Consider the following 53,855-nt stretch of genomic DNA (forward strand, 5'->3'; position numbering starts at 1 on the left):
TAGCGTCCGACCGAAGCCGAATCAAGTAGTACCTTGTGGGTTGGAGTATCGGTCGAGCATCCCCTCATGTCAAGTGGGCGGGAGTGGGTTAACTCACCCCGAGTGCATGCCTCCTGCACTCGTTTGACCAAAGGAGCAGTCCATGAGGCTACCCGTTCATTTGCAGCGTGACATTGCACGCCAGCACTTTTATGACCCGACGTTGGCTCACCGAGCAATTTCAAGAACAACTGGGACGCACCACGACACGATCCGAAAATTTCGACAGCAAGTGGATGCCTCTGGCTTGAGTTGGCAAGAGCTTTCGCCGTTAGATGATGATGCCTGGCGGGCAGCACTTGGAACCCAAGATCGGTCTGTTGCGCAACTCAAGACGCATCCAGATTGTGAATGGATTCATACCGAAATGCGGCGACCCGACGCAACTCTAGAGCGTCTTTGGCGAGAGTGGCGCGAGACCACCCCTGACGGGGTGGGCTACTCACAATTTGCCATGCTCTATAGCGCTTGGACAAAAAATCAGCATGTGGTGATGCGACGCACGCACCGACCAGGTGAAAAGCTGTTTGTGGATTTTGCGGGCCGGACCGTTGAAATCCGAGATCAAAACGGTGGCCCATCGACCTTTGCTCAAATCTTTGTGGCTGTGCTTGGGTACTCAAACTACACGTACATCGAAGCCACGGCAAGTCAGACCACCAAAGACTGGCTGAAATGTCACGCCAATTGTTTCGAGGCTCTGGGTGGTGTGCCAGAGTGGGTCGTCAGCGACAACCTTAAAGCGGCCGTTTGGCGGCGTGAACGGGATCGAACGGTGATCAACCCAGCCTACAGAGATTGCCTCAGCCATTACGACACGGCACCTCTACCAACGGGAGCACGAAAGCCCAAACACAAAGCCAAGGCTGAAGTGGGCGTGCAAATCGCTCAACGATGGGCTTTGTTTTCACTTCGTGATCGCATTTTCTTCAGCCTTGCCGAGTTGAATGCAGAACTCCGTATCAAGGCCGAAGAAATGAATCGCCATCCATTTAAACGGCTACCAGGCTGTCGATTGGATCGCTTTCTGGAAACAGAAAAAGCGAGCCTCAAGCCATTGCCTGGAACGGCATTTGAATTGAGTGATTGGCGATATAGCGTCAGGGTACAAGATGACTATCACGTCGAACATCAAAGACGCTTCTATTCAGTGCCTCACACGCTAGCACGAGAAAGCGTGGACCTCAGGTTTACATCCACTGTGATTGAAATCTTCCACCGAGGTCGAAGGGTTGCCCTTCACCCTTTAATTGAGACACAAGGAGATGCCAGCACGATACCAGAGCATCGGCCCGTCATTCACAGCCGAGTGCTTGATGCCGAACCTCGGGCATTGTTGGCATGGGCGATGAATGTCGGTGGCAATGTGGAGTTGATGATTCGCCATCAACTTGAAAACCGAAGCGACATCACAAACGGCGTCAAAGCTGCACGACGAATGCGTGACCTCGCAAGGGACTACGGTGAGGCCCGATTTGAAGAGGTCTGCGCCTACGCGATGCCATTGAATATCACCTCACTTCGCAGCATCACATCCATCCTCAAAGAGGATGCAGACAAACGTTTTTCTATCACTCAAGCACTCAAAGTCAAAGTCATTGGTGAATTGCGTGGTCCTAGTTATTTTGGAGAATCAGCATGAGCAGCACGCAACAAACCATCACTCGCCTTCGAGAGCTCAAGCTCGTTCCAATGGCCGATGCTTACGACATGCAGCTTCAGCAACCCAAATTGCATGATGTCAGTTTTGATGATCGCTTTGCAATGCTTGTTGATCACGAGGCATCCGAGCGTGAGGCCCGAAAGTTGAAGCGTTTGATCCGAGGCGCAGGGATGCCTGAATTGGCTTCATTTGAGGATGTTGAATACAAGGTAAACCGTGGACTAGACAAGGCACAGTTGGCATCTTTGGCAAGCTGTGATTGGATAAGGCGTCAGCAAAATTTGATCATCCAAGGCGCTACGGGTGTTGGTAAGACGTGGCTTGCGTGTGCATTTGGCCAGCAGGCGTGCAGGCTGAAAATGCCAGTCCTTTTCTATCGCGCCAGTGATCTTTACGGATCAATCACAGAGTCATTGCTTGATGGCTCATTGCCCGCTCTGAAGCTGTCATTGAGCAAACCAAGTTTGTTGATACTTGACGATCTGGGTTTGGGTGAGATGAATCAACATGCGTCGCAGTTCTTGTTAGATGTGATTGATCGTCGAATGCGCACAGGCTCATTGCTCATCACAACGCAGTACCCAACCGATCAATGGCATGGGTTTTTTCCTGATCCCACGCTGGCTGATGCGATATTGGATCGCGTGGTGCATCAATCGCATCGGTTATCCCTGAAGGGGGAGTCCATGCGAAAAACAATGGCTCGAAAAAAAATGCAATCCAGCTGATAGTCTGAGTAGTCAGATTGACCATGTCAGTCTGACTACTATCCTGGTCAAATCGCCATACTTTTTCTTTGGTCAACTTGCTGGACTGAGTGGTCAGCTTTGACTGGAAGTGATGGTCACGAGGGATTGGAGCGGATGGTCAATAGGTTCTGGAATACGCAGGTGTATCTGTGATGTGCACTGCTCTTATGGTCAGCAGTTGTTCTAGCCTTTTCTTTGCCTCCGAAAATTCCTCCTCACCGAAAATCGCGCGCTGCTGTTTGGCCTTGATTTCTGTGTAGTTGCTTTCGTGCTCATACAAAGCGCCTTTGAGCTTGATGGCCTTGGGTGTGCCCGGAAACTTGACGGAGACCGTTTTATCGCTGGCTCTTGTGACTGTGAGACCGAGCGTGTCTTCCATGAACAGCATCAGCTCTCGTCTGTCGTTGACAGTGCCTGACTTGACTGCCTTCAAAACCTCCGCGTGCAGGAGTTCAGATTTTTGCTTCTGGGTGTAATGCTTGGCTTTCCTCCAAAAGCTGTCCATCCCAAGTCTTGTGGGCTTTTCATGAACCTGCTTCCAGCCGTTTTCGTGGTTCACGATGGACGTGAAAAGAGACATCACTTCAATGGTCTGGTCACCAGGGGGATGTGGGCTCCAGCGCTTGCCTGCCAAGCTTTTTCCTTTACTGTTTTGCCCACCCAGCAACGTCATTGGCAACACGAAGTGGACATGAAATCCTTCAAGCCCAGTAGCCTTGTCGGGTTGCTCCCTGTGCAACACAAATAGGGCGTTGAATTGGTCTGCCTCAAGACCCGGTGCCACAACCTTTTTGAATTGGTCCAGTATGCGAAGAAGCTCAGCCCTTGTGGGTTGTTCTGTGCTCCTGAAAGCAATGCATCCACTGGCGTATTTATATTTGCGCTGGATTCCGTTGATGAGTTCAATCGTCAGTCCTGGTGAGCCCTCCAAAAGCTCTGGTTTGTGGGCACGCTCTTGCCCATCATGGTCATGGGCGCTCAGAAGGTATTTCACAGGGGCTTCGCCATTGCCTGTGCCGGTATTGAAGAACCTCACAATCACTTCGCACCTCCAGTTTTCGCCTGTGTGAGAAGCTCGTGAGCGACTTCCTGAATTTGCGCCAGAACCAATCGCACTTCATCATCAAGCGGTGAGCCTTGGTTCAAGTGGCGCGCGATTTGATTGACATTCACCCCAATCTTGTTGAGCTGGTAGGTGCAGTCCACCAGTGCTGTATATGTCTTGCGCTCGGTGGAGGAGGGGGTGGGCTTGAGCCCTTGCGCACGTAGGTATTGCGCGAGATTGTCAAAGCGGTGTGTTTTGCGATGCTTTTCAAGCGTCAGAAGCTCTTCGGGACTGACTCTCAGCACCACGCGTTCACTGCGCAAAAACGGATGTGTGTCCCAGTTGCCTGCCTGCCCTGATTTTTGTTTTCGCCTTGAAATAATCATGCCCGCTCCTTTCTTCTTATGCTTCGCACATTGCCAATGTGCTGTTCGGGTCTGGGTGTCCCAGCAAGTACCCATCTAGCGATTTCAGCGCACTGATGGGGTTACCTTGCTGTGGGTCCCTCTACTCATGTAAGCAGAAGAAAATCAGAAGTCAAGTACAGGGGTTAGCGCCTGAATACTTTGACACGACGTCCTTGGTTGACGAATGTGATGTCACCACCAAGGCTGGCATCGCGCGCAAATTGCTGATAGTCAATGTAGTTCTTGGCAAATTCGGGAAGCTCGCTACTCATGCCCGATTGGTCCCAGAAGTCTCTTGCCCAGTCTTCTTCACTGTCGTGTTCGCCGTCAAACGCCTCTAAAGCGGATTCAACATCGCTGCTCTGGTCAATTTCATCCAAATAGGCTGAGACTGTGTGGCGCTCTTGCTCATCCAAAGCCATCCAGTCCCATGTTCGCTCGTCCAGGGTGCATTCAGATATGAAGCTGGATGGGATGTCCTCCCAGTCCTGAAACATAAGCTCTGGGTCGTACTCATCAGCATGTAGTTTGTAGCAGGCATCAATGAATTCCTGCTTGTTGGCGTAATCCTCAAGGTCCAACCATTCACCCTTGATTGAACCTGCGTTGTATTTCCCATAGGTGCCGACGTAGATCTTGCTCATCTGTGCACCACCATTCTCGTAGCGTAAAAAATATTCATAGCTCCACCTCCTATATGTCTATGCGTGCTCTCCTTGTGTTTCGAAATGTCCCCTTGAGGGGCTGTGTATTGCTGAACTCCACAGTCGGCATCTTGTATTCAGTAAAGCGTGGAAATCAGCAAAGTCAATAGCATCTGATCAGATCTTGACCCTAGGGCCCAGCGATGAGTGTTTGCCATGCTCAAGGTTGGATTGAAGATCGCGATACAACAGCTCTGTCCGGAACTCAACCGCGAAATTTGTCCTGTGCAATTCATCGTGGGTTTTAGCGGTCAACATGAAGTCTCCGTAGCGTTCGCCGACTTCAATCGCATGAACTCCCACTTCAATTGCCAGCTTCCTCCTACCCATCCTATCTAGGGCAAGGGCGGTTGATGCAAACACAGGATCGCATTCCTGCTGGTAGTAGCACTTCTGGAGAATCTCCTTCACAAAAGCAAGGTGCCGATCTTCAAAGTGCTGAAGGTGTGAGTACCGAATTTTTCCATCGCCTGCTCTCAGCTTCGTCATCAATTTTCGGATGGCATCCACTTTCAGCACGCTGTAGAAATCTTCATAAAACGGGTCTTCAACATATTTGAAGCCGTCAATTGGCTGGTGAAGACTCCAAGCGACCGAAGGGTAGTTCTCATAGGCTTTTCGGTATTGGTGCCAGTTGATACCTGTGACGCAACGATCGTGCCTTTTTGGGGCTTTGATGGATCCGTTGAATTCCTGAACCCTCCAGTTTGCATACGTTCCTCCAAGCTCGTGAACAACCCGGGCAATCCACAAAGCATGGAAAGCAAGATTCTTGACAGTTACCCCGTTTACCTGGTGAGTGAATCGGACGGTGATTTCCGACTCAATGGCATCCCTGATGCTCATAACCCAATACCCGAAATCGTCTGCAAGAGAAGCAAAAACTGCTGCTGCATCTTTGGACTTGAAGATGGCGATGTGATCAATCTCAACCTTGACGTTGTGATTCGGGTACTGCCGATGAACCACTCCGACCACGTTGATGGTGTACTCAGCGCTTGACAGCAATGCTTCCTGAAGAGCCAAGTTCTTCCATGTCCTTTCGCACTCAAATTCGGTGACATGAGCCTTCACAAGTTCAGTGGTGTTGATAGTGGTGCTCATGCTGCCTCCTTTTCTGAAAACACAGGGTCATTGGCGCATTCATTGCCCCAGCCATCCCAGCCCATCGCTGGGGTTCCTCGGCAGAAGAGCTCAATCTTGCGAAACTCTGGATACATGGCATCAATCACTTCACGGATGCGTTTGGGCTTTTCGCTTGGTGCACCGGTTGGATCGTCAAAGACAGATGCCTCGCGTGCTTCGTACGGAACCTCTGGCACATCACCGCGAGTGGCGATCAAAAGAAGTTCGTGCTGGATGCGGAAATATGCGCCTTGACCTGCCTTTTGTTTGTCCCAGATCGCATGTGTCTTGTAGTTGAAGCCCCAGGATTCAATCACCTTGAGAGCATCACCAATGAGCGATGCTGAGCACCACAGGAAAAGAACTGCATCCTCTGATGCAATGGTGTTCACAGGCATGGCTTGGATGTCTTGAAGTGACATCGTTGGATAGCCAAGTGCCGCTTCGCTGATGTAATCCCAAGCAGGGTCCGCGTAGATCACGTTGTATGTTCCGGCTTCGGCAGCAAGTGGCTTGTTGTTGGCACGCTTCTCCTCAATGGCCTCAATACGCTTCTTACGGCGGTCCGACATGGCTGACTTGCGAATTTCCTTAGCCATCTTGAGAATTTCTTTGTCACCCAGCTCCAGAACGATGGCTTGCTTTCCTTCGTCCAAACGGGCGATGGAGCTGGCATTCGTCACATCAAGCTTGCCGTTTTCCACAGCTTGAACAAGTGCGGGGATGCCATCTTTTTCCACGATGCGTGCACGCTGAATTGAATCCACCGAAACATTCAGCATCTGCGATGCCTGAGCCTGTGTTACCGCTTGTGCGGTATTCGCCCGCTTACCTTTTCCAAGTTGGGCAAGACTGTTTGCCACCATTGCTCGCTGGCTGTCATTCAAATGACGGCGCTTCAAATTCATGCTGACGATGTATTCGGCAACGGTTTTTTCGGTCACATCAACTGCTTTGTATTGAGGTTCGATCCCCAACTCACTGCAAGCGCGCATCCGTTCACGACCATCAATCACTTGGTTGCGATAGACCAAGATCGGTTGGCGCAGACCGTTTTTGGCGATGTCCGCCTTCAATTCCTGGAATTCAGATTCGCCCATTGCGGGGAAGATGGAAGTTGCTGCATGGGCAGGCAGCTTGATGCTGTCTGTGCTCCAGTCGTCCAGAAAATCATTGTCATTGGCTGCGCTCTCATCTGAGATGAGGTTTTCGTCAACCACGTGCTCATCTTCATCGTAGTAACCGAGAAGTTTCAAATCGATGAATTGATCAAGGCTTTTTGCACCGGTAAGTTTTTTCATACTATTTCCTTTTTAGTTTTTCCCGAACGACACCGCGTCTTTCGGTATTGGAATTGTTCCTTTTGGGCCACTTTCTTTCCCTGAAGAGAAGGGCCCTATACACTCTTCCTTGACAAACTTAGAAAGGCACCGTAGGAATGGCTGGCTCACTCTTGGACCGTCTGTGTTCGGTCGTTTGGTACAAGACAATTGCTCTGGCTTTGGATGCAAAGTCCCCCAATGCTGTTGCCACCAAGATTGATGCGCTTCGTTATGAGGACATCGTTCGTAGAGGGGTGAAAACTGCGCCTAACTTTGATATGAAGTCGTTTGCGCCCTACGCCAAAGGAAATTCAGCCCCATCAAAGCCAACCATCCACATGGTGGAGGAGCTTCTAGCGCACTTGATGCCAAACACTTCTCATGCCTTCTATGTCGGCCCTTTTTTGACAAAAAGGATCAGGCAGAGCGATGAAGAAGTCACGTTGACTCAAGCGATTCCTCTGTGGGTGGCGCTTGCAGGTCCAGCTCATGCACTGCGTTCAGTTTTATCGGGCGTGCACGAGGAATTTCAAAAGATGTTGGTTTACGGCTCTGATCCCATTGAGCACGCAAACAATGCAATCGAGTGGATTCCAATCGCACCGACTCAGCAGGCTTTCATCTGGGTTGACGATGGCACGTTAGATGAGCTGCATCTCGTTGACCGGATTTACAAACAGAACAAGGATGCCTTCAATCTGGAGCAGCTTACGTTGATGGTCCTTTTGTGGCGCTACAGCATGCTGACGCAGAGGCATTTTCCATTCTTCAATTACCTCATGCGTGAGCTCTACCTATCAGCCATACCGGATGTGCTTGCTGAGTACGGCATCGCCGATGAATTCATTCAATACTGCAAACTGCTGGAGCGGCACTATTTCAGCTATCTGAAAAAGCTGGAATCCGGAGAGTTTTCAGAGGAAGATGAGCCGCTGGTCAGATTCTGAAATGGCGCTTGTGCGGTATTTTTGGCTTTCGCCAATTTTTGTTTTTCTTCCTCTCTTTTCTGTTTCTTCATCTTCGATTTCTGGAGATTGGCTGTTTGTCTTGTTCCTCCTCGTTGGCCCTATCCTTAGGTTCGGCCTAATTACCTGATGTGGGGCGTAGTGGACTCGAACGGTAGAAGAGCACACTAAATTCCAGCCTTCAATGGTCAGTCAGGATGAAAGGCAGGTACTTGCGAACAGTTTTGATGTTCTGTCCTGTGTGCGTTGCCAGCAACTTCGCCGTCATCTTGTTTCCATACAGGGGCGTCAGTTCTTGGTAGGCTGTTCGGATGGTGTTCAATGAGTTGGTGCGTCTGACTTCATTCGTGTAAGCAGCACCTGCTGACATTCGCTCTGTGGCTGATTCGTTCGTGAACGTAAGAACCTTCGCGCGCCCACTGAGCTCGTTCCTGTTTTTCCAAACCCATGCGCTGACAGACTTGGCTGTCGTTTTGACTTCATTGAATTGAAGCGGTTTCTGGAATGAGGCGTTGATGGCTTCAGCTTGACCAAGAGCCGTTTGGAACCACACCTCTTCATTGCTGTGTTCTTTAACAGCTGTGTATGCCCATAGTCTGAGTGTGTGGAAAAGCTCATCATTTCGCCCGCGTATCTCGCACTTCTCAGCGTCAGGCTTTACCCATCTGACTTCGGGCAGGTCAAAATATTCGGTGAAATCACCCAGGTGGTACTTGGCTGGAAATGTCTCAACGGTCCATCGGTCATGCAATGGATTCTTGGTTAGCGTGTGCGTGAAAGCCAAGTCGCCTTTGAGCTGGCGAGTCATCTCCAGTTCGATAGCCTCAAAGTATTGTTGTGGCTTCTGGTGTGCTGACTGGTGGTAAGCAACGGGGGTGATGAGCTCGTACAGATAGTGAGCGTGCCCGTTGGCTCTGTTGGTGGTGATGATGGTTGGAGGAGGGACTTTCAGTTCTTCAAATTTGTGTCCCGCATCCGGGTAGTCCAAATCGAAGCTGAGGTACTTGCGGTAAACCGGGTTCAACCCACAGTAGGCAAACTGGTTGACTTTTTCACGCTTACGAAAAAGCGTGCCCTCCGTAAAGTCGTTGGTCGTGATGACTGAGGTGTTTAGGTGATCGTAGAAATTCGTTAGCTGCTGGTTCATCTTGCTCCGGTTGTGTTGTAAGTACAACAAACAAAAATTGGAGCAAGAAGTCAAGTCAGCAAGCCAAAGATTCTTTACGTTTCCAGCGAGGGAACCTGATAAATTACGTCCTTTACGATTCAAACCGACTTTATGCCATCCGAGTTCTCACCATTGGAGTGCCGCCATGACCGCTGAACCGTGGGTGTCCGTGGACCAGATTGCCGAGCATCTGGGTGTTACCCGTGACTCCATTTACCGTTGGATAGAGCGCAAGAGCCTTCCTGCACATCGTGTTGGACGGTTATGGAAGTTCCAAGTTTCCGAGGTGGATGACTGGGTGCGCGCAGGTGGCGCAGATGAAGAAAAGACAAACGAACCGACAGGAAACCAAACATGACCAGCATGCAACAACGTGACGAACTTCAACGCCAGATTTGGAAAATTGCCAACGATGTCCGAGGTGCCGTGGACGGATGGGACTTCAAGCAGTATGTGCTGGGTACTTTGTTCTACCGCTTCATCAGCGAAAACTTTGCTGCCTACATCGAAGGGGGCGATGACAGCGTTCAGTACGCCAAGCTGAACGATATTGTGATCACGCCAGAAATCCGTGACGACGCCATCAAGACCAAGGGATACTTCATCTACCCCAGCCAGCTGTTTGCAAGGGTGGCGGCCACCGCTAACACCAATGACAGCCTGAACACCGACCTGGCAGCGGTTTTCTCGGCCATTGAAACATCTGCCCTGGGTTACCCGTCTGAGCGCGACATTCGAGGTCTGTTTGCCGACTTTGACACCACCAGCAACCGCTTGGGCAACACCGTCAAAGACAAGAACGCCCGTCTCGCTGCAGTGCTCAAGGGCGTAGCAGAGCTGGACTTCGGCGATTTCGAAGCCAGCCACATCGACTTATTTGGTGATGCCTACGAATTCCTGATCTCCAACTACGCTGCCAACGCTGGCAAGTCTGGGGGCGAGTTCTTCACGCCGCAGCAGGTTTCCAAGCTGATTGCTCGGCTGGCCATGCACGGACAAAGCAGCATCAACAAGATTTACGACCCGGCCTGCGGTTCTGGCTCGCTGCTGCTCCAAGCCAAAAAGCAGTTTGACGCCCATATCATCGAAGATGGCTTCTTCGGTCAGGAACTCAACCACACCACGTACAACCTGGCGCGGATGAACATGTTCTTGCACAACGTTAACTACGACAAATTCAACATCCAGCTGGGCGACACCCTCATCGAGCCGCACTTTGGCGATGACAAACCGTTTGATGCCATCGTTTCTAACCCGCCGTATTCGGTTAAGTGGATTGGTAGCGATGACCCCACCCTCATCAACGATGAGCGCTTTGCTCCAGCCGGAGTGCTAGCACCCAAATCCAAGGCTGATTTTGCCTTTGTGCTGCATGCCCTCAGCTACCTCTCGGCCAAAGGTCGCGCCGCCATCGTTTGCTTTCCCGGCATCTTCTACCGAGGTGGTGCGGAGCAGAAAATCCGCCAGTACCTTGTCGACAACAACTATGTCGAGAGCGTGATCTCGCTTGCCCCCAACCTATTCTTTGGCACCACCATCTCAGTGAGCATTCTGGTGCTATCAAAACATAAGGTGGATACCACTACCCAGTTCATCGACGCCAGTGCGCTGTTCAAGAAAGAAACCAATAACAACGTTCTTACAGATAACGAGGACTTGAACAACCCCGGTCACATCCAACAAATCATGGCTGTGTTCGAAAGCAAGGCCAATGTGAACCACTTTGCTTGCTCCGTCAGTCACGCCGACATTGCAGCCAACGACTACAACCTGTCCGTCAGTAACTACGTGGAGGCCAAAGACACTCGCGAAGTGGTGGACATTGTCCAGCTCAATGCCCAGCTCATAACAACCGTCACCAAGATCGACAAGCTACGCAAAGAAATTGACGCCATCGTGGGTGAAATTGAAGGCGAGGAGCAGCAGGCATGAGTTGTATGGATTTTTTAGGCAAGCTGCTTGATGGTGTTGTAGTGGAATGGAAACCGTTGAGTATCCTCGAAGACTCTGGTGTGTTGAAGCTAGGGCGGGGCAATGTAATCTCGAAAAGTGATTTGTCGAGTTTGCCTGGCGACTACCCGGTGTATTCATCTTCCGCATCGGGCAATGGGATATTCGGTCGCTATGGAAAATTCATGTTTGAGGATGAGCGAATAACTTGGTCAATCGATGGCGGGGGACGATTCTTTCATCGCCAAGCTCACAGATACTCTGTAACAAATGTGTGTGGCTGGCTAAGTGTAAAAAATACGACCGTCCTGAACACCCGATTTCTATTTCACGTTCTGTCCGGCGCTTGGGAAACGAAGGTCTTTGACTACACAAAAAAGGCGCACCCATCTGTAATTCGTGATGAATACATAGTTCCAGTCCCCTCACTTGAAATTCAAGAAAAAATCGTTCGCATTCTGGATTCCTTTACCGAGCTGACCACCGAGCTGACCACCGAGCTGACTGCCCGCAAAAAACAATACAACCACTACCGTGACAAGTTGTTGAGTTTTGAAGATGGGGAGGTGGAGTGGAAAACTCTGGGAGACGTGTGTCAAATAGGAGATGGAAATCACTCATCTAAATACCCCAGAAGCGATGAAATGGTGGATCAAGGAGTTCCCTTTATTCGCGGCACCAACATGGTAGAGGGGACAATATCTTGGCAAGACATGAAGTTCATATCGCCGGAAAAACATCAGGAGCTAAAAAAGGGACATCTAAAAGCTCATGACGTACTGATTGCAAATAGGGGAGAGATAGGGAAAATTTCGCAAGTGCCCGAGCAATTTTCTGGTTCGAATCTCAACTCTCAACTTGCATGGCTTCGTGCAAAGCAAGAAAGTATTTTGCCTCGATACCTTTATTACGCATTAAACGCCAGCCATGTCCAAAGTGAAATCAATGGTGAAGGTGGCGCACTGCAACAACTGACAATCAAAAACATCAAGTTAATCAGAATTCCTGTTCCTTCCCTCAACGAACAAGCCCGCATTGTCGCCATCCTTGATAAATTTGATGCACTGACGAACTCCATCACCGAAGGTTTGCCCCGCGAAATTGAACTGCGCCAGAAGCAATATGCGCACTACCGCGATTTGCTGCTGAGCTTTCCAGAACCGGATGAAGTAGAGGCATGACATGGGCAAGACGCTGACCGAAATTGCTCAGCAACTGAGTACGCCAAAGACTGTCAGAAAAACTGCCCCTGAAAAGACAAAGGAAATTGACGAAGTCAAACCTGTTCCGAAGATTCAACTGATTTACGCCTTCAACGGAACTGGCAAGACGCGCTTGTCCCGAGCGTTTAAGGAGTTGATTGCACCCAAAGCGGAGGGCGAAGAGGCTCAGACGTCTGATTTGGCAGCTAAGAAAATTCTTTACTACAGCGCGTTCACGGAAGACTTATTCTTTTGGGACAACGACCTGGGGCAAGACGCTGAACCCAAATTGATCATCCAGCCCAACGCCTTCACCCGGTGGGTGCTGCAAGAACAAGGCCAGGACCAGAGCATTGCACGCACTTTCCAGCGCTACACCAGCGATAAGTTGACTCCGCATTTCAGTGCAGACTTCTCTTCGGTCAGCTTTTCATTCGAGCGAGGCAACCAGCGCATCGAGCCCAACATCAAAATTTCGAAGGGTGAAGAAAGCAATTTCATCTGGAGCGTGTTCAATGCTCTGATCGAGCAGGTGATTTCTGAGCTGAATATCGCCGAGGTCGCAGATCGCTCCACTGATGTTTTCAACAATCTGTCCTATGTGTTTGTTGATGATCCCGTGAGTTCGCTGGATGAAAACCACTTGATCGAATTGGCGGTCAATCTTGCGGGGTTGATCAAATCCAGTCAATCTAAACTGAAGTTCATCATCACCACGCATAGCCCTCTGTTCTACAACGTGCTGTTCAATGAGTTCAGCAATAAGGCTTGCTACATGCTGGAGCGCCTGGAAGATGGTGGCTTCAAGCTGACGGAAAAGCTCGGCGACTCCCATAAGAGCTTTTCCTACCACCTGCACCTGTTGGAGATAATTGAGAATGCGATTGCCGATCAAAAGGTGGAGCGCTACCACTTCACATTGCTACGCAATCTGTATGAGAAAACGGCTAGCTTCTTGGGCTACCCGAAGTGGTCTGAGCTGTTGCCCGATGAAAAGCAGCTTTACTACAGCCGCATTATCAACTTTACCAGCCATAGCACACTGTCCAATGAAGCCGCTGCTCAGCCTACGCTAGCTGAGCGCGCAATGGTGAAACTGTTGCTTGAACACCTTAAGAACAGTCACGGCTTTTGGCGTCAGTAGGCGCCAAGATGATGAGAAAGAATTCAATGACAGATTACAAGACTATTGCTGAGACGAAGAACTTTATCGTCCTCGATCAATATGCACCTGAATGGAAGGTCGCCGAAGGCTACCAGAGCGAGGGTGACCTAGAGCGAGAGTTCATTCAGGACTTGCAAAACCAAGGCTATGAATTCCTGCCCGGTTTGACAACGCCCGACGCATTGTTCGCCAATGTTCGTGTGCAGCTGCAAGCGCTCAACAATGTGCAGTTTTCAAATGGGGAGTGGCTGCGATTTGTCGAAACCTGGCTGGATAAACCCAGCGACAGCATCGTGGAAAAAACTCGCAAGGTTCATGACGACTACATCCACGATTTTGTCTTTGACGATGGTCGCATCCAGAACATCTATCTGCTGGACAAGAAAAACATCTCCCGCAACAAGGTGCAGGTGATCAAGCAGTTTGAACAGATAGGCACACATGCGAACCGGTATGACGTGACGATCCTGGTCAATGGGCTTCCGCTGGTGCAAGTGGAGCTGAAGAAGCGAGGCGTCGCTATTCGTGAAGCATTCAACCAGGTACACCGCTACAGCAAGGAGAGCTTTAACAGCGAGAACTCCCTCTACAAGTATCTGCAGCTGTTTGTGATCTCAAACGGCACTGACAGCCGGTACTTCGCAAACACCACCCAACGCAACAAAAACAGCTTCGACTTCACCATGAATTGGGCGAAGTCGGATAACAGCCTGATCAAAGACCTCAAGGACTTCACGGCCACATTTTTTCAGAAGCACACTCTGCTCAATGTTTTGCTGCACTACTCGGTGTTTGATGTCAGCAACACGCTGTTGGTGATGCGCCCATACCAAATTGCTGCCACGGAACGCATTCTTTGGAAGATCAAAAGTGCCTTTCAAGCCAAGAGCTGGAGTGACTTGGAAGGTGGTGGCTTTATCTGGCACACCACCGGATCGGGTAAGACCCTGACCAGCTTCAAAGCGGCACGACTGGCCACCGAGCTGGAATTCATCGATAAAGTTTTTTTTGTGGTGGACAGAAAGGATCTGGACTACCAGACCATGAAGGAATACCAGCGCTTTTCACCTGACAGCGTGAATGGTTCAGACAGCACGATGGGCTTGAAGCGCAATCTGGAAAAGGACGACAACAAGATTGTTGTGACCACCATCCAGAAGCTCAACAACCTGATGAAGGGCGAAGCTGATTTGCCCATTTATGGCAAGCAGGTGGTGTTCATTTTCGATGAATGCCACCGCAGCCAGTTCGGTGAAGCCCAGAAGAACCTGAAGAGAAAATTCAAGAAGTTTTACCAGTTTGGTTTCACTGGCACGCCGATCTTCCCCGAGAACGCACTGGGTGCTGAAACCACTGCCAGCGTGTTTGGACGTGAGCTGCATTCTTACGTAATCACCGATGCGATTCGAGATGAAAAGGTGCTCAAGTTCAAGGTGGACTACAACGATGTGCGCCCGCATTTCAAAGCCGTTGAAACTGAGCAGGACGAGAAAAAACTCAGCGCCGCAGAAAACAAACAGGTCCTGCTGCACCCCGACCGCATTCGTGAGATCACGCAGTACATCCTGAACAATTTTCGGCAAAAGACCCATCGCTTACAACCGGGCAACAAGGGCTTTAACGCAATGTTTGCGGTCAGTAGCGTGGATGCTGCCAAGCTTTACTACGAGTCGTTCAGGAAGTTGCAGCAGGACAGCGACAGGCCACTTCGGGTCGCCACCATCTTTTCGTTCGCTGCCAACGAAGAGCAGGATGCCATCGGTGACATCCTTGACGAAAGCTTTGATGTGTCTGCCATGAACAGCAGCGCTAAGGAGTTTTTGAGTGCAGCCATCGTCGACTACAACACGCTGTTCAAGACCAACTTCAGTGTGGACAGCAACGGGTTTCAGAACTACTACCGGGACCTGGCTAAGCAGGTGAAAGCCAAGGAAATCGATCTGCTCATCGTGGTGGGCATGTTCCTGACCGGCTTTGATGCACCCACACTGAACACGTTGTTTGTGGACAAGAACCTGCGCTTTCACGGGTTGATGCAGGCTTACTCTCGCACCAACCGTATCTTTGATGCGACCAAGACCTTCGGCAACATCGTCACTTTCCGGGACCTTGAGCAGGCGACCATTGATGCCATCACCTTGTTTGGTGACAAAAACACCAAGAATGTGGTGCTGGAGAAGAGCTACAAGGAGTACATGGAAGGCTTCACCGATTTGGCCACTGGTGAAGCAAGGCGTGGCTTTGTGGATGTGGTGAAGGAGTTGGAAACACGCTTCCCCGATCCTGCAGCGATTCAGAAGGAAGCAGACAAGAAGGACTTCGCAAAGCTGTTTGGCGAGTATTTGCGCATTGAGAATGTGCTGCAAAACTATGACGAGTTCGCCAATCTGAAGGCCCTGCAAAGCGTCGATATGACCGACCCCGCTGCGGTGGAGGCTTTCAAAGCCAAGCACTATCTAAATGATGAGGGTCTGGCTGCACTGCAAGCCATCACGCTACCCCCTGATCGGAAAATTCAGGACTACCGATCTACTTACAACGATGTGCGTGACTGGTTGCGGCATCAGAAATCCGCCGATGAGAAGGATAAATCCACCATTGATTGGGATGATGTGGTCTTTGAGGTAGACCTTCTGAAGTCGCAGGAAATCAACTTGGATTACATCTTGGAGCTGATTTTCGATCACAACAAGAAGAGCAAGACCAAAGCAGATCTAGTGGATGAAGTGCGTCGCGTGATCCGGGCCAGCCTAGGCAACCGCGCCAAAGAGAGCTTGTTGGTGGACTTCATTAACCAGACCGATTTGGATCAGATTGGTGACAAGGCCAGCGTCATTGAAGCCTTTTTCACTTACGCCCAAGCAGCCCAGCGGCGTGAAGCGCAGGATTTGATCAACGAGGAAAACCTGAATGCCGAGGCAGCCAAGCGCTACATCACGGCATCACTCAAGCGGGAATTCGCCAGCGATAGTGGTACTGAACTGAATACCGTCTTGCCCAAAATGAGCCCATTGAATCCGCAGTACCTGACAAAAAAGCAGACCGTTTTTCAGAAAATCTCAGCTTTTGTGGAGAAATTCAAGGGCGTGGGTGGGCAGGTTTGAGGATGAGAGGCGAAGCCTGTACCCCTGTAAATCAGTCTAAGCCTCAGCCAATAAGGGTGGACTTTGGTGTAGCATGACTGGTGTCACAACAAAGGGTCACACTTTTTGTGACACCCTTGCGATTTTTTCTGGAAAAAATCCTTTTAAATCAGTGGTTTAACTTGTTTGCCGTGAGTGTCCCGTCCACTCCGCCAAAAAAATGAAAAACCGTTGTAAGTCTCCGATTTACAACGGTTTTTTGTTTTCTGAATCCACTTGATTGAATTAAGGATCTTGTCATGGCGCAGGCATGATCTCTCATCCCCCGGTTGCGCTTTTCAAGGCTTGTCACGGTGTGCTCGACCGCGGCCATGAAATCGGCCAAGTGAACGCCACCGGTTTTGCGGTCTATGGTCACAATCGCCGCTTCATTCAGCAGATTGGCCCACTCTGCTCGGGCGAACCCAGGGCATCCCATCGGTGAAATAGGCAACAGACATCGTGCGCAGAAAAAACGACAGTGGCCAAGGGGGCTTGCAAAAGCCCTTGGGGCGATGCGTAATTCCACCGCGCTCCTCGTTGTCAGGCAGCAGGGATGCTGCCTATTTGGATAGATGGAGAACACACCATGAGCAACCTCACACGATTCAACCCATTCAGCGAATTGCGAGACCCTTTCAATGAGGATTTTTTCAAAGGGTTTGCGATGCGCCCCATGCACCGACTGATGGAGGGCGAGCCTCAGATGCGGCTGGATTTGACAGAAGATGACAAAAATTTCTTTGTCAAAGCCGAAATTCCAGGCGTCAAGAAAGAAGACATCAAAGTGTCTGTGGAGGGCAATCAGGTGTCCTTGAGCGCCGAAGTGAAAAAGGAAAAAGAAGAAAAAGAGGGCTCCAAGATCATTCGCAGTGAGCGCTATTACGGAAGCGTCGCACGCAGCTTCACCTTGGATGAAAGCGTGGACGAAGCTAAGGCTTCCGCCAAATACGAAGACGGTGTGTTGCAGCTGACTTTGCCGAAGAAACCCAACGGCCAAAGCCATTTGCTCAAGATCGCCTGATGACCCGGCTTGGGCTGCGGCCCAAGTGGTGCAAGGCCATTTTCGTGGGGCTTGACCCCACTTCTCACACCAGAATGTGGTGTTTGCCGATCGGGTGCACGCTGCTGGCCTGCGGACCTTCATCGCCGATGTCCTCGACGTAATACACAGGTGTACCGATCTGCAGCTTGTCCAGGTCCTCGCCCACCAGGCTGTTGCGATGGAAGTAAAGCCAGCGACCATCGACCGATTCAATCCGCCCGAACGTTTTGTCTGGCGCGATTTCAGTGATGTGTCCATGCGGTCTTTCTTCGTGCTGTTTGACATGGCCTTGCTGGTGCCTCACCAGCTCTTCCAGTTGACGGCGCATGGCATCGAAAGCATCTCGAATGGCCACATACACGTCGGTGTAAGCGTGGTTCTGATCGGGCTGTCGGTCTGCAATCAGTTCATGCCCGGGAACCTTCACACCCATGCGCACATGGAAATGGTTGCCTTGGGTGTGATGTCGGTGCAGCTGTTCGATGGTGACATGGCAGTTGTGGATGCTGGGGTGAAACTTTCCCAGTTTGTCGACTTGGTGGCGTATGTGGGTCTCAAGGGCCTCGGAGTGGGCCAGATGACGAAAATGGATTTCCAGAGGAACGGGTGCTGTGGGTTTCATGGTTTTTCCTGTAGTCGAGACCCCATGGGACATCAACGGAGCCGGCACGGGTAGAGCGGTTCGTCATGCCATGGTGGCGGGCTTTGGATGCCTGGTCTGTCTCTTGACTCACCGAAGCGGTTTGCAGGCGGTTAACCAAGGCACTGACAACCGAGGGTGCGCAAGGCACGATGCCAACCGGGTGACATCTCTAAGGAATCATGATGGGTAAACAATTGACAGCGGGCGATATTTGCAAACGCAAGGTCACCGTGGCTTACAAAAAAACCAGTGTGGTGGCTGCAGCGCAGCTCATGCGCGAAGACCACGTGGGTTCCTTGGTGGTGGTCAATGACGAGAACGGCAGTCGGCAGGTGTGTGGCTTGATCACCGACCGTGACATCGTGATGTCTGTGGTCGCCACCGGTTTGGTGCCTGAGCCTTTGTGTCTGGAGGACATCATGACTGAGCGTGTGGTCACGGTGAACGAAGCCGACTCCTTGCTGGACATGATGCGCTGCATGCGTGAGCATGGTGTGCGGCGCTTACCCGTGGTCGGGCAGCAGGATGAGCTGATGGGGATCGTGAGCATGGACGATGTGCTGAAAATACTTGCCCAAGAGATGAACGCGTTGGTGGGCACCATGGAGACAGGCATCAGGCAGGAGCGAGAGCGCCGTCAGTGAGCCTATTTGTGGCGATGAAAATGCATTCTGGCGGTTCAGGGTTGGGGTTTTGGCTCATCTGGCTGACAGGGTGAGGCTTGGCTTTGTGCTGCGCATCCATCAAGCGAATGCTGTTGCAGAGGTCTTGAACAGCATGCATTGCCGCATGTCTCTGGGCTACAAAAATGGGATGCCGATCAACCCCCTCGTTAGGGCCACGACTTGAGCCAAAGGGTCTACACCAACAGGTCAATTGACCACCGAGTGGGCCTCCCGAACAATCAAAAACGGTTCAGACTGAAAAGTGAAAAGGATCAGAGCATGGCTCACAAACATTGGATATTGGTGGCCAACGCTTCACAGGCGAAAGTTTGGGAGCGCACATCGTTCAACGAGCCCTTGGTGGAAGTGATCGATTGGATTCATCCGGAAAGCCGCATGCCCGCCAGCGAGACCGAGCGCAGGCCATTGGGGCATTCAGAGGCAGGTCGGGCGGGTTTGGCGCCCCGTGCAGAAATTAAACACCTGCATCGCAGCGAGTTTGCCAAAACGTTGGCGAAGTATTTTCACGAAGCGGTGATGAACCACCGCATGAGCGCCTTGGCCTTGTTCGTCTCCAACCCCTTCATGGGTGAGTTGTTGTCACACCTGGACGCGTCCGTGCAACACACCCTTGTGGCCCAACATGTGCTGGATTTGACGTCCTTGAACGTGACCGAGCTGGACAAACGCTTACGCAGTGAATTTCGTTTGTAACGACGCCATCACCTGCGCATCGTCCACCTGTGGGAACTGTTGGTAAAACTGCGCGACCGCCATGAAGTCCTCGGGGGCATGCAGGCACACCGTTTCGTCGGCCAGGGGTTTGATTTTGGAAAGCGCATCCGGGCTGGCCACTGGAATGGCGCAGACCAAACGCTGCGGGTGGTGTTGGCGCACGGCTTTGAGTGCCGACATCATGGTGGCCCCTGTGGCCAGGCCATCGTCCACCACAATGACCACACGCCCCTGCACTGGGATCGGCGCCCGAATTTGGCTGTATTGCTGGCGTCGGGCCTTCAGTGTTTTCATCTGTAGTTTGATTTCATCTTTCACATATTGCGGGGCGATGCCCGGCGTTGCAGCGCAGGGCGAGAGGTAGGCCCGCCCTGTTTCGTCCACAGCGCCGATGGCCACTTCGGGCTGTAACGGGGCGCGCAGTTTTCGCACCAGCACCACATCCATTTGCCCATGCAACACATCTGCAATCCAGGCACTCATGGGCACAGCGCCTCGGGGTATCGCCAGAATCAAAGGGTTTTGGCCTTCGTACTTTTTGAGTGCCTTGCTTAATTGGCGGGCAGCATCCAGGCGGTCTTTGAACATGGCGGATTCCGTTGCAGTGGTTGGACCGCATTGTCAAAAAAACGGCGGTTTGGGTCTGTACCTGGCACCACAAACCCAGCGCCCTGAGCAGGGTTCATTCATCCGTGCGCATGAAAAAAGCCGCTCAACGGACGCTGAGCGGCTTGTGCTTTGCGCCCCGTCCCTGTCGGGGGCTTGGCGTTTGCTTGGGCTTACAGACCCGCAGCCGCTTTCAGCGCGGCGGCACGGTCGGTGCGTTCCCAAGTGAAGTCGGGCTCGTCGCGGCCAAAGTGGCCATAGGCGGCGGTCTTGCTGTAGATCGGGCGCAGCAAGTCCAGCATTTGGATGATGCCCTTGGGGCGCAGGTCAAAGTGCTCGGCCACCAGAGCCGACAATTTTTCGTCCGAGATCACACCCGTGCCTGCGGTGTTGACGGTGATGTTCATCGGGCGGGCCACGCCAATGGCGTAAGCCACTTGCACTTGGCATTGGGTGGCCAGACCGGCGGCCACGATGTTCTTGGCCACGTAGCGGGCGGCGTAAGCGGCCGAGCGGTCCACTTTCGAGGGGTCTTTGCCGCTGAAGGCACCACCACCGTGCGGGCAAGCGCCGCCGTAGGTGTCCACGATGATCTTGCGACCCGTGAGGCCGCAGTCGCCCTGGGGGCCGCCAATGACGAATCGGCCTGTGGGGTTGATCAGGTACTTGGTGTCTTGCAGCCACTCTTTGGGCAGCACGGGCTTGATGATCTCTTCGATGATGGCTTCGGTGAAGCTGGCTTTCATCTTGGTGGCAGTCTCCGACTGGTCAGGGCTGTGCTGGGTAGACAGCACCACGGTGTCGATGCTGTGGGGCTTGCCATCCACATAGCGCATGGTCACCTGGCTCTTGGCGTCGGGGCGCAGGAAGGGCAGGCGACCGTCCTTGCGCAGCTGGGCCTGACGCTCGACCAGGCGGTGGGCGTAGTAAATCGGGGCAGGCATCAGCTCGGGCGTTTCCGAGCAGGCATAGCCGAACATCAGGCCCTGGTCGCCCGCGCCGATGTTGAGGTGGTCGTCCGATGCGTGGTCCACGCCCTGGGCGATGTCGTTGCTCTGCTTGTCATAGCAGACCATGACCGCGCAGCCTTTGTAGTCGATGCCGTAGTCGGTGTTGTCGTAGCCGATGCGTTTGATGGTGTCACGCGCCACCTGGATGTAGTCGACGTGCGCGTTGGTGGTGATCTCACCGGCCAAGACCACCAGACCGGTGTTGGTCAGGGTCTCGGCGGCCACGCGGCTGCGGGGGTCTTGCTCGAAGATGGCGTCGAGGATCGCGTCCGAGATCTGGTCGGCGACCTTGTCAGGATGGCCTTCGGAGACGGATTCCGAGGTGAAGAGGTAATTGCTGGGCATGAAAAAGGCTCCTAAAGTTTCAGAGGTTTGTCGGCGTTGCCGACCCTGAAAACCCGGAGCCTGGCGAACGCTTTAGCAGGTTTTGTGAATCGCCCTGCAAGTAGTTCAGATAACTCGGCGATGCACGAATTATAAAAGATGTCAGAACACCCGCCGAAATCATGTCCAATACAGCCCATGGACATCCCCACCCCGATTGAAAACCGCTTGGTCGACCTGGAAATCAAGGCCGGCTTCACCGAAGATCTGCTCGACCAGCTCAATGCGCAGGTCTACCGCCAGCAGCAGCAAATTGACGCGCTGATCCAGGAGCTGCGCCAGATGCGAGACCGTCTGCCCGAATCGGGTGGCGGCGCCGAGGTGCGCAACCTGCGTGATGAAATTCCGCCGCATTACTGAAAACCATGCACAGCGTTCAGGACATCCGCGACCACTTGCGCGCCTTGGGAGCCAACGCTCTGCACGAGCAGCGCGTGCTGCGCCTGTGGGCTCAGGCCAAGCCGCAGGACAGTGGCCGCAGGCCTTTGGCGAGTTTCATGCCCACCGCCGTGCGCGAGGCCTTGCCTGCGCTCAGCCAAACGCTGACCGGCCTGGCCACGCTGCGCGAACAACACCCGGGCCAAGACGGTTCGGCCCGCTTGCTGGTGGGCTTGCAAGACGGCCAGACGGTGGAAAGCGTGCTCTTGCCGCGCGACGGTCTGTGTGTGTCGTCTCAAGTGGGCTGCGCAGTGGGCTGCGTGTTTTGCATGACCGGGCGCGAAGGTTTGATTCGGCAGGTGGGCAGCGCCGAGATCGTGGCGCAAGTCGCCTTGGCCCGCACGCTCCGACCCGTCAAAAAAGTGGTGTTCATGGGCATGGGCGAGCCCTCGCACAACCTGGACGCGGTTATGGAGGCCATCGACCTGCTGGGCACGGTGGGCAATATCGGGCATAAAAACCTGGTGTTTTCCACGGTGGGTGATGCGCGCGTGTTCGAGCGCTTGCCGCAAGGCCGGGTCAAGCCCGCGCTGGCGCTGTCGCTGCACACCACCCGGGCCGATCTGCGGGCGCAACTGTTGCCCAGGGCCCCGCGCTTTGACCCGCAAGATTTGGTCGAGGCAGGTGAGGTCTATGCCCGTGCGACGGGCTACCCGATCCAGTACCAGTGGACGCTGATCGAAGGCGTGAATGACAGCGATGACGAAGTCGAGGGCATCGTGCGATTGCTGAAAGGCAAATATGCGCTGATGAACATGATTCCGTACAACGCGGTGCCCGATTTGCCTTACGCCCGGCCCAGTTGGGAATGTGCCGCCGAGATCGCCCGCACCCTGCACCAGCGGGGTGTGCTCACCAAATTGCGTCAGTCGGCCGGGCAGGATGTGGATGGCGGCTGCGGCCAGCTGCGGGCGCGGGATGTGGTTCAGCGTGAGCAGCGGGTGCATATGCGCCCGCACCCGCGAGTTAACGCCCCGGCAATTTGACCAAGCCGCTGGACAGGGCGGTGCCCAGCAAAATCACCGCGCCGCACAACAGCATCCAGGCCGTCACGCTCTCGCCCAAGAACAGCACGCCGTAAGCGATGGCAAACACTGGCACCAAAAAGGTGACCGTCAGCGCCCGTGCAGGCCCCGAGTTCTCGATCAGTTTGAAATACAGGATGTAGGCCACCCCGGTGCACAGCACGCCCACCACCAGCAAGGCCCACCAGACCGATGCGCTGGGCCAGTGATCCGGCTTGAACCACAAAGCTGGCAAGACCAAAGCCAGACTCGCGCCAATTTGGCTGCCTGTGGCGGTGACGAGTGGCGGCAGGCTGGGAATGTGTTTTTTGGTGAAGCTGGCCGACAGCGCGTAACAAGTGGTGGCCGCCAGGCAGGCCAGCACTGCCCAGGCCGGGGCGATGCCCGAGGCGTTGGGCTTGAAGCTGGCTTGACCCCCTGCCAACAGCACCACGCCACCAAAACCGACCGCCAGACCCACCGTGCGCGAGAGGGTTGGCTTGTCACCCAGCCAAAGCCAGGCGACCAATGCACCAAACAGCGGCACGGTGGCGTTCAGGATGGATGAAAACCCCGTGGTGATGTGCATCACCGCAAACGAATACAAGGCAAACGGAATGCCGCTGTTGAGCACGCCCACAAACAGCACGGGCTTCCAGTGTTGGCGCAGTTCGGCCCAATGGCCTTTGGCCAGCATCAGGGGCAGCAGAAAAATCGAGGCGATGGCCACCCGAATGGCGGCGGTGGGCAAAGCGCCCAGTTCCAGTGCCGCCACGCGCATGAACAGAAAAGAGGAGCCCCAGATGGCGGCCAGGATCAGGAAGTCGGCCAGCCAGCCTTTGGCGGGAGAAACATGCATGGAGAAAAAAGTCAGATGCCGGGATGGCCTTCCAGCTGCAGCAGCGCCTGTTTGCGCCACAGCCCGCCTGCGTAGCCCGTGAGTTGGCCACCGGCACCCAGCACGCGGTGGCAAGGCACGATGATACTCACCGGATTGCGCCCCACAGCTGCACCCACGGCCCGCACCGCCTGGGGTTTGCCCAGTTGCCGTGCCAAGTCGCCATAAGTTTGGGTGTGGAGTGGGTTAATGCCCAGCAAGGCCCGCCAAACCGATTGCTGAAACGGCGTGCCCGCTGACAGGTCGAGTGGGAGATCAAAAACCTGGCGCTGTCCAGTAAAGTAGGCTTGCAGCTGCGCTGCTGCAGCTTCCAGCAAAGGGTGTCCGGCATGGGTCTGCCAGTGCTGGCGGTCGGCATCGGATGGGCCGTGCTTTTGGTCATCAAACCAGACACCGCACAGGCCTTGGTCGCTGGCGGCCAGGGTCATGGGTCCTAAGGGACTGTCGTAGCGCAGGACGTTCAACGGTTTCATGGCGTATCAGGTGGTCACGGTGGGCTCCATGGTAGCGGGGAAACCCTGTTTCGGGTGTTTCAAGCGGCTGGTTGAGGCGCTGTTTGGGAGCGGTTTGGACGGACTTGCCGCCTACAATGCAGTCAAGGCACAAAGCCAAGCCCATGCGGCCATTTTGATTGTTGGATCCCATGCAAATTACCCCCTCTATTTTCAAAGCCTATGACATCCGCGGCGTGGTGCCGTCGACGCTGAATGAGCCAGTGGCCGAGGGCCTGGGCAAGGCCTTTGGCACTCGGGCTCTGGCCGAAGGCCAAACCACGGTGGCCGTGGGGCGTGATGGCCGCCTGAGCGGGCCAGGCCTTGCAGCTGCGCTCATTCGTGGTCTGGTGTCGGCGGGCATCCAGGTGATTGACATTGGTTTGGCCACCACGCCCATGCTCTACTTTGCAGCCAGCACCGTGTGCCAAAGCGGCATTCAGGTGACGGGCAGCCACAACCCCAAGGATTACAACGGCTTCAAGATGGTGCTGGGCGGTCGCGCCATTTATGGCGACGAAATCCAGGCACTGCGCCAGATGATGGAGGCTGAGAGCTGGCAGCTCCAGAGGGGGGGCGGCGTGAGTCAGCGCGATGTGCTGGCCGATTACACCCAGCGCATCGTGGGCGACATCCGACTGGCGCGCCCCATGAAAATCGTGATCGACTCGGGCAACGGCATCGCTGGCGCCTCGGCCCCCGGCATCTTCCGCGCTCTGGGTTGCGAAGTGATCGAACTCTTCAGTGAGGTGGATGGCAACTTCCCCAACCACCACCCCGACCCGAGCAAGCCGGAAAACCTGCAAGACCTGATCCAAGCCTTGAAAACCACGGGCGCTGAATTGGGCTTGGCCTTTGATGGCGATGGCGATCGCCTGGGCATCGTGACCGCAGACGGCAACAACATCTACCCCGACCGCCAGATGCAGTTGTTTGCGCAAGACGTGCTCAGCCGCGTGCCCGGCGGCACCATTTTGTTTGACGTGAAGTGCTCACAGCGCCTGGCCCCGGCCATTGAAGCTGCAGGTGGCAAGCCCCTGATGTACAAAACCGGCCACTCGCTCATCAAGGCCCAGATGCGGGCCATCGAGGCTGCTGGGGGCCAGGCCCCCTTGGGGGGCGAGATGAGCGGGCACATCTTCTTCAAAGAGCGCTGGTACGGTTTTGACGATGGCACCTATGCCGGCTGCCGTTTGCTCGAAATTGTGAGCAAAACCCCAGACGCCAACGCCGTCTTGAACGCCTTGCCCACCAGCTTCAGCACACCCGAGCTGAATGTGGTCTGCGCCGAAGGCGAGCCGCACAGCGTGACCAGCGCCTTGCAGGTGCTGGCTGGCGATGCCTTCAAGGCACCCGCCAAGGTTTTCACCATCGACGGCCTGCGTGTGGACTGGCCCGATGGCTTTGGCCTGATCCGCGCCTCGAACACCACCCCGGTGCTGGTGCTGCGTTTTGAAGGGCAGACTGAAGCGGCCTTGCATCGCATCGAGGCCGATATGCTGGCGCTGCTGCGCTCGGTCAAGCCTGATGCGCAGATACAGGCGGCGGCGCATTGAGCCAGAGCGCCCAGGAAAAACCTTCATGAATGCCCTTCACCCTTTGCTGAGCCCGGACCCTGAGGTCATTGTGTTCAACTTGAAGCAGCGCTACACAGGTGTGTCTGCCACCATCAATGCGCTGGTGCCCTTGCAGGCCCAGCAGTGGCGTTTGGGTTTTTGCGGCACACGGATGTCCAATGGCATCGATGGCATGACACTGAGGCAAGCGATCGCGCTGTCGCGCAAACCGCCAGCAGGTCGGCCTTTTCGCATCTGGCACGTGCGGCGTGATCCGGAAATGATGGCGGCGATTTTTGCACGTGATGTGTTGCGGCTGCCGATCAAGTTGGTGTTCACCTCGGCGGCCCAGCATTTGCATGGGCGCTTTCCACGCTGGCTGATTTCCAAAATGGACGCGGTCATTTCCACCACGCCTCTGGCGGCCAGTTTTGTGCCCAATACCACCGCCGTGGTGCCGCATGGCATTGATTTGTCTCGTTTCAGTCCACCGCCGGACAAACTCAAGGCTTGGGCCGATTCGGGTTTGCCAGGGCAATACGGCATTGGTGTGTTTGGTCGTGTACGGCCTGACAAAGGCAGTGATGTGTTTGTGCACGCCATGATCCAGGCTTTGCCCCAGTTGCCGGGTGCGACGGCTGTCATCGCTGGGTTGGCACAGCCGCAGCACCAGGCTTATCAGCAAGATCTTCAGCGCCAAATCGATGCGGCGGGATTGCATGACCGGATTGTCTTTTTGGGCGAAGTGCCTGCAGGTGAGGTTCACCTGTGGTACCAACGCTGCCTGTTGTGTGTCGCGTGTCCGCGTTATGAGCCCTTTGGCCTGACGCCGTTTGAGGCGGCTGCCACGGCTTGTGCACTGGTTTGTTCGCGCACGGGGGCCTTTGACCAATTGGCCATACCCGGCCAAACCGGTGAAATGGTGGACACCGACGACGTGCCAGGACTGACCCGCGCGGTCGTCTCTGTGCTGAAAGATCCGACCCATGCGGTGCAGATGGGGCAGGCTGCACGTGCCCGGGTGAGCGAGCACTTTTCGCTGGGCCGGGAGGCCGAGGGCATCTCGCGCGTGTACAAGGGACTCTTTGAAAAGGCCCGAGCCGGATGACACGGGTATGGCCTGGTTTGACTGGCTTCGAGCGACTGGCCTTGACCGCCTACGGTGTCTTGTTGCACGTTTTGCAGCCTTTGCTGCGCCAAAAGCTGCGCCGTCGTGCGCAGCACGAGCCTCAATACGGGCTGAATGTGGCGCAAAGGTTCGGGCAATACGCTGACAGCTCGCCTGAGGGCGGTTTTGTTTGGCTTCACGCCGTGTCCTTGGGGGAGACCCGTGCTGCGGCCTTGCTCTTGCCGGCATTGCGCGAGGCCTTTCCGGGTATGCGCCTTCTTTTGACACACGGTACGGCCACGGGATGGGTGCAGGGCAGGGCGCTGCTGGAGGCTGGGGATGTTCAAGCGTGGTTGCCTTGGGATACGGCGCGGGCGACGCGTCAATTTCTGGCGCACTTCAAGCCCAGCATGGGCTTGCTGATGGAGACCGAGGTGTGGCCCCATCTGGTGCAGGCCTGCCGTCAAGCGGGTGTGCCCTTGTGTTTGCTCAATGCACGCATGAGTGAAAAATCCTGTCGCCGTGCATTGCGCTGGCCCGCGCTGTCGGGGCCTGCTTACCGTGGTTTGAGTCTGGTGTTGGCGCAATCCGTGCCCGATGCGCAGCGTTTGTTGCGTCTGGGTTGCCGGGATGTGCGTGTTGTCGGGAACCTGAAATTTGATGTTGTGGTTTCTGACCAAGCCCGAAAACAGGCGTCACTTTGGCGTAGCGGTCTGGACAGTCGACCCGTCGTCATGCTGGCCAGTACCCGCGAGGGGGAAGAGGTGTTGTGGTTGCAGGCGCTGCAGTCCCAACCCGATCGTCTGGAACAACTCAAGGCGCTGGGCGTTTTGTGGCTTTTGGTGCCTCGGCACCCGCAGCGCTTTGACGAGGTGAATGCTTTGCTTGCACAGGCCGCGTTGCTATGTGAGCGCAGAAGTGCATGGGGTGATCGTGAACCTGATGCGGCTCGCATGACCAGTGCCGATGTGGTTTTGGGCGACAGCCTGGGCGAAATGCAGACCTACTATCTGGTCAGTCGCATGGCATTGCTCGGTGGCAGTTTTGCACCCTTGGGGGGGCAAAATTTGATTGAAGCCGCAGCGTGCGCTTGTCCCGTGGTCATGGGGCCGCACACGTTTAACTTTGCAGATGCGGCCGCTTTGGCAGTTGCGCAGGGCGCTGCATGGCAGATGCAGGACATGCAAGCTGCCTTAGACCAAGTTGTTTTGGCGTTGACCCATCCGCAATCACTTGAGCATGCGCAAAAAGCTGCTGATCAGTTGCTGGAGAAGGGGAGAGGGGCCGTGTCCAATCACATCCAAGCCTTGCGCTCAACGGCTGTCATCAAGATGAACGGGAGCGTGGCATGAGCCCTTCGGCTTTTTCGCAGGTCACCATCGTCGTGGTCACTTACAACAGCGCACATTGTTTGCCAATGCTCTCTCCCCTGTTGTCGGTTTGTCCGAATGTGCTGATCTCGGACAATGGCAGTGACGACGGTACGGCGGACAAAGCGCAGATGCTGTGGTCGCATGTCACGGTTTTGGCGCACGGTCGTAACCTCGGTTTTGGCGCAGCCAACAACCGTGCCTTGGCGCAGGTGAGAACACCATTTGCCTTGCTGTTGAACCCCGATTGTGAAATGACGCCACAGGCTTTGCTGGCCTTGCTGTCATCGGCTGAAATTTTCACTGATGCCGCGCTTGTGGCGCCCCAACTCATGGCCTCAGAGGAGAAGGCGGAGGTCAATTACAGGTGGCCCTCTGCGTATTGGACCAGCCGTGGTCCTGCCGCCGAAGGTCCGCTGTGTGTGGGCTTTGTTTGTGGCGCCGTCATGCTGCTTCGAATGGAGCGGATGGCCCTGACCGGCTTTTTCGATGAACGCTTTTTTCTGTACTACGAAGATGATGACTTGTGCCTGAGGCTTTTTCAGGCCAAGCAGCCGATGGTGCTTTGCCCTGAAGTGAAGGTGCTGCATCGGTCGCGAGGGTCTGTTCGAGGCCGATCACCTTGGCGCAGTGAATACCTGCGTGGTTTTCACCATGCACAATCGAAGCTGATATTTTTGAAGAAACATGAGTCTTTGCAGGCCGCGCAAAAGCTGCGAAGACGCCTGATTTGGACGACCACGCTGGCATTGCCACTGCGGGTCATCCTGTTTTCGCCCAAGCTGCTGGCCCGCATGTGGGGTCGTTGGTGTGGGGTGTTGAAATGGAAAGCATCATGAAGTCTGTAGATCGAACCACGCTATGCATCGGCATTCTGACGATGAACGAGGAACGTCGGATTGCCCAATGCATTCAAAGCGCCAAGTTCGCCGATCAGATTGTGGTCGTGGACAGTGGCAGCACCGATCGCACGAGGGAAATCGCCAAAGAGATGGGGGCAGAAGTTCAGCGCCACGATGACTGGCAAGGTTTTGCGGCTCAACGCACTCGTCTGCTGCAGTATGTCAAAACGGACTATATTTTTTTTCTGGATGCCGACGAAGTGATTGGTGAGGCCTTGGCCGAGGAAATTCGCGCCGCTGTAGCCAGCCAACGAGATGCCATTTGGGAGGTCTTGTGGAACCAGGTAGCCTATGGCCGGCCGCTCACATTGATGAAATCAACAGCAGGCGTCCAGCGTTTGTTCAAAACGGCATCTGTCGAAAAATTTGAAGGTGTCGTGCACGAGGGCGCCATCATGCGCAATGGGTCACGTCCTGTGATCAAGTTTCGCGAACGCTTGTTGCACTACTCGCGGGAAACAGTGCATGGCAGTTTGCTCAAATTGGCGCAGTATGTGCAGCACGGTGCGGCCAAGAGAGCTCAGCTTGGCAAAACTGGCGGCGTGTTGCGCGGGTTTGCATCGGCGCTCGCCATATTTTTGAAACTCTACATTTTTCGTCGTGGTTTTTTGTGCGGTGCAGAAGGCTTTTTGTTCTGCTTTTTCATTGCGCTCGAATGCTTTTTCCGTTACGCCGCTTTGAAATATGACTTCAATGAACCAGGGGTTGCGCTTTCAAAGCGTTGAATCACTTCACCAATCCAAGATTGATCCATGAAAATTTTGCTCGTTCATCAAACCAAGATTCCTGTCTTTTCTTATGGAGGGACTGAGCGTGTGGTGTGGGATTTGGCCAAAGGCCTGATTGAGCTGGGGCATGAGGTTACTTTTTTGGTTCCAGAGGGGTCAAGCTGTGATTTCGCCAAGCTGATTTGCATCGATGCTACGAAACCAGTCATGGCGCAGATACCGTCTGACGCCTTTGACATCGTTCACTTCCAGTCGAACACCGAAATGGAACCTGATTTCCCTTACCTGGTCACTGAACACGGTAACAGCAAGCGGGAATATCCTTTTCCACTGAATACAGTCTTCATTTCCAGAAATCATGCGGATCGGTATGGCTCCAAAGAATTCGTGTACAACGGTTTGGACTGGTCCTCTTATGGGGCTGTCGACTGGAGCATGCCTCGCCTTCGCCATCATTTCTTAGGCAAAGGCTCGTGGCCTGTCAAGAACCTCAAAGGGGCGATTCAAGTGGCTCGCAGGGCTGGCGTGGAGTTGGCCGTGCTGGGCGGCACTCGATTGAATTTGTCTCGTACCTTCCGATTCACCCCATGGCGCTCCATCCATTTTCACGGCATGGTGGGCGGTGAGCTGAAGTTTCGCTTGCTCAATGAATCCAAAGGCATGATTTTTCCAGTGCGCTGGAACGAGCCTTTTGGCTTGGCCGTGATCGAGAGCCTGTATTTCGGCAACCCGGTGTTTGCAACCCCCTATGGCGCGCTCCCGGAGATCGTGTTGTCTGACCACGGATATTTATCTGATTCCGTTTCCGACTTGGCTTTGGCGGTTCGTGAGATGAAGTTTGATCCTCGTGAATGCCATCAACGAGCGGTTTCCATGTTTAACCATGTGGCGATGGCGAAGGGGTATCTGGAAAAATACCAGCGCGTCCTGGATGGTGAGCGCATGAATGCAACACAACCCGTGCTTAAGGAAAATGGCCATCAACTGTTGCCCTGGAAGGCCTGAGTCAGCCTCAGGAAAAATACCCCTCAAACTTTGAACTGGTATTCTGCCTGGCGCGTTTGCCGAAGCTGAACCGCGCCGCAGAGTGTGCCGGCAAAATTTACTGTCCAAAAAGACTGTTCAGTGTTTGAACATCTTCCGCCTTGAGCACCCCCGCCGCCTGACGCAGCTTGAGTTGACCCAATAAGACGTCGTAACGGGCTTTGGCCAGATCGCGCTTGGTCTGGAAGAGTTGGGTTTGGCTGTTGAGCACATCGATGTTGATGCGCACGCCCACCTGATAGCCCAGCTTGTTGGCGTCCAAGGCGCTTTGGCTGGAGGCTTCGGCGGCTTCCAGGGCTTTGACCTGGCCTAGGCCGGATTGCACGCCGAAAAAGGCGGTGCGGGTGGCTTGAGCGACCGAGCGCTGCGCGGCATCCAGGTCGTTGCGGGCTTTTTCTTCGAGCGAGACGGTTTCCTGAATGCGGTTTTGGGTCGCGTGACCCGCGTACAAGGGCAGATTGAAGCTCAGACCGATGGTGCCTGTATTGTTGTCGACACGCGATGATTGATTGCCATTGCGGAATCGTGTACCACCATAGGACGCAGTCAGATCCAGCGTGGGCATGTGCCCGGCTTTGGCTTTTTCGGTTTCGAGTTGGGCCACTTCCAGGCCAATGCGCGCTTGCTCAATGCCGGGGCTTTGTGCTGTGGCTTGTTGGACCCAACTTTCGGCATCCCCAATCACGGTGGGGCTGAGGTTGGCACCTAATTTGAGGGGCACGGGCTGCGCATTTTGCAAACCCACCGACTGGTCCAGTGCCAGCTTTTTCACGCGCAGATCGTTTTCGGCCGCAATTTCTTGCGCGGTCACCAAATCAAAGCGCGCTTGCGCCTCACGGGTGTCGGTGATGGTCGAGGTGCCGACTTCAAAGTTGCGCTTGGCGGCAGCCAGCTGCTCGGCCACGGCTGTTTTTTGAGCTTTGACAAAAGCCAGGCTTTCCTGGGCGGTGAGCACCTCGAAGTAGGCTTGGCTCACACGCACGATCAGTTCTTGCTCGGCCGCTTTCAGCTGTGCTTGAGCCAAACCGACTTGCTTCATGCCCTGCTGGTAGCCCGCCCAATTCGCGGGGCGGTACAGCGGCTGGCTGGCGCTCAGCGTGGCGTTGCGAGTGCCATACCGTGCATCTGGCGTGCTGGTTTGGCTGTCGAAGTCGCTCTCGCTCACCGTGGCGGCCAGTCCGGCGGTGGGGCGGAGCAGCGCTTTGGCTTGCTCGGCCTTGGCCAGGTTGGCCTGGTACTGCGACTGCGCGGCCTTGAAAGTGGCGTCATGGCCTTTGGCTGCTTCGTAAAGCTGAGCCAGGCTTTGGGCCTGGGCCGTACCCGCCAGTGCAGCGGCCAGAGAAAGGGTCAGAGGCAAGAGGCGCAGTTTCATGGAGAGCTTTCAAAAATTCAGTGAGGCCAGTCGACTCAGTACACCGGGATGGTCGGGTCGACTTGGGCAGACCAGGCGTGGATGCCGCCCGAGACGTTGGCCACCTGGAAGCCATGCTGTTGCAAAAAGGCCGCCACTTGCATGCTGCGGCCGCCGTGGTGGCACAGGCAGGCGATGGGGCGGGATTTGTCCAGCTCATCCAGGCGTGCAGGAATGCTTTGCATGGGCATGTGCACCAGGTCCAGCGCATCGGTTTTGGCGCTGGCGGTTTGCACTTCCCAGCCTTCACGCACGTCCAGCAGAACGGGGCGTTGGGTTTGGCCTTTGGCCCAGTCGGTCAGCTGTGCGGGGGAGATTTGTTCCATGGCGGGCCGTTCAGAATTGAAAGCGTGAGTGCTCGGGGAAACCACTCAGGCGAGGGGCGTTGCTGTCCCAGGGCTCTGTGGTCGTCCAGCTGCTCTCGCTGGTGCGGGTGATCAGCGTGGCACGCATCATGGGCTCGTCCCCCACGATGGCGACCAGACGGCCACCCACGGCGAGTTGCTGCAGCAAGGCGGCAGGCACTTCGGCCACCGAGCCGCTGAGCACGATCACATCAAAGGGGCCATCGGCCGCTGCGCCCTGGCTGCCATCGGCTGTGCGCACGACCACATTGGTCACGCCCGCTTTTTGCAGGTTGGCTTGGGCTTGGGCGGCCAAATGGGCGTCGATTTCCAGGCTCAGCACGCTGGCGGCCTGATGCGCCAGCAAGGCGGCCATGAAGCCGGAGCCGGTGCCGATGTCCAGCGCTTTGTCGGTTTTTTTCACCGCCAGGTCTTGCAGCATGCGTGCCTGAACGCGGGGCGCCAGCATGACCTGGTTGGGCGCGGCACCCAGCGGGATTTCCATGTCGACAAAGGCCAGTGCTTTGTGCGCCATGGGCACAAAGTCTTCACGGCGCACGACCGAGAGCAGTTCCAGCACTTGGGGGTCCAGCACTTCCCAAGGGCGGATTTGCTGTTCGATCATGTTGAATCGGGCTTGATTCAGATCCATTTGGGTACTCCTGAGGGGGTTATCGCTAAATGCATGGATTTTAAGGGGGGCTGATGTCCTGACCCTGACGGGCGGGGGCAAGGCCTGCTTTGCGGCGCAGCCATTGCGCCAGGTCGTCCATGTAGCAGTACACCACGGGCACAACCACGAGGGTGAGCAAGGACGAGGTGATGACCCCGCCGATCACGGCCTGGCCCATGGGGGCGCGTTGTTCCGAGCCTTCGGTCATGGCAAAAGCCAGCGGCACCATGCCGAAAATCATGGCTAATGTGGTCATCAAAATCGGGCGCAAGCGGACTTTGGCGGCCATCAGGAGGGCCGCGCTGCGTTCCATGCCTGGGATGCGGCGGCCTTCCTGGTCGGTATGGTCTTCGCGGGCGCGGATCGCAAAATCCACCAGCAGAATTGCGTTTTTTGTCACCAGGCCCATCAGCATGATGACCCCGATGATCGAGAACATCGACAAAGTCGAGCGGAAAGCCATCAGGGCCAGCACCACGCCGATCAGCGTCAGCGGCAAGGCCGTCATCAGGGCCAGGGGCTGGAGGAAGCTCTTGAACTGGCTGGCGAGAATCATGTAGATGAAAATCACCGCCATCGCCAGGGCCGACACGGCGTAGCCAAAAGACTCGGCCATGTTTTTGGTGGAACCGCCAAATTGGTAACGGTAGCCCGGTGGCAGGTTGACACCGTCCATGATTTTGCGGATGTCTGCGGACACTTCGCCTGCGGCGCGGCCATAGGTGTTGGCGTTGATGGCCACCTCACGCGTCAGGTCGCGGCGGTTGATCTGGTTGGAGCCGGTGGATTCGCTGATCTTGGCCACCTGGCCCAGACGCACCACACGTGGGTTGCCATCAGGCCCGGCAGCGACGGCAAACGGCAGCCGCTCCAGGTCTTGGGTGGCGTTGCGGCTTTCCGGGGCCAGGCGCACGTTCACGTCATAGGTCTGGTCGTCGGGGGCTCGCCAGTTGCCCACCGTCTGGCCGGCCACCAAGGTGCGCAACGGCCCGGCGATCTGGGCGGTGCCCAGTCCCAGATCGGCCGCCGAGTCGCGCAGCACCTCCACGCGGATGGTCGGTTTGTTGGCTTTGACGCTGGAGTCCAGATCCACCAGGCCGGGGATGTTGCGCACTTTGTCCATCACGCCCAAAGCCAGTCGCTCCAGCTCGCGCTGGTCGGGGCCTTGTAGCGAAAACTCGACCTGTTTGTTGCCGCCCACCGAGTCCAGCAAGCCAACGTGCGTGACCGTGATGCCCGGTACTTGGCTCAAACGCTCGCGGAGCACGCCCGACATCTCGTCCACATTGCGTTGTCGGTCCTTGCGGTCGACCAGGCGGATGTAGATGCTGGTGCTGTTTTTGCCCAATGAATTGCCCGTGTTCAGCGTGGCCAGGGTGTAACGCACTTCCGGCAACTCACGGATGATGGCTTCTACCTGACGGGCTTTGGCTTCGGTGGCCTCCAGTGAGCTGCCCACGGGGGTCTGGAAATTCACGGTGGTTTCAGAAAAGTCCGCCTTGGGCACAAACTCGGTGCCTACGAAACGCAGCATGAAAATGCTCAGCGCAAAAATGCCCACCGCCATCAGCACGGTTTTGCGTTTGTGCACCAGCGACCAGGCCAGGATTGTTTGGTAACCCTCGGCCAGTTGGTCGGTGCCCCGGTCAAACCAGCTGGTCACCCGGCCGATGGTCTTGTCGTAAAAAGTGACGGGGGCGTGGCGCTGGCCATGCGCTTCGATGCTTGGGTCGTGCCAGATGCTCGACAACATGGGGTCGAGCGTGAAGCTGACAAACATCGAAATCAGGACCGCCGCCACGATGGTGATGCCGAACTCGTGGAAGAACTTGCCGATGATGCCCTCCATGAAGCCGATCGGCAAAAACACCGCCACGATGGACAAAGTGGTGGCCAGCACGGCCAGGCCAATCTCCTGCGTGCCATCCATCGAGGCGTGCCAGGCGTTTTTGCCCATTTGCACATGCCGCACGATGTTCTCACGCACCACGATGGCGTCGTCAATCAGCAAGCCCACGCACAGCGACAAAGCCATCAGCGTGACCATGTTGATGGTGAAGCCGAACATCTGCATGAACATGAAGGTGCCGATCAGCGAAATCGGCAAAGTCAGCCCGGTGATGACGGTGGACCGCCAGGAGTTGAGGAACAGGAAAACGATCAACACCGTCAGCACAGCCCCCTCGATGAGCGTGCGCCGCACGTTGTCCACCGCCACACGGATGGGGCGGGAGCCATCGGTGATGGGCTCCAGCCGGATACCGGCAGGCGTCTGACTCTGCATGTCGGCCACGGTTTTCACCAGGCCATTGATCACGTCGATGGTGTTTTCGTCCTGGGCTTTTTGCACCGTCAGCAGCAGCGTGCGCTGGCCGTTGTACAAAGCCATCGTTTCAAGCTCCTGGGCACCGTCTTGCACCCGGGCCACCTGCGACAGGCGTATCGGGGTGCTGCCTTTGCGGGCCACGATGATGCGTTCAAAGTCCTCGGGGCGCTTCATGCGCGATTCGATCTGAACCATGCGCTCTTGCTCCAGCGAGCGGATCGCTCCCGCGGGCAAGTCCTGGTTCTCGTTGCGCACAGCGCTGACCACCTGGTCTGCGGTGACGCCCAGCGCTTCCATGGCCGAGGGTTGCAGGTACAGGTTGATTTCGCGTCGGGTGCCACCGACCAAAGAGACCGAGCCCACGCCGCGAACGTTCTCCAGACGTTTTTTCAGCACTTGCTCGGACCAGTTGGTCAGCTCCACCGCACTGGGGGCTTGGCCTTGCACCGCTTGCGGCACCACGGCCAGCGACCAGATGGCGCGGGCGGATGGGTCGAAGCGCAGCACTTTGGGTTCTTTGACTTCGGTGCGCAGGCTGGGGCGGATGGCCGCCACTTTTTCGCGCACGTCTTCGGCCGCTTTGCGCCCATTGATGTTCAACTGGAACTCGATGACCACCACCGACTGGTTCTCGTAACTGCGGGAGGTGAGGGCGCTGATGCCCGCGATCGAGTTGACGCCTTCTTCGATCTTTTTGGAGACTTCGCTTTCCACGATCTCGGGCGAGGCCCCGGGGTACTCGGTGCTGACCACCACCACCGGAAAGTCGATGTTCGGGAACTGGTCCACCTTCAGGCGCTGGTAGGAGAACAGACCCAGCACCACCAAGGCCAACATGACCATGGTGGCGAAGACAGGGTTTTTCAGGCTGACGCGGGTGAACCACATGGTCGGCCTCTTTCAGCGCACGCCAGCGGTGAATTTCACCTGGGTGCCTTCGCGAACCGCCCCTGCGCTGGCCATCAGCACCTGGGTGCCTTCACTCAACCCCTTCACCTCGACCCAGGTCAGGGTGATGTTCTGTTGGGTTTTTTCGGTGCGGGTGCCGGTTTGTACCGACACATGCCGCACCCGATCGCCATCGACCACCTGCACATAGGGCAGAGGCTTGTCGGTGCGCACGCTCGACAGGGGCACGGCCAGCGCCCGGGCGCTGCGTGTGCCGAGCAAGCCTTCGGCAAACAGGCCTTGCCGCAAGCCTTCCTGGCCGGGCACGCTCAGGTACACCAGCACACTGCGGCTGGCCGCTTGGGCTGCGGGGTTGATGCGCAAGACCTGGGCGGTGACGGCCTCGTCCTGCCCCTCGATTTTGAGCTGGGCCTTCATGCCTTGGCGCACCAGGCCCGCATCGGCGGCGGGCAGGGCCGCTTCCAGCTCCAGCTGCGTGAGGTTGACCACTTCGACGATTCGGGCGTCCAGCGCCATGCGCTCACCGGGTTGGGCCAGACGCTGGGCAATCTGGCCGCTGATGGGTGAACGCAGGGTCGCATCGTCCAGCGCCTTGCGGGCCACATCGAGTGCCGCCACCGCCGCCATGTGGGTCGCCTTGGCCCCGTTCAGGCTGGCCATGGCGTTTTGCAAGGCGGTCTGCGAGATGAAGCCCTGGTCCACCAGGGCCTTGTTGTTGTCGTACTGCTTTTGTGCAATGTCCACCTGGGCCCATGCCGCGTCGGCTTGTTGCTTGGCTTGGCGCTCTCGGGCCTGGTATTCGGTGGGGTCGATGCGGGCGATCACCTGGCCGGCCTTGACCACGTCGCCTTCACGAACGGTCAGCTCCAGCAGCTCACCCACCACGCGGGCCTTGACCATGGCGCTTTGGCTGGCCTTGAGCGTGCCCGAAACGGGCAGGCCCAGCACCATGTCCATGTTTTGAACCTGAACCACATCGCTGACGCTCAACTCAATGACAGGGGCAGCTGGCGCGCTCGTTTTGGCGGCGTTGCTGGCAGGCTGGCGTTGGCTCAGCCAACGCGCACCGCCTGCGACCAAGGCCGCAGCGGCCACGGCCGTCAAAATCCAGAAGGTCGATTTTTTCATGGTGTTGGTGGCAGAAATCTGTTGAATATCAGGCAGGGGACAGCCCGCGCGCCATCAGGCGGGCGTGCTGCGTTATGAAGGCTTCGGGGTCAATTTGTTCATGGCTGGGGCAGCACGGCCCCATGGAATGCTTCCACATCACCAAAAACAAGAGCGGTGCCATGACCGAGTGCAAGACCAGATCGACGTTCATGGCCCGGAACTCACCCCGGTCAATGCCACGCTGCAATGCGTTGCGCACCAAGGCGTGGGCCGGTTCAATCACTTCGTTGCGGAAAAAAATCGCCAGGTCAGGGAAGTTGCTGGCCTCGCTCATGACCAGTTTGGAAATGCCGGACGCCTTGGTGGCTCCATAGCGACGCCACCACTGCAACATCATCCATTCGAGCAACTCTCCGGTGCTGCCCTGAAACTGCGCCACTTCGGCAGCGCCTTGGGCCACGGGGGTCACCACGTTTTCGCGCACCACGGCCTTGAACAGGTCTTCTTTGCTTGGGAAGTACAAAAACAGCGTGCCTTTGGACACGCCCGCACGGGCCGCGACCTCTTCCACGCGGGTGGCAGCAAAGCCCTTTTCGATGAACAAGTCCAGGGCCGCTTCGAGCAACTCGCCCGGGCGGTCTTGTTTGCGGCGTTCGCGTTTGTGGGGGGCGGGGGTCTCGGGGGTCTTCACAAGGCTGGGTTAATGACTGACTGGTTAGTAATGTAAGCCTTGCGCAGGGCTTCGTCAAGGCGCTGGCGCACGCTGTCGACCAACAAAAAGGGCTGCCTCTTGGCAGCCCCTCATGTGCGTCAAAGCGCCATGTCAGTTCGAGAAAGCGGGGATCCCGGTGATCGCCCGGCCCAGGATCAGCGCGTGCACATCGTGCGTGCCTTCGTAGGTGTTGACCACTTCCAGGTTGACCAGGTGACGGGCCACGCCGTATTCAGCGCTGATGCCGTTGCCGCCCATCATGTCGCGTGCCATGCGGGCGATGTCCAGCGCCTTGCCACAGCTGTTGCGCTTGAGGATGGAAGTGACCTCCACCGGGGCGTTGCCCGCGTCCTTCATGCGGCCGAGCTGCAGGCAGCCTTGCAGGCCCAGGCTGATTTCGGTCAGCATGTCGGCCAGCTTCTTCTGGATCAGCTGGTTGGCGGCCAGCGGGCGGCCAAACTGCTGGCGGTCCATCACATACTGGCGGGCGCGCAGGTAGCAGTCTTCGGCGGCACCCAAGGCACCCCAGGCGATGCCGTAGCGGGCGCTGTTGAGGCAAGTGAACGGGCCTTTCAGACCGCGCACTTCGGGGAAGGCATTTTCTTCAGGGCAGAACACCTCGTCCATCACGATCTCGCCCGTGATCGAGGCGCGCAGGCCGACCTTGCCGTGCACGGCGGGGGCGGACAGGCCTTTCCAGCCTTTTTCGAGAATGAAGCCGCGGATCTGGCCGCCATCGTCCTTGGCCCAGACCACGAACACATCGGCGATGGGGCTGTTGGTGATCCACATCTTGGCGCCGCTGATGCTGTAGCCGCCGTCGACCTTTTTGGCGCGGGTGATCATGCTGCCGGGGTCGGAGCCATGGTTGGGCTCGGTCAGGCCGAAGCAGCCGATCCACTCGCCACGCGCCAACTTGGGCAGGTATTTCTGCTTTTGCGCTTCGGTGCCGAAATCGTTGATCGGCACCATCACAAGGGACGACTGCACGCTCATCATGGAGCGGTAACCGCTGTCCACGCGCTCGACCTCGCGTGCCACCAAGCCATAGCAGACGTAGTTCAGGCCTGCGCCGCCGTACTGCTCGGGGATGGTCGGGCCCAAGAGGCCCAGCTCGCCCATCTCGCGGAAGATGGCCACGTCGGTGGTTTCATTCAGAAACGCATCCTTCACGCGGGGCAGCAGCTTTTCCTGGCAATAGGCGCGGGCGGCTTCTTGCACCTGACGCTCGTCTTCGGTGAGCTGGGCGCTGAGGTTGAAGGGGTCTTCCCAGTTGAAGGTGTTTTTGGGGTTGGCCATGTTGAGGTCTCCGTTTGAAAAATCTTGAAGTGGATTGTCAGGGCGAGATGAATAGTTGTCTAATATTGATTATCGATGCATCAATACATTTATTGAATTCATGGAATTCCGTCACCTGCGCTATTTCCTCATGTTGGCCGAAGAGCTGCACTTTGGCCGCGCCGCCCAGCGCTTGTCCATTTCTCAGCCGCCGCTCAGCCTGAACATCCAGCAACTCGAAGCCTCGGTGGGGGCGCAGCTGTTCACCCGCAACAGCCGGGGCGTGCAGCTCACGGCGGCAGGTCAGGCCTTTGTGCCGGCCGCCCGGGCACTGCTGGCGCAGGCGAGCGCCGCCGCGCGCGAGGCGCGCGATGTGGCCGAGGGCCAGTCGGGCCAGCTGCACATCGGCTTTGCCGGGACCATGTTGTATTGCGGCCTGCCGCAAATCCTGAGCCGCTTTCAGGCCAGCCACCCGCGTTTGCGGCTGGTGCTGCGCGAACTCAGCTCGTCCGAGCAGCTGTCCGAGCTGCTGCGCGACCGGCTCGATGTGGGCTTTGTGCACACGCCGCGTGTGCCGCCAGGTTTTGAGCAAATTCTGGTGGCCAGCCAGCCCTTGGTGGCGTGTTTGCCCGCCAGCCACGCATTGGCCGGGGTGGCCAGCATCGGTCTGGATGAACTGGCCGGACAAGACCTGGTGGTGGTGTCGCGCACGGTGTCGCCCGATTACCACGAGCGCATCGTGATGCTGTGCGAGCAGGCGGGCTGGATGCCGCAGGTGGTGCACGAGTTGCGCCATTGGCTGAGTGTGGTGTCTCTGGTCTCGCAAGGCCTGGGGGTGGCGCTGGTGCCGCAGGCCCTGCAGCAGTCGGCGCTGGCGGGCGCGGTGTTTGTGCCGCTGCGCCATGTGGAGACGCGTTACGACACCCGTTGCCTGTGGCGCAGCGACCGAGACCAGACGGCGCTGGGGGACTTTGTGCAGGCGGTGCAGGGTGGGCTGATGGGCCACGGATAATGGATCGCATGTCTCAAAAGGAACCCACATGACCCAAACCCTGGTTTTAGGCGGCGGCTGCTTTTGGTGCACCGAGGCGGTGTACGTCAAGGTGCGCGGCGTGAGCGATGTGGAGTCGGGCTACTGCAACGGCCACACCGTGGCCCCCACCTACGAAGAAGTCTGCACCGGCCGCACAGGCCACAACGAAGTGGTCAAGCTCGAATACGACCCGGCGCAAATCAGCACCCGCGAGCTGCTGGAAATCTTTTTCGTCATCCACGACCCCACCACCTTGAACCGTCAGGGCAACGATGTGGGCACGCAATACCGCAGCGGCATTTACTTCACCACCCCTGAGCAAGCCGAAGAGGCGCGGGCGATGATCGCCGAGTTGACGGTAGCCAACGCCTTTGGCCAGCCCATCGTGACCGAGGTCTTGCCGCTGGCCAACTACAGCGCCGCCGAGGACTACCACCAGGACTTTTTTGAGCGCAACCCCTACCAGGGTTACTGCATGGCGGTGGCCGCGCCCAAGGTGAGCAAATTCAAAAAGACGTTTGCGCACTTGGTGCGCGACTGACAGCAAACCCAAAAGACACCCATGAACCGCATTGCTTTTTTCCTCGCCGCCATGACCTTTTCTTGGACAGCGGTCGCCCAACACAGCACCAAAGAAACCCAGGAAGACATTGCCCGTCACCGCGCCATGGCCCAGGCGCATGAGGCCGCTGCCAAGTGCCTGGAGTCCGGCAAGAAGCCCGACCAATGCACCCAGGAATTGCAAAAAGCCTGCAAGGGCCTGGCGCTGGGCAAGTATTGCGGCATGAAACACGCCCATTGAGGACGGGTTGCAGGGGGCGTCAGGTTGTACTTTGCGCCAAGGGCGGGGCTACGTGGTTTCCGTTGAATCCGTGCGTTAACAGGCCGGGATAATCCAGACATGAACCTCGATCACCCCGTCCTGTCCTCTCTTTTGCCGGTTGTTTTGCTGATCTTCATTGGCTTTGTCGCAGGCAAGGCGAAGCTGGTGCGCGGTGAATCGGTGCGCGACTTGTCGAACCTGGTGTTTCTGGTGCTGACGCAGGCGCTGCTGTTTCGCACCATGAGCAGCGTGCACATCGAGCAGCTGGACTTCAAACCTGTGGCCCAATATTTTTTGGTGGCGGGCAGCCTGTTTGCAGCCATGCTGTGGGCGTATGGCGGCAACAGCCGGGCGTCGGTGCTGGCGCTGGCCAGTATTTTCAGCAACACCTTGATGATCGGTGTGCCCCTGATCGGGCTGGCCTATGGGCAAGAGGGCCAGGTGTTGCTGTTCACCCTGATTTCCTTGCACGCGCTGGTCTTGCTCAGCGCAGCCACTTTGGTGCTGGAGCTGCAGGTGGCGCATGAGCAGGCGGCCTTGTCGGGCGAGCGGCGTGCCATTTGGCGCACGGTGGCGTCGGCCATCCGCAACGCCATCATCCACCCGGTGCCATTGCCAATTCTGGTGGGTTTGGCTTATGCCCAAACCGGCTGGGGCCTTCACCCCATCGTGGACCGCCCATTGGCTTTGCTGGGCAGCGCTTTTGGCCCCATCGCCCTGGTGCTGGTGGGCATCACCTTGTCGCAAACGCCCATCGGCAAGCAAGCCCTGTCGGCTTTCAAGCTGTCTTTGGTGAAAACCTGGCTACACCCGGTGCTCATGCTCGCGGTGGGCTGGCTGTTGGGTTTGCGGGGTTTGCACCTGGCGGTCATGACCGTGGCCGCGGCTTTGCCCATCGGGGCCAATGTGTTTTTGTTCTCGCAGCGTTACCGCAAAGAAGAAGACGCTGTCACGGCTGGCGTGGCCGTTTCGACCGCCATGGCGGTGTTCAGTGTGTCGGCGGTCATGGCGGTGCTGCCTCTGTTGCCGGCCTGAACCCGCCCATTCGCTCAGGGGGCCAAACGCTCGCGCAACCAGCCGCTGCCTTCGGGCGTGTAGCGCAAGCGGTCGTGCAAACGGCTTTTGCGGCCTTGCCAGAACTGCCAGCTGTCGGGCACCAGGCGGTAGCCGCCCCAGTGCGGGGGGCGCGGTGGGTTGAGCATGAATTGCGCGGCGTATTTGGCGGCATTGGTCACCAGCACGGTGCGCCCGTCGATCACTTGGCTTTGGGGTGAGGCCCAGGCCCCGATGCGCGAGTCCAGCGGACGGCTGTGGAAGTAGGCGTCGCTTTCTTCGTCGCTGACCTTTTCCACCCGGCCTTCGATGCGCACCACGCGTTCGAGCTCGACCCAGTGAAACTGCAGCGCGGCAAAGGGGTTGCCCGCCAGTTCCTGCCCCTTGCGACTGTCGTAATTGGTGTACCAGACGATGCCGCGCTCGTCATAACCCTTGATCAGCACCACCCGGGTGCTGGGGCGCAGGTTGCTGGCCACGGTGGCCAGCGTCATGGCGTTGGGTTCGGGCACTTCGGCGGCGATGGCCTCCTGCAGCCATTGGGCAAATTGCTGCAGGGGGTCGGCGTGGGAAGCGTTTTCGTTGAGCTCGGCTTTTTCGTAGCTCTTGCGCAGGTCGGCGATGTTCATGGGTTGAGTATAGGCAGAGCCAGTGTGCGGTGGCCGACTCGGGGGCGATGGGCTTGGGGCGCACTGGGCTTGGGTGAGAGCGGACGCTCAGGCGGCTTTCAGTCTGCGTGTCGCAGCAAAGCGGCCAAAGCGCGGTCTTCGATGCCGTGGGCCCGCAAGCTCTCGTAGGTTTGGCGGGCATAGTCCAGCGTGGTGCCAAAACGCCCGCAGGCCTGCCGGAAAATTTGCCGATAGGTTTCACTGGGCAAATGGCCGGTGAAGCTGGGGCTGGTGCGCGGCAAGGTGAAGGCCAGTGCCTGAACGCGTCCTTGTGGTGTGTCGCAGGGCAGCCAGTGGGGGGTGTAGACGTCCATGGGCATTTCACGCGCCCACAGCCGAACCAACACGTCATCGGCCTGGTCCCTTGCCACCCGGTAAGCCACCCCCTGGCAACTGCCGCCGGGCAACAAGGCGAACACCAGGCCCGGACAGTCGGGGCTGCCCCGGTTCAGTCGGCTCCACATTTTCAGGGCGCGGTGCCAGCCCCAGACGCGGGTGATGTGCTGTTCTTGCGCCTCGAACTCGGGCCGCCACAAAAGAGACGCATAGCCAAACACCCACAAATCCCGGCCAGCAGCTTGCGCTCTGAAACGGTCGAGCAAATCGGTTTGAAACGCCGTCGCTGCGCGATCTGCCCCGTGGGCGCTGGCGGCATGGGCGGGTGTGTCAGTCATGTGCCATGGGACCCCATTACAATCTCGCCACTATTTTCGGAGAAAACAAACATGTCGACCCCTCAAGATGACAATCAACCTGTGGTTTGGGCCGTTTTGGTGGCCGTGATCGTGCTGGCCGTGGGCCTGGCCATCGGTTTTGGCATTGCCAAGAGCAAAAAAGCCGCACCGGCTGCCCCTGTCGCCGCGACAGCCCCTGCTGCCGAGGCCTCTGCACCCGCCGTGGACGCCTCTGCAGCGCCCGCTGCAGCCGAGGCATCTGCCGCCAAGTGATGCGTCACTGGCCTTGAGAAACCCGCTTCGGCGGGTTTTTTTACGCCTCCTAGCTGCCCATGGCGAGTTGTACCCTGTCTGTAACTCGCCTAACGCACCAAAACAGGGGAACCCGGTTACCATTGATCATGTAATTTAGTTACCACGCCCGCCCTGGCGTCACCACATGACACTTCACACCACTGTGGCGGCCGTCACCGCCCGCATCACCGAGCGCAGCCGCCCGACCCGCCAGGCCTATTTGCAGCAGGTCGACGCCGCTGCCGGGCGTGACCCCGGTGCCCAGCGCCTGGGCTGCGCCAACGTGGCCCATGCCTTTGCCGCCATGCCCGAGAGTGACAAAAGCCGGGCCACGGCGCTCGACAAAATCAAGGTGGTGGCCCCGCGTGCGCCCAACATCGGCATCGTCAACGCCTACAACGACCTGCTCTCGGCCCATGCGCCGCTGCAGCACTACCCGGATCTCATCAAGGACGAGGCCCGCAAACTGGGCGCCACCGCGCAGGTGGCCGGGGGCGTGCCCGCCATGTGCGACGGCGTGACGCAGGGCACGCCCGGCATGGAGCTGAGCCTGTTCAGCCGCGATGTGATTGCCATGGCGACCGCGGTGTCGCTCAGCCACGATGTGTTTGACGCCGCCCTGATGCTGGGCGTGTGCGACAAGATCGTGCCGGGCCTGCTCATTGGTGCGCTCCAGTTCGGCCATTTGCCCACCGTGTTTGTGCCGGCTGGCCCCATGACCAGCGGCCTGTCCAACAGCGAAAAATCCAAGGTGCGCGAACAGGCTGCGCAGGGCCTGGTGGGCCGCCCCGAGTTGCTGGAGGCGGAGTCCAAGGCCTACCACGGTGAAGGCACCTGCACCTTTTATGGCACGGCCAACAGCAATCAGATGTTGCTCGAAGCCATGGGCCTGCACGTGCCGGGCACGGCTTTCATCAACCCGGGCGAGGGCGTGCGCCAGGAACTGACCCGCGAAGCGGCGCGTACCGTGCTCGATTTGGTCAAGGCCAAAAACTTCACGCCGATCGGCCGCCTGGTCGACGAGCGCTGCATCGTCAACGCCATGGTGGCCTTGTTGGCCACGGGCGGCTCGACCAACCACCTGATTCACTGGGTGGCCGTCGCCCGTGCGGCGGGCATCGTGATCGACTGGGACGACTTTTCGGCCTTGTCGGATGTGGTGCCATTACTCACCCGTGTGTACCCCAACGGCAGCGCCGATGTGAACCAGTTCCAGGCCGCAGGTGGCCCGGGCTTCGTGATCCGCGAGTTGCTCGATGCGGGTCTGATGCACGCCGATGTGCTCACGGTGCGCCCGGGCGGCCTGCGTGAATTCACCCGCATCCCGTCTGCCCAAAATGGCCAGCTGGTCTGGACCGATGCCGGAGCCAGCCAAGACGAGACGGTCGTGCGCCCGGCCAGCAGCCCCTTCAGCGCCACGGGTGGCCTCAAGCTCTTGCAAGGCAATCTGGGTCGTAGTGTGATCAAGATTTCTGCCGTACCTGATGCCTTGCACGTCATCGAAGCCCCGGCCCGTGTGTTCGATTCTCAGGACGAATTGCAAGCCGCATTCAAGGCAGGCGAACTGGACCGCGACATCGTTTGCGTGGTGCGCTGGCAAGGCCCGCAAGCCAACGGCATGCCCGAGTTGCACAAACTCACGCCGCCGCTGGCTGTGTTGCAAGGCAAGGGTTTCAAGGTGGCGCTGGTCACCGATGGCCGGATGAGCGGTGCTTCGGGCAAAGTGCCCGCCGCCATCCATGTCTCACCCGAAGCCGCAGCGGGCGGCCCGCTGGCCAAGGTGCAAGACGGGGATCTGATCCGCCTCGATGGCGTGGCGGGCACCCTGCAAGTGCTTGTGAGTGAGGCCGAATGGGGCGCCCGCCCGCTGGCCCAAATGCCTGCCGAGCTGCGCGTCGCCAATGGCGTGGGCATGGGCCGTGAACTGTTTGCCAACATGCGCCGCAACGCGCTCAAAGCCGAAGAAGGAGCCTGCACATGGCTGTGAATCTGAATGGACATTTGACCGCCCTGCAAGTGATGCAGGACGCGCCGGTGATCCCCGTGATCGTGCTCAACGATGTGGCCCACGCCGTGCCCATGGCCCGCGCCCTGGTGGCGGGCGGCATCCGCATGCTCGAAGTGACGCTGCGCACACCGCAGGCGCTGGCCTGCATGGAAGCCATTGCCAAGGAAGTGCCCGGCGCGGTGGTGGGTGCGGGCACCGTGCGCAGCCCGGCTGACGCGGCAGCGGCAGCCAAAGCGGGAGCACGTTTTGCGGTGAGCCCTGGCTATACCAAGACCGTGGGTCAGGCTTGCCGTGACCACGGTTTGTCGCTCTTGCCCGGCGTCGCCACGGGCAGCGAAATCATGATGGCGCAAGAAGACGGCTACACCGAACTCAAATTCTTCCCGGCCATGCAGGCGGGCGGCCCGGCCATGCTCAAGGCCTGGGGTGGCCCGTTCTTTGATGTGAAGTTTTGCCCCACAGGCGGCGTCACGCAGCAAAACGCACGCGACTTCTTGAGCCTGCCCAACGTGGCCTGTGTGGGGGGCTCGTGGTTGGTGCCTGCCGACGCGCTGGCCCAAGGGGATTGGGCGCGCATTGAGGCGTTGGCACGAGAGGCAAGTCACCTGGCGCGCTGAGATTTGCAATGTTGAATGCGCGAATTCAGTTCGCCAACGATGCTTTCCCTGTGGGAGCGAGCCCCTGCTCGCGAATGCCTGCCCTGCCGCTGCAAGCATTCGGCCGCAGGGGCAGCCTCCCACAGTAGTCAAGCTGCAGGCTTCAGCGCAAGCCTTGGCCAGTCGCGTATTCGGCCCGCTGGATGAGCTCAACCTTGTAGCCATCGGGATCGGTCACAAAGGCGATCACGGTGGTGCCGCCTTTCACAGGACCGGCCTCGCGTGTGACCTTGCCGCCTGCAGCCTTGATTTTTTCGCAAGCAGCGTAGGCATCGGGCACGCCCAGGGCGATGTGGCCGTAGGCCGTGCCCATCTCGTAGCTGTCCACGCCCCAGTTGTAGGTCAGTTCCAGCTCGGCGTGGTCGGGGTTGTTGCCGTATCCGACAAAGGCCAGCGAGTATTTGTACTCGGGGTTTTCGGAGGTGCGCAGCAGCTTCATGCCCAGCACCTGGGTGTAGAAGTCGATCGAGCGTTGCAGGTCGCCTACGCGCAGCATGGTGTGCAGGAGTCTCATGGTTTATTTCCGTGTGTGGAGGGGATTTCAAAAACAAGGCAGGCTGTGCTGGCGTGCGCATACAGCGTGCCATCGGGGCCGACCAGTTGGGCTTCGGCCGTGGCCAGTTGGCGGCCGCAGTGCAGCACTTTACCAATGGCGCGCACACGCTGCACTTTGGGCGTGATGGCCTTGACCAGTTTCACACTCAGGTCGGCCGTGGTGTAGCCGCGTCCGGGCGGCATCATGGTGTGCACCGCGCAGCCCAGGGCCGAGTCGAGCAGGGTCGCAAACCAGCCGCCGTGCACCGTGCCCAAGGGGTTCAGATGCTGCACGCCGGGCGTGCCCTGAAAAATGGCCAGGCCCGGGCCGACTTCGACCAGGATGAAATCCAGTGTCCTGGCCATGTGGGCGTAGGGCAGCTCGCCGCTCAGCAGGCCCTGCATGACTTGCAGGCCGGTCTTGCCAGCCACCTGCTCGGGGCGGGCCACGCCGGGGCCAGCGCCTGCGTCCATGCGTGTGCGCACGTCGCGCTCCTGGGCCAGCCAGGCCTCTAAATCGTTGGGGCGTGTGTCGGTTGCGGTGCTCATCAACGTGGTTTCTCTCAAGCGGTTCTCAAACTTTTCTCAAACGGGTACGGTGTAGTTGAGCGCCATGCGCCCGCCGTCCACGGTGACGATTTCGCCCGTGATGTAGCTGGCCGCGTCGCTGGCCAAAAAGGCCACCACCTTGGCCACTTCGTCGGGCTCGCCCAGACGCTTCATCGGGGTGCGCATCATGATTTTCTTTTGGGCTTCTTCATTGGTCAGCACCGCCTGGCGGGCCAGTTCGGTGGCAATGGTGCCGGGGGCCACCGCATTCACGCGGATGCCGAAGTCGGCCAGGGCCAAAGACATGGCCCGCGTGAGCTGGTTGATGCCGCCTTTGCTCACGTTGTAGCTGGCGATGTTGGGGATGGCCAGCACCGCGTTGACCGAACTCATGTTGACGATGGCGCCGCCCCCGGTGCTCTTCATAGCACGGGCTGCGGCCTGCCCCATCAGGAACGAGCCCTTGATGTTCACCTTGATCACTGCATCGAAATCCTCTTCGGTCACGTCCAGAAAGTCGGCCGCCTTGAAAATGCCTGCGTTGTTGACCAGCACATCGATGCGGCCAAAGGCCTGCAACACATGGTCCACCAGAGCGTCGACATCGGCTTTGCGCGAGACGTCGCAGGCCATGAAACCGGCGCTGTGGCCTGCACTGCGCAATTCGGCGGCCACAGCCGCGCCGCGCTCGCTGTTCACATCGGCCAGCACCACATGGGCTTGTTCGGCCGCAAAGCGGCGGGCACAGGCCTCACCAATGCCGTTGGCCGCCCCGGTGACGATGACGACGCGGCCTTGCAAGCCAAACGAGAGGGCGTTGGAGGTGGACATGGGGGTGACTCCTTGGGGTCTTGGGATGAATGCACAGCTGCGATGCTGCCACAAGGCTGCTTCCTTGGCAGCAGCGAGGTGTCCCTTTGGCAGCAAGGGGCGCCTTGAACGAATTGGCCCTTGACACTGCCAATGACCCGTTGCCCATCAGGGACAGCCCGTACGCCTCGGCCTTCCGGGTCCCGGGGGTTCAAGTAACATGCTCGCCACAGAGTTTGCCCGGTAACGGGTCTATCAACGGAGAGTGCAATGTTCAGTCATGTGATGCTGGGTGTGAATGACCTGGAAGTTTCCAAAAAGTTTTACGACGCTCTGCTGGGCACCCTGGGCTATGGCCCCGGCGTGGCCAACAAGAACCGTTATTTCTACCGCAGCCCCACCGGCACCTTTGCCATCACCACGCCCATCAATGGCCAACCCGCCACCCACGGCAACGGCAGCACCATCGGTTTCACTGTGCAATCGGCCGAGCAGGGCGATGCCTTCCATGCGGCAGGCGTGGCCCATGGCGGCACCACCTGCGAAGACCCACCCGGTTTCCGCGAAACCCCGGCGGGCAAGCTTTACCTGGCCTACCTGCGTGACCCGGACGGCAACAAAATTTGCGCCTTGCATCGGCCCAGCTGATGACTGACCACAGACGGCCGCCTCACGCCGTCTCGCGCCTGCGCACCGAGCGACTGGCCCGCAGCGTCAAGCCTTTTCTGGCCCGTGGGGGCATTAAGGGTGAGCGTTGCCCCGGCTGCCGTTTGGTGCCCAGCCACTGCCTGTGCGCGTTGCGCCCGGAGGTGCCCACGCAAGCGGGCATGTGCCTGCTCATGGCCGACATCGAGCCGCTCAAACCCAGCAACACCGGATGGCTGATCGCAGATGTGGTGCAGCGCACCTTCGCTTTTGGCTGGGCCCGCACCGAAGTCGACCCCGCTTTGCTGGCGCTGCTGGCCGATCCGCAGTGGCAGCCGTATGTGGTGTTTCCGGGTGAATTTGTGGCACCCGAACGCTTGGTGCATGAAGTGTCGACCACCGATGCGAACAAGCGTCCGCTGTTCATTTTGCTGGACGCCACCTGGCCCGAGGCCCGCAAGATGTTCCGCAAAAGTCCTTACCTGAATGCCTTGCCCGTGCTGAGTCTGCACCCCGAGCAGGTCTCGCACTACCAGTTGCGCCGTTCCCGGCGCGATGACCACTTTTGCACCAGCGAAGTCGCTTCCCTGTGCCTGGATCTGGCAGGCGAGGGCCATGCCGCGCAGACCCTGCAGGCCTGGCTGGATGTGTACACCCACCACTACCTGCAAGCCAAACACCAGCTGCCGCCGGATACCGAGGGCGCAGCGCGCACGCGTTTGGAGGCATTGAAATGGGCTGCCGAGCGCCCCATATGAATCCAAAGGAATTGCCCATGACCCACCACACTTCTCCCGCCACCGTTACCGTTTCCCGCACCATCGAACGCCTGGTCGCTGGCCAAGCCACATCCGACGGCGCGGGTGTCAAGCTCAGCCGCATCCTCACGCAAAACCTGCAGCACCGGCTCGACCCGTTTTTGATGCTCGACGCCTTTGGCAGTGACAAGCCGGATGACTACATCGCCGGGTTTCCGGACCACCCGCACCGGGGGTTTGAAACCGTGACCTACATGATCGCCGGGCGCATGCTGCACCGGGACAGCGCGGGCAACGAAGGCCTGTTGCAAAACGGCGGCGTGCAATGGATGACGGCGGGCCAGGGCGTGATCCACTCCGAAATCCCGCAGCAAGAAGAAGGCGTGATGGAGGGCTTTCAGCTGTGGCTCAACCTGCACAGCAGCGAGAAGATGAAGGCGCCCTGGTACCGCGATTTCCAGAACGATCAGTTGCCGCAATTCCAGACGCCGCAAGGCGTAGGCGTGACGGTGATCGCCGGGGCCAGCCACGGCGTGCAGGGTGCGGTGACCCGCGAGATCACGCAGCCGATCTACCTCGATGTGCACATGCCCGAAGGCTCACGCTTTGAGCAGACATTGCCCGCAGGCCACAACGCTTTCATTTATGTCTACCGCGGCGAGGTCCGCATCGGTGGTCAGGCCGTGCCGCTGCAGCGTATGGCCGTTTTGGCGAACACCCCACAGACCGATGGCGTGGTGATCGAGGCCAGCAGCGATGCCAAATTGATACTGGTGGCCGGCAAGCCCCTGAAAGAGCCTATTGTTCAATACGGCCCGTTTGTGATGAACACCAAGGAAGAGATCTACCAAGCCCTGGCGGATTTCAGAGATGGGCGACTGGGGGAGAAGGCTTGAGTTTCTTTTTGTCACCCCAGACTTGATCCGGGGTCCATGGTTGTCAGGCATGGATGCCGGATCAAGTCCGGCATGACATGAGGTTTGCTAGGACGAAGGGTTTGCTGATGGATGTGTGGGGTGTTGAGACAAGCTCAATGGCTCAGTCATTGAAAGCCCGCACAAACGCTTGCGCCTGCTGTTGCACCGCCTGCGCATAACGCCCAGGCGCGTACAGGGCTGAACCCAGACCAAAGCCATTGGCCCCGGCGGCGCGGTAAGGGGCCATGTTGTTGGGCGTGATGCCCCCCACGGGCATCAAGGCGGTGCTTGCAGGCAGCACGGCCCGCAGCGCTTTGACCGTGGCAGGCGAGATCATTTCGGCCGGGAACAGTTTGAGGCCGTGCGCACCCGCATCCAGTGCGGCAAAGGCTTCGGTGGGCGTGGCCACGCCGGGCAGTACCACCATGCCCAGGGCCAGGGCTTGTGCTACCACAGCAGGGTTGAAGTTGGGGGCCACGACCAGGCGGCCGCCAGCGCCGTGCACCTCTTTGACCTGCTGCGCGTTCAGCACGGTGCCAGCGCCGATCAGGGTTTGCGGAAACAGTTGGGTCAGGGTGGCGATGCTCCGCAAAGGCTCGGGCGAGTTGAGCGGCACCTCGATGATGGCAAAGCCGCTGCTCACCAGTGCTTCACCGATGGCAGGGGCTTCAGCAGGTGTGAGGCCGCGCAAGATGGCGATCAAGGGCAGCTGGGCCATGGCTTGCGCCAGGGTTTGAGCCGGGGATGGCAAGGTGATCATGAGACGTGACCTCCAGTGAGGGCAAGCGATGAAGCCAGCGCGAACAAGCCCGCCCAGGTGGCTTCGGCCCCTCGGCTTTGGCAAGGGATCTTCAGGTGTTGCAGGGCCAGGGTGTAGCGCAGTGTGAGCGCAACGCTTCCGATCAAGATCAACGGGCCCGCATCATTCGAGACCGCTTGCGCGCGCAGCTCTTCACCGATCAGCAGGCCCGACAGATAGCTGGACAATTGGGTGGGGCTCAGGCGTTCAAACAGGCCCAGCGTGCGCACGGCAAAAAGGTGGTGCAACACACTGCCAGCTTGCTGGCTTTGGTCAATGCCTTGCAAAAAAGCCGCTTCGTCAAACGCACCCTGCAGGTCCAGCGTCTTGCCCAGAATCGAGTGCTGGCTCATCAGGGCAAACACCTCGCCGGTCATGAAGGTCTGGAACTGCGTGACGCGACCGCCCTGCACCTGGACCCATTTGCTGTGTGTGCCCGGGAGCACCAGCGTGGCGCTGTCGCGGCCAGCCAATTGCAAGGCCCCGAAAATTTGCACCTCTTCACCGCGCATCACGTCAGGCGTGTGCAGGGCGTCAGCACCCAAGCAGCTCAGGCCTGGCACCAGCGCGATGCGCCCGGGTTGCAGCCACAGCAGGTGTTTTCCAAGTTCGGCAAAGCCTGCGGGACAGGGGCAGTAGGGCGCTTCTTGCCAGCCCTGGCGGCTGCCGGCCATGCCCGAAATCAGGCACAGCGCATGGGGCTGCTGCAGCCAGTCGCCAAACAACTCCTGGAAGACGACTTCAAACTGACCGGTGGGCACCGTGAGGATGCCCCGTGGAAATTCGCGTGATTCGAGGACCTGGCCGCTCTCGCCCAGCCGCGCACCGCGCAGCGAAGAGGTGCCCCAGTCGATGGCGATCAAAGGTCTCGTGGCGTTCATGCGGGTGTGCCTTTCGATGGGGTGTGCAACATCTCCAAAACCGCTTCGCGCGTTGGCAAGGGCGCGACAGCGCCGTAGCCTTGCACCGACAGCGCAGCGGCGGCATTGGCGTAGGCGGTGGCAGTCCACAGGTCGTCGCCAGCCGACAAACGCGCCAACAGGTTACCGGCAAAACAATCCCCTGCGCCTGTGGCGTCCACAGCCTGGACCATGTGGCCGGGTATCTGGTGTTGCTTGTGCCCGTCGCTGGCCAGGGCCCCCTCGGCGCCGAGTTTCAGCACCACCTGCGCCGCGCCTTGGGCGTGGCTCCAGCTGATGATGTCTTGCGCTTGCGTGAGTCCGGTGAGCGCCGTCATGTCTTCGAGGCTGGGCAAAAACAGATCGCACAAACTGACCGCATGGCGGATGCAGGCCTGCGCCCGGGCCAATGGCCACAGCGATAAACGCAAATTGGAGTCGAGGGCCACCCGTGTGTCGCTACTCCGGGCCTGCGCCATGGCCGCAAAAGCGGTGTCGCAGGCCGTGGCCGAGATGGCCAAAGAGATGCCCGACAGGTGTAGCCACTGGCTGTGGGCGATGGGCTCTGCCCAATGTGCCAGGTCTTGCACTTGCATGCGGCTGGCGGCTGAGCCCGCACGCGCGTAGCTGAAGTGGTGGCCCTGTGCGTCGTGGCTCACGAAGTACATGCCGGTGGGGGACTGCGCATCGCGTTGCACGGGCGTGGTGTCGACGTTTTC

At 57.8% G+C, this 53,855-nt stretch carries 56 protein-coding genes (1 of these 56 running past the window's edge); 29 read left to right on the forward strand and 27 right to left on the reverse strand.

All coding sequences use genetic code 11. The features are described 5' to 3' along the window. The first annotated feature begins 142 nt into the window (after window positions 1-142). Both istA and istB read left to right on the forward strand, forming a co-directional pair. Window positions 143-1,681, forward strand: coding sequence for an IS21 family transposase (gene istA / locus ACZ5RT_RS07360; protein ID WP_464454038.1), 1,539 nt, complete (start codon window positions 143-145; stop codon window positions 1,679-1,681). Then, window positions 1,678-2,430 (forward strand): IS21-like element helper ATPase IstB, encoded by a 753-nt coding sequence (istB, locus tag ACZ5RT_RS07365; protein WP_108311091.1) that lies wholly within the window; start codon window positions 1,678-1,680, stop codon window positions 2,428-2,430. Before istA ends, istB begins: the two co-directional genes overlap by 4 nt. Window positions 2,431-2,569: 139 nt before the next feature. Here istB and ACZ5RT_RS07370 read toward each other — a convergent pair whose 3' ends face one another. The 5 genes from ACZ5RT_RS07370 to ACZ5RT_RS07390 form a co-directional block, all read right to left on the reverse strand. After that, complete coding sequence (locus ACZ5RT_RS07370) at window positions 2,570-3,493, reverse strand: hypothetical protein (RefSeq protein WP_464454039.1); 924 nt, start codon at window positions 3,491-3,493, stop codon at window positions 2,570-2,572. After that, window positions 3,490-3,882, reverse strand: a complete 393-nt coding sequence (gene mobC / locus ACZ5RT_RS07375) for a plasmid mobilization relaxosome protein MobC (RefSeq protein ID WP_464454040.1) — start codon at window positions 3,880-3,882, stop codon at window positions 3,490-3,492. The genes ACZ5RT_RS07370 and mobC overlap by 4 nt, the downstream gene beginning before the upstream one ends. Window positions 3,883-4,046: 164 nt before the next feature. After that, the gene (locus ACZ5RT_RS07380; RefSeq protein ID WP_464454041.1) at window positions 4,047-4,547 is read right to left on the reverse strand and encodes an antirestriction protein ArdA; all 501 of its coding nucleotides are present in this window, start codon (window positions 4,545-4,547) and stop codon (window positions 4,047-4,049) included. A 177-nt stretch (window positions 4,548-4,724) separates the two neighbouring features. Further along, a complete protein-coding gene (locus ACZ5RT_RS07385; protein WP_464454042.1) occupies window positions 4,725-5,711 on the reverse strand; it encodes a hypothetical protein in 987 nt (328 codons plus the stop codon). After that, window positions 5,708-7,033 carry a Spo0J and IME4 domain-containing protein gene (locus ACZ5RT_RS07390; RefSeq protein WP_464454043.1) on the reverse strand — a complete coding sequence of 442 codons (1,326 nt, stop codon included), beginning with the start codon at window positions 7,031-7,033 and terminating at the stop codon, window positions 5,708-5,710. The genes ACZ5RT_RS07385 and ACZ5RT_RS07390 overlap by 4 nt, the downstream gene beginning before the upstream one ends. Window positions 7,034-7,170: 137 nt before the next feature. On the opposite strand from ACZ5RT_RS07390, the gene ACZ5RT_RS07395 reads away from it, so the two are divergent. Then, window positions 7,171-8,001, forward strand: coding sequence for a hypothetical protein (locus ACZ5RT_RS07395; protein ID WP_464454044.1), 831 nt, complete (start codon window positions 7,171-7,173; stop codon window positions 7,999-8,001). Window positions 8,002-8,200: 199 nt separating this feature from the next. On the opposite strand, the gene ACZ5RT_RS07400 is transcribed toward ACZ5RT_RS07395, so the two are convergent. Then, on the reverse strand, window positions 8,201-9,166 hold the full coding sequence (locus ACZ5RT_RS07400) for a replication initiation protein (protein ID WP_464454045.1): 966 nt from the start codon (window positions 9,164-9,166) through the stop codon (window positions 8,201-8,203). A gap of 166 nt (window positions 9,167-9,332) precedes the next feature. Between ACZ5RT_RS07400 and ACZ5RT_RS07405 the strand changes: the two genes are divergently transcribed. From ACZ5RT_RS07405 to ACZ5RT_RS07425, 5 genes are read left to right on the forward strand one after another with little or no spacing between them, the layout of a single operon-like run. Next, window positions 9,333-9,545, forward strand: a complete 213-nt coding sequence (locus tag ACZ5RT_RS07405) for a helix-turn-helix domain-containing protein (protein WP_464454046.1) — start codon at window positions 9,333-9,335, stop codon at window positions 9,543-9,545. Beyond that, complete coding sequence (locus ACZ5RT_RS07410; RefSeq protein WP_464454047.1) at window positions 9,542-11,119, forward strand: type I restriction-modification system subunit M; 1,578 nt, start codon at window positions 9,542-9,544, stop codon at window positions 11,117-11,119. The genes ACZ5RT_RS07405 and ACZ5RT_RS07410 overlap by 4 nt, the downstream gene beginning before the upstream one ends. Before the next feature lie 5 nt (window positions 11,120-11,124). After that, window positions 11,125-12,318, forward strand: a complete 1,194-nt coding sequence (locus tag ACZ5RT_RS07415; RefSeq protein ID WP_464454048.1) for a restriction endonuclease subunit S — start codon at window positions 11,125-11,127, stop codon at window positions 12,316-12,318. Window position 12,319: 1 nt separating this feature from the next. Then, window positions 12,320-13,483 carry an anticodon nuclease gene (locus tag ACZ5RT_RS07420; protein ID WP_464454049.1) on the forward strand — a complete coding sequence of 388 codons (1,164 nt, stop codon included), beginning with the start codon at window positions 12,320-12,322 and terminating at the stop codon, window positions 13,481-13,483. A gap of 26 nt (window positions 13,484-13,509) precedes the next feature. After that, entirely contained in the window at window positions 13,510-16,608 is a 3,099-nt protein-coding gene (locus ACZ5RT_RS07425; RefSeq protein WP_464454050.1) for a type I restriction endonuclease subunit R, read from the forward strand. Between the two features lie 148 nt (window positions 16,609-16,756). Here the strand turns inward: ACZ5RT_RS07425 and ACZ5RT_RS07430 are convergent, their stop codons facing one another. Next, window positions 16,757-17,155, reverse strand: a complete 399-nt coding sequence (locus ACZ5RT_RS07430) for a hypothetical protein (RefSeq protein WP_464454051.1) — start codon at window positions 17,153-17,155, stop codon at window positions 16,757-16,759. Window positions 17,156-17,215: 60 nt separating this feature from the next. On the opposite strand from ACZ5RT_RS07430, the gene ACZ5RT_RS07435 reads away from it, so the two are divergent. Next, the gene (locus ACZ5RT_RS07435; RefSeq protein ID WP_464454052.1) at window positions 17,216-17,650 is read left to right on the forward strand and encodes an Hsp20/alpha crystallin family protein; all 435 of its coding nucleotides are present in this window, start codon (window positions 17,216-17,218) and stop codon (window positions 17,648-17,650) included. Between the two features lie 64 nt (window positions 17,651-17,714). Here the strand turns inward: ACZ5RT_RS07435 and ACZ5RT_RS07440 are convergent, their stop codons facing one another. After that, window positions 17,715-18,293, reverse strand: a complete 579-nt coding sequence (locus ACZ5RT_RS07440) for an HPF/RaiA family ribosome-associated protein (RefSeq protein WP_464454053.1) — start codon at window positions 18,291-18,293, stop codon at window positions 17,715-17,717. Window positions 18,294-18,496: 203 nt separating this feature from the next. Here ACZ5RT_RS07440 and ACZ5RT_RS07445 point away from each other — a divergent pair, with 203 nt between their 5' ends. Both ACZ5RT_RS07445 and ACZ5RT_RS07450 read left to right on the forward strand, forming a co-directional pair. Next, window positions 18,497-18,958: a CBS domain-containing protein gene (locus tag ACZ5RT_RS07445; protein WP_108287045.1), complete on the forward strand. Its 462-nt coding sequence runs from the start codon at window positions 18,497-18,499 to the stop codon at window positions 18,956-18,958. Window positions 18,959-19,258: 300 nt separating this feature from the next. Beyond that, window positions 19,259-19,693 (forward strand): host attachment protein, encoded by a 435-nt coding sequence (locus tag ACZ5RT_RS07450; protein ID WP_464454054.1) that lies wholly within the window; start codon window positions 19,259-19,261, stop codon window positions 19,691-19,693. On the opposite strand, the gene ACZ5RT_RS07455 is transcribed toward ACZ5RT_RS07450, so the two are convergent. Both ACZ5RT_RS07455 and metK read right to left on the reverse strand, forming a co-directional pair. Next, a complete protein-coding gene (locus tag ACZ5RT_RS07455; RefSeq protein ID WP_464454055.1) occupies window positions 19,670-20,302 on the reverse strand; it encodes a phosphoribosyltransferase in 633 nt (210 codons plus the stop codon). The genes ACZ5RT_RS07450 and ACZ5RT_RS07455 overlap by 24 nt on opposite strands. A gap of 191 nt (window positions 20,303-20,493) precedes the next feature. Next, window positions 20,494-21,675, reverse strand: coding sequence for a methionine adenosyltransferase (gene metK / locus ACZ5RT_RS07460; protein ID WP_464454056.1), 1,182 nt, complete (start codon window positions 21,673-21,675; stop codon window positions 20,494-20,496). A gap of 177 nt (window positions 21,676-21,852) precedes the next feature. Here metK and ACZ5RT_RS07465 point away from each other — a divergent pair, with 177 nt between their 5' ends. Further along, the gene (locus tag ACZ5RT_RS07465) at window positions 21,853-22,074 is read left to right on the forward strand and encodes a SlyX family protein (RefSeq protein WP_108286412.1); all 222 of its coding nucleotides are present in this window, start codon (window positions 21,853-21,855) and stop codon (window positions 22,072-22,074) included. A 5-nt stretch (window positions 22,075-22,079) separates the two neighbouring features. Beyond that, window positions 22,080-23,138, forward strand: a complete 1,059-nt coding sequence (locus ACZ5RT_RS07470) for an RNA methyltransferase (RefSeq protein WP_464454057.1) — start codon at window positions 22,080-22,082, stop codon at window positions 23,136-23,138. On the opposite strand, the gene ACZ5RT_RS07475 is transcribed toward ACZ5RT_RS07470, so the two are convergent. Together ACZ5RT_RS07475 and ACZ5RT_RS07480 are read right to left on the reverse strand one after the other, a co-directional pair. Next, window positions 23,119-24,015 carry a DMT family transporter gene (locus ACZ5RT_RS07475; protein ID WP_464454058.1) on the reverse strand — a complete coding sequence of 299 codons (897 nt, stop codon included), beginning with the start codon at window positions 24,013-24,015 and terminating at the stop codon, window positions 23,119-23,121. The two genes, ACZ5RT_RS07470 and ACZ5RT_RS07475, sit on opposite strands and share 20 nt — an antisense overlap. A gap of 11 nt (window positions 24,016-24,026) precedes the next feature. Continuing rightward, window positions 24,027-24,527 (reverse strand): methylated-DNA--[protein]-cysteine S-methyltransferase, encoded by a 501-nt coding sequence (locus tag ACZ5RT_RS07480; protein ID WP_464454059.1) that lies wholly within the window; start codon window positions 24,525-24,527, stop codon window positions 24,027-24,029. A 170-nt stretch (window positions 24,528-24,697) separates the two neighbouring features. Between ACZ5RT_RS07480 and ACZ5RT_RS07485 the strand changes: the two genes are divergently transcribed. Genes ACZ5RT_RS07485 through ACZ5RT_RS07510 form a run of 6 tightly spaced genes read left to right on the forward strand, consistent with a single transcriptional unit; the run spans window position 24,698 to window position 31,214 of the window. Further along, the gene (locus tag ACZ5RT_RS07485; protein WP_464454060.1) at window positions 24,698-26,101 is read left to right on the forward strand and encodes a phosphomannomutase/phosphoglucomutase; all 1,404 of its coding nucleotides are present in this window, start codon (window positions 24,698-24,700) and stop codon (window positions 26,099-26,101) included. A 25-nt stretch (window positions 26,102-26,126) separates the two neighbouring features. Next, on the forward strand, window positions 26,127-27,209 hold the full coding sequence (locus ACZ5RT_RS07490; RefSeq protein WP_464454061.1) for a glycosyltransferase family 4 protein: 1,083 nt from the start codon (window positions 26,127-26,129) through the stop codon (window positions 27,207-27,209). After that, on the forward strand, window positions 27,206-28,561 hold the full coding sequence (locus ACZ5RT_RS07495) for a 3-deoxy-D-manno-octulosonic acid transferase (protein ID WP_464454062.1): 1,356 nt from the start codon (window positions 27,206-27,208) through the stop codon (window positions 28,559-28,561). The genes ACZ5RT_RS07490 and ACZ5RT_RS07495 overlap by 4 nt, the downstream gene beginning before the upstream one ends. After that, complete coding sequence (locus tag ACZ5RT_RS07500) at window positions 28,558-29,418, forward strand: glycosyltransferase family 2 protein (RefSeq protein WP_464454063.1); 861 nt, start codon at window positions 28,558-28,560, stop codon at window positions 29,416-29,418. Before ACZ5RT_RS07495 ends, ACZ5RT_RS07500 begins: the two co-directional genes overlap by 4 nt. Beyond that, window positions 29,415-30,206 carry a glycosyltransferase family 2 protein gene (locus ACZ5RT_RS07505; RefSeq protein ID WP_464454064.1) on the forward strand — a complete coding sequence of 264 codons (792 nt, stop codon included), beginning with the start codon at window positions 29,415-29,417 and terminating at the stop codon, window positions 30,204-30,206. The genes ACZ5RT_RS07500 and ACZ5RT_RS07505 overlap by 4 nt, the downstream gene beginning before the upstream one ends. A 27-nt stretch (window positions 30,207-30,233) precedes the next feature. Beyond that, a complete protein-coding gene (locus ACZ5RT_RS07510) occupies window positions 30,234-31,214 on the forward strand; it encodes a glycosyltransferase (protein ID WP_464454065.1) in 981 nt (326 codons plus the stop codon). Between the two features lie 97 nt (window positions 31,215-31,311). Here the strand turns inward: ACZ5RT_RS07510 and ACZ5RT_RS07515 are convergent, their stop codons facing one another. The 7 genes from ACZ5RT_RS07515 to ACZ5RT_RS07545 form a co-directional block, all read right to left on the reverse strand. Further along, window positions 31,312-32,625, reverse strand: coding sequence for a TolC family outer membrane protein (locus ACZ5RT_RS07515; RefSeq protein WP_464454066.1), 1,314 nt, complete (start codon window positions 32,623-32,625; stop codon window positions 31,312-31,314). A gap of 35 nt (window positions 32,626-32,660) precedes the next feature. Next, window positions 32,661-32,990 carry a rhodanese-like domain-containing protein gene (locus ACZ5RT_RS07520; protein ID WP_464454067.1) on the reverse strand — a complete coding sequence of 110 codons (330 nt, stop codon included), beginning with the start codon at window positions 32,988-32,990 and terminating at the stop codon, window positions 32,661-32,663. Window positions 32,991-33,000: 10 nt separating this feature from the next. After that, window positions 33,001-33,660, reverse strand: coding sequence for a protein-L-isoaspartate O-methyltransferase family protein (locus ACZ5RT_RS07525; protein ID WP_108427719.1), 660 nt, complete (start codon window positions 33,658-33,660; stop codon window positions 33,001-33,003). A gap of 40 nt (window positions 33,661-33,700) precedes the next feature. Next, on the reverse strand, window positions 33,701-36,895 hold the full coding sequence (locus ACZ5RT_RS07530) for an efflux RND transporter permease subunit (RefSeq protein ID WP_464454068.1): 3,195 nt from the start codon (window positions 36,893-36,895) through the stop codon (window positions 33,701-33,703). Between the two features lie 12 nt (window positions 36,896-36,907). Further along, window positions 36,908-38,044, reverse strand: a complete 1,137-nt coding sequence (locus ACZ5RT_RS07535; protein WP_464454069.1) for an efflux RND transporter periplasmic adaptor subunit — start codon at window positions 38,042-38,044, stop codon at window positions 36,908-36,910. A gap of 28 nt (window positions 38,045-38,072) precedes the next feature. Further along, entirely contained in the window at window positions 38,073-38,717 is a 645-nt protein-coding gene (locus tag ACZ5RT_RS07540; protein ID WP_464454070.1) for a TetR/AcrR family transcriptional regulator, read from the reverse strand. A 132-nt stretch (window positions 38,718-38,849) separates the two neighbouring features. After that, on the reverse strand, window positions 38,850-40,037 hold the full coding sequence (locus ACZ5RT_RS07545; RefSeq protein ID WP_464454071.1) for an acyl-CoA dehydrogenase: 1,188 nt from the start codon (window positions 40,035-40,037) through the stop codon (window positions 38,850-38,852). Window positions 40,038-40,137: 100 nt separating this feature from the next. Here ACZ5RT_RS07545 and ACZ5RT_RS07550 point away from each other — a divergent pair, with 100 nt between their 5' ends. The 4 genes from ACZ5RT_RS07550 to ACZ5RT_RS07565 all read left to right on the forward strand — a co-directional run bounded on the left by ACZ5RT_RS07550 (window position 40,138) and on the right by ACZ5RT_RS07565 (window position 42,907). Beyond that, window positions 40,138-41,028 (forward strand): LysR family transcriptional regulator, encoded by an 891-nt coding sequence (locus ACZ5RT_RS07550; protein WP_464454072.1) that lies wholly within the window; start codon window positions 40,138-40,140, stop codon window positions 41,026-41,028. A 28-nt stretch (window positions 41,029-41,056) separates the two neighbouring features. Then, entirely contained in the window at window positions 41,057-41,590 is a 534-nt protein-coding gene (gene msrA / locus ACZ5RT_RS07555) for a peptide-methionine (S)-S-oxide reductase MsrA (RefSeq protein WP_464454073.1), read from the forward strand. A 21-nt stretch (window positions 41,591-41,611) separates the two neighbouring features. Next, a complete protein-coding gene (locus tag ACZ5RT_RS07560) occupies window positions 41,612-41,851 on the forward strand; it encodes a hypothetical protein (protein ID WP_464454074.1) in 240 nt (79 codons plus the stop codon). Window positions 41,852-41,950: 99 nt separating this feature from the next. Then, window positions 41,951-42,907, forward strand: coding sequence for an AEC family transporter (locus ACZ5RT_RS07565; protein WP_422170784.1), 957 nt, complete (start codon window positions 41,951-41,953; stop codon window positions 42,905-42,907). A 14-nt stretch (window positions 42,908-42,921) separates the two neighbouring features. On the opposite strand, the gene pdxH is transcribed toward ACZ5RT_RS07565, so the two are convergent. Then, window positions 42,922-43,554: a pyridoxamine 5'-phosphate oxidase gene (gene pdxH / locus ACZ5RT_RS07570; RefSeq protein ID WP_416560663.1), complete on the reverse strand. Its 633-nt coding sequence runs from the start codon at window positions 43,552-43,554 to the stop codon at window positions 42,922-42,924. 98 nt (window positions 43,555-43,652) lie between these two features. Continuing rightward, complete coding sequence (locus ACZ5RT_RS07575; protein WP_422170785.1) at window positions 43,653-44,267, reverse strand: gamma-glutamylcyclotransferase; 615 nt, start codon at window positions 44,265-44,267, stop codon at window positions 43,653-43,655. A gap of 51 nt (window positions 44,268-44,318) precedes the next feature. Here ACZ5RT_RS07575 and ACZ5RT_RS07580 point away from each other — a divergent pair, with 51 nt between their 5' ends. From ACZ5RT_RS07580 to eda, 3 genes are all read left to right on the forward strand, one after another. Beyond that, the gene (locus tag ACZ5RT_RS07580; protein ID WP_108427730.1) at window positions 44,319-44,540 is read left to right on the forward strand and encodes a hypothetical protein; all 222 of its coding nucleotides are present in this window, start codon (window positions 44,319-44,321) and stop codon (window positions 44,538-44,540) included. 166 nt (window positions 44,541-44,706) lie between these two features. Then, entirely contained in the window at window positions 44,707-46,548 is a 1,842-nt protein-coding gene (gene edd, locus ACZ5RT_RS07585) for a phosphogluconate dehydratase (protein WP_464454075.1), read from the forward strand. Next, a complete protein-coding gene (gene eda / locus ACZ5RT_RS07590) occupies window positions 46,539-47,186 on the forward strand; it encodes a bifunctional 4-hydroxy-2-oxoglutarate aldolase/2-dehydro-3-deoxy-phosphogluconate aldolase (protein WP_464454076.1) in 648 nt (215 codons plus the stop codon). The genes edd and eda overlap by 10 nt, the downstream gene beginning before the upstream one ends. A gap of 142 nt (window positions 47,187-47,328) precedes the next feature. Here eda and gloA read toward each other — a convergent pair whose 3' ends face one another. The 3 genes from gloA to ACZ5RT_RS07605 are packed head-to-tail and all read right to left on the reverse strand — an operon-like array spanning window position 47,329 to window position 49,139. Further along, window positions 47,329-47,739 carry a lactoylglutathione lyase gene (gene gloA, locus ACZ5RT_RS07595; RefSeq protein ID WP_291923911.1) on the reverse strand — a complete coding sequence of 137 codons (411 nt, stop codon included), beginning with the start codon at window positions 47,737-47,739 and terminating at the stop codon, window positions 47,329-47,331. Next, entirely contained in the window at window positions 47,736-48,308 is a 573-nt protein-coding gene (locus tag ACZ5RT_RS07600; RefSeq protein WP_464454077.1) for a PaaI family thioesterase, read from the reverse strand. Before ACZ5RT_RS07600 ends, gloA begins: the two co-directional genes overlap by 4 nt. Window positions 48,309-48,344: 36 nt before the next feature. After that, window positions 48,345-49,139 (reverse strand): SDR family NAD(P)-dependent oxidoreductase, encoded by a 795-nt coding sequence (locus ACZ5RT_RS07605; RefSeq protein WP_464454078.1) that lies wholly within the window; start codon window positions 49,137-49,139, stop codon window positions 48,345-48,347. Window positions 49,140-49,388: 249 nt separating this feature from the next. Between ACZ5RT_RS07605 and ACZ5RT_RS07610 the strand changes: the two genes are divergently transcribed. Genes ACZ5RT_RS07610 through ACZ5RT_RS07620 form a run of 3 tightly spaced genes read left to right on the forward strand, consistent with a single transcriptional unit; the run spans window position 49,389 to window position 51,417 of the window. Beyond that, window positions 49,389-49,766: a VOC family protein gene (locus ACZ5RT_RS07610; RefSeq protein ID WP_108427736.1), complete on the forward strand. Its 378-nt coding sequence runs from the start codon at window positions 49,389-49,391 to the stop codon at window positions 49,764-49,766. After that, a complete protein-coding gene (locus ACZ5RT_RS07615; RefSeq protein WP_422170649.1) occupies window positions 49,766-50,521 on the forward strand; it encodes a tRNA-uridine aminocarboxypropyltransferase in 756 nt (251 codons plus the stop codon). Before ACZ5RT_RS07610 ends, ACZ5RT_RS07615 begins: the two co-directional genes overlap by 1 nt. Before the next feature lie 17 nt (window positions 50,522-50,538). Further along, window positions 50,539-51,417: a pirin family protein gene (locus ACZ5RT_RS07620; protein WP_464454079.1), complete on the forward strand. Its 879-nt coding sequence runs from the start codon at window positions 50,539-50,541 to the stop codon at window positions 51,415-51,417. 142 nt (window positions 51,418-51,559) lie between these two features. Here the strand turns inward: ACZ5RT_RS07620 and ACZ5RT_RS07625 are convergent, their stop codons facing one another. The 3 genes in view from ACZ5RT_RS07625 to ACZ5RT_RS07635 are tightly spaced (each overlapping or abutting the next) and all read right to left on the reverse strand, a layout consistent with a single transcriptional unit that may run on beyond the window. Beyond that, window positions 51,560-52,198: a 2-dehydro-3-deoxy-6-phosphogalactonate aldolase gene (locus tag ACZ5RT_RS07625; RefSeq protein ID WP_464454080.1), complete on the reverse strand. Its 639-nt coding sequence runs from the start codon at window positions 52,196-52,198 to the stop codon at window positions 51,560-51,562. After that, window positions 52,195-53,118: a 2-dehydro-3-deoxygalactonokinase gene (locus tag ACZ5RT_RS07630; protein ID WP_464454081.1), complete on the reverse strand. Its 924-nt coding sequence runs from the start codon at window positions 53,116-53,118 to the stop codon at window positions 52,195-52,197. Before ACZ5RT_RS07630 ends, ACZ5RT_RS07625 begins: the two co-directional genes overlap by 4 nt. Next, window positions 53,115-53,855, reverse strand: partial view of a sugar kinase gene (locus ACZ5RT_RS07635; protein ID WP_464454082.1) — the 3' portion only. It continues 231 nt past the right edge of the window; 741 of the gene's 972 nt are visible here — the last part of the coding sequence; the start codon falls outside the window, past its right edge; its stop codon occupies window positions 53,115-53,117. The genes ACZ5RT_RS07630 and ACZ5RT_RS07635 overlap by 4 nt, the downstream gene beginning before the upstream one ends.

This window comes from Limnohabitans sp. TEGF003 (assembly GCF_055395455.1).

What these genes read in the sequence shown, in the direction of transcription:
- ACZ5RT_RS07495 (WP_464454062.1), top strand. Translation starts at nt 27,206, where the DNA reads ATGACACGGGTATGGCCTGGTTTGACTGGCTTCGAGCGACTGGCCTTG.
- ACZ5RT_RS07385 (WP_464454042.1), bottom strand. Translation starts at nt 5,711, where the DNA reads ATGAGCACCACTATCAACACCACTGAACTTGTGAAGGCTCATGTCACC.
- ACZ5RT_RS07520 (WP_464454067.1), bottom strand. Translation starts at nt 32,990, where the DNA reads ATGGAACAAATCTCCCCCGCACAGCTGACCGACTGGGCCAAAGGCCAA.
- ACZ5RT_RS07575 (WP_422170785.1), bottom strand. Translation starts at nt 44,267, where the DNA reads ATGACTGACACACCCGCCCATGCCGCCAGCGCCCACGGGGCAGATCGC.
- ACZ5RT_RS07515 (WP_464454066.1), bottom strand. Translation starts at nt 32,625, where the DNA reads ATGAAACTGCGCCTCTTGCCTCTGACCCTTTCTCTGGCCGCTGCACTG.
- ACZ5RT_RS07510 (WP_464454065.1), top strand. Translation starts at nt 30,234, where the DNA reads ATGAAAATTTTGCTCGTTCATCAAACCAAGATTCCTGTCTTTTCTTAT.
- ACZ5RT_RS07615 (WP_422170649.1), top strand. Translation starts at nt 49,766, where the DNA reads ATGACTGACCACAGACGGCCGCCTCACGCCGTCTCGCGCCTGCGCACC.
- ACZ5RT_RS07535 (WP_464454069.1), bottom strand. Translation starts at nt 38,044, where the DNA reads ATGAAAAAATCGACCTTCTGGATTTTGACGGCCGTGGCCGCTGCGGCC.
- ACZ5RT_RS07605 (WP_464454078.1), bottom strand. Translation starts at nt 49,139, where the DNA reads ATGTCCACCTCCAACGCCCTCTCGTTTGGCTTGCAAGGCCGCGTCGTC.
- ACZ5RT_RS07415 (WP_464454048.1), top strand. Translation starts at nt 11,125, where the DNA reads ATGGATTTTTTAGGCAAGCTGCTTGATGGTGTTGTAGTGGAATGGAAA.
- ACZ5RT_RS07625 (WP_464454080.1), bottom strand. Translation starts at nt 52,198, where the DNA reads ATGATCACCTTGCCATCCCCGGCTCAAACCCTGGCGCAAGCCATGGCC.
- ACZ5RT_RS07480 (WP_464454059.1), bottom strand. Translation starts at nt 24,527, where the DNA reads ATGAAACCGTTGAACGTCCTGCGCTACGACAGTCCCTTAGGACCCATG.
- ACZ5RT_RS07580 (WP_108427730.1), top strand. Translation starts at nt 44,319, where the DNA reads ATGTCGACCCCTCAAGATGACAATCAACCTGTGGTTTGGGCCGTTTTG.
- ACZ5RT_RS07560 (WP_464454074.1), top strand. Translation starts at nt 41,612, where the DNA reads ATGAACCGCATTGCTTTTTTCCTCGCCGCCATGACCTTTTCTTGGACA.
- ACZ5RT_RS07610 (WP_108427736.1), top strand. Translation starts at nt 49,389, where the DNA reads ATGTTCAGTCATGTGATGCTGGGTGTGAATGACCTGGAAGTTTCCAAA.
- edd (WP_464454075.1), top strand. Translation starts at nt 44,707, where the DNA reads ATGACACTTCACACCACTGTGGCGGCCGTCACCGCCCGCATCACCGAG.
- ACZ5RT_RS07435 (WP_464454052.1), top strand. Translation starts at nt 17,216, where the DNA reads ATGAGCAACCTCACACGATTCAACCCATTCAGCGAATTGCGAGACCCT.
- ACZ5RT_RS07390 (WP_464454043.1), bottom strand. Translation starts at nt 7,033, where the DNA reads ATGAAAAAACTTACCGGTGCAAAAAGCCTTGATCAATTCATCGATTTG.
- istB (WP_108311091.1), top strand. Translation starts at nt 1,678, where the DNA reads ATGAGCAGCACGCAACAAACCATCACTCGCCTTCGAGAGCTCAAGCTC.
- ACZ5RT_RS07550 (WP_464454072.1), top strand. Translation starts at nt 40,138, where the DNA reads ATGGAATTCCGTCACCTGCGCTATTTCCTCATGTTGGCCGAAGAGCTG.
- ACZ5RT_RS07380 (WP_464454041.1), bottom strand. Translation starts at nt 4,547, where the DNA reads ATGAGCAAGATCTACGTCGGCACCTATGGGAAATACAACGCAGGTTCA.
- ACZ5RT_RS07600 (WP_464454077.1), bottom strand. Translation starts at nt 48,308, where the DNA reads ATGAGCACCGCAACCGACACACGCCCCAACGATTTAGAGGCCTGGCTG.
- mobC (WP_464454040.1), bottom strand. Translation starts at nt 3,882, where the DNA reads ATGATTATTTCAAGGCGAAAACAAAAATCAGGGCAGGCAGGCAACTGG.
- ACZ5RT_RS07440 (WP_464454053.1), bottom strand. Translation starts at nt 18,293, where the DNA reads ATGAAACCCACAGCACCCGTTCCTCTGGAAATCCATTTTCGTCATCTG.
- ACZ5RT_RS07395 (WP_464454044.1), top strand. Translation starts at nt 7,171, where the DNA reads ATGGCTGGCTCACTCTTGGACCGTCTGTGTTCGGTCGTTTGGTACAAG.
- ACZ5RT_RS07490 (WP_464454061.1), top strand. Translation starts at nt 26,127, where the DNA reads ATGAATGCCCTTCACCCTTTGCTGAGCCCGGACCCTGAGGTCATTGTG.
- pdxH (WP_416560663.1), bottom strand. Translation starts at nt 43,554, where the DNA reads ATGAACATCGCCGACCTGCGCAAGAGCTACGAAAAAGCCGAGCTCAAC.
- ACZ5RT_RS07405 (WP_464454046.1), top strand. Translation starts at nt 9,333, where the DNA reads ATGACCGCTGAACCGTGGGTGTCCGTGGACCAGATTGCCGAGCATCTG.
- ACZ5RT_RS07485 (WP_464454060.1), top strand. Translation starts at nt 24,698, where the DNA reads ATGCAAATTACCCCCTCTATTTTCAAAGCCTATGACATCCGCGGCGTG.
- ACZ5RT_RS07630 (WP_464454081.1), bottom strand. Translation starts at nt 53,118, where the DNA reads ATGAACGCCACGAGACCTTTGATCGCCATCGACTGGGGCACCTCTTCG.
- ACZ5RT_RS07470 (WP_464454057.1), top strand. Translation starts at nt 22,080, where the DNA reads ATGCACAGCGTTCAGGACATCCGCGACCACTTGCGCGCCTTGGGAGCC.
- gloA (WP_291923911.1), bottom strand. Translation starts at nt 47,739, where the DNA reads ATGAGACTCCTGCACACCATGCTGCGCGTAGGCGACCTGCAACGCTCG.
- eda (WP_464454076.1), top strand. Translation starts at nt 46,539, where the DNA reads ATGGCTGTGAATCTGAATGGACATTTGACCGCCCTGCAAGTGATGCAG.
- ACZ5RT_RS07410 (WP_464454047.1), top strand. Translation starts at nt 9,542, where the DNA reads ATGACCAGCATGCAACAACGTGACGAACTTCAACGCCAGATTTGGAAA.
- ACZ5RT_RS07445 (WP_108287045.1), top strand. Translation starts at nt 18,497, where the DNA reads ATGGGTAAACAATTGACAGCGGGCGATATTTGCAAACGCAAGGTCACC.
- ACZ5RT_RS07530 (WP_464454068.1), bottom strand. Translation starts at nt 36,895, where the DNA reads ATGTGGTTCACCCGCGTCAGCCTGAAAAACCCTGTCTTCGCCACCATG.
- ACZ5RT_RS07500 (WP_464454063.1), top strand. Translation starts at nt 28,558, where the DNA reads ATGAGCCCTTCGGCTTTTTCGCAGGTCACCATCGTCGTGGTCACTTAC.
- ACZ5RT_RS07465 (WP_108286412.1), top strand. Translation starts at nt 21,853, where the DNA reads ATGGACATCCCCACCCCGATTGAAAACCGCTTGGTCGACCTGGAAATC.
- istA (WP_464454038.1), top strand. Translation starts at nt 143, where the DNA reads ATGAGGCTACCCGTTCATTTGCAGCGTGACATTGCACGCCAGCACTTT.
- ACZ5RT_RS07450 (WP_464454054.1), top strand. Translation starts at nt 19,259, where the DNA reads ATGGCTCACAAACATTGGATATTGGTGGCCAACGCTTCACAGGCGAAA.
- ACZ5RT_RS07505 (WP_464454064.1), top strand. Translation starts at nt 29,415, where the DNA reads ATGAAGTCTGTAGATCGAACCACGCTATGCATCGGCATTCTGACGATG.
- ACZ5RT_RS07620 (WP_464454079.1), top strand. Translation starts at nt 50,539, where the DNA reads ATGACCCACCACACTTCTCCCGCCACCGTTACCGTTTCCCGCACCATC.
- ACZ5RT_RS07475 (WP_464454058.1), bottom strand. Translation starts at nt 24,015, where the DNA reads ATGCATGTTTCTCCCGCCAAAGGCTGGCTGGCCGACTTCCTGATCCTG.
- ACZ5RT_RS07525 (WP_108427719.1), bottom strand. Translation starts at nt 33,660, where the DNA reads ATGGATCTGAATCAAGCCCGATTCAACATGATCGAACAGCAAATCCGC.
- ACZ5RT_RS07420 (WP_464454049.1), top strand. Translation starts at nt 12,320, where the DNA reads ATGGGCAAGACGCTGACCGAAATTGCTCAGCAACTGAGTACGCCAAAG.
- ACZ5RT_RS07565 (WP_422170784.1), top strand. Translation starts at nt 41,951, where the DNA reads ATGAACCTCGATCACCCCGTCCTGTCCTCTCTTTTGCCGGTTGTTTTG.
- metK (WP_464454056.1), bottom strand. Translation starts at nt 21,675, where the DNA reads ATGCCCAGCAATTACCTCTTCACCTCGGAATCCGTCTCCGAAGGCCAT.
- ACZ5RT_RS07545 (WP_464454071.1), bottom strand. Translation starts at nt 40,037, where the DNA reads ATGGCCAACCCCAAAAACACCTTCAACTGGGAAGACCCCTTCAACCTC.
- ACZ5RT_RS07425 (WP_464454050.1), top strand. Translation starts at nt 13,510, where the DNA reads ATGACAGATTACAAGACTATTGCTGAGACGAAGAACTTTATCGTCCTC.
- ACZ5RT_RS07455 (WP_464454055.1), bottom strand. Translation starts at nt 20,302, where the DNA reads ATGTTCAAAGACCGCCTGGATGCTGCCCGCCAATTAAGCAAGGCACTC.
- msrA (WP_464454073.1), top strand. Translation starts at nt 41,057, where the DNA reads ATGACCCAAACCCTGGTTTTAGGCGGCGGCTGCTTTTGGTGCACCGAG.
- ACZ5RT_RS07400 (WP_464454045.1), bottom strand. Translation starts at nt 9,166, where the DNA reads ATGAACCAGCAGCTAACGAATTTCTACGATCACCTAAACACCTCAGTC.